The 49,046-nt window shown below is 68.9% G+C and carries 41 protein-coding genes, 2 pseudogenes and 1 riboswitch; of the genes and pseudogenes, 28 read left to right on the top strand and 15 right to left on the bottom strand.

The features are described 5' to 3' along the window. Positions 1-215, top strand: a 215-nt coding sequence (locus H590_RS18420; protein ID WP_211221185.1) for a hypothetical protein, incomplete at its 5' end; no start/stop codon positions are given. 146 nt (positions 216-361) lie between these two features. Here the strand turns inward: H590_RS18420 and H590_RS0111455 are convergent. From H590_RS0111455 to H590_RS16385, 9 genes are all read right to left on the bottom strand, one after another. After that, positions 362-1,774, bottom strand: coding sequence for an FAD-binding oxidoreductase (locus H590_RS0111455; RefSeq protein ID WP_027587269.1), 1,413 nt, complete (start codon positions 1,772-1,774; stop codon positions 362-364). Positions 1,775-1,794: 20 nt separating this feature from the next. Next, a complete protein-coding gene (locus H590_RS0111450; RefSeq protein ID WP_027587268.1) occupies positions 1,795-3,051 on the bottom strand; it encodes an aminotransferase class I/II-fold pyridoxal phosphate-dependent enzyme in 1,257 nt (418 codons plus the stop codon). A gap of 179 nt (positions 3,052-3,230) precedes the next feature. After that, positions 3,231-4,451 carry an NAD(P)/FAD-dependent oxidoreductase gene (locus H590_RS0111445; protein WP_027587267.1) on the bottom strand — a complete coding sequence of 407 codons (1,221 nt, stop codon included), beginning with the start codon at positions 4,449-4,451 and terminating at the stop codon, positions 3,231-3,233. Positions 4,452-4,670: 219 nt separating this feature from the next. Then, entirely contained in the window at positions 4,671-5,402 is a 732-nt protein-coding gene (locus H590_RS0111440) for a hypothetical protein (protein ID WP_027587266.1), read from the bottom strand. A 115-nt stretch (positions 5,403-5,517) separates the two neighbouring features. Further along, on the bottom strand, positions 5,518-6,642 hold the full coding sequence (locus tag H590_RS19445; protein WP_028703656.1) for an alanine racemase: 1,125 nt from the start codon (positions 6,640-6,642) through the stop codon (positions 5,518-5,520). Further along, positions 6,639-7,817 (bottom strand): lipid II:glycine glycyltransferase FemX, encoded by a 1,179-nt coding sequence (locus H590_RS0111430; RefSeq protein WP_301453906.1) that lies wholly within the window; start codon positions 7,815-7,817, stop codon positions 6,639-6,641. The genes H590_RS19445 and H590_RS0111430 overlap by 4 nt, the downstream gene beginning before the upstream one ends. Before the next feature lie 188 nt (positions 7,818-8,005). After that, on the bottom strand, positions 8,006-8,530 hold the full coding sequence (locus H590_RS0111425) for a GyrI-like domain-containing protein (protein WP_071161753.1): 525 nt from the start codon (positions 8,528-8,530) through the stop codon (positions 8,006-8,008). A 1-nt stretch (position 8,531) separates the two neighbouring features. Next, positions 8,532-9,371, bottom strand: coding sequence for a lysophospholipid acyltransferase family protein (locus tag H590_RS16390; protein WP_036982176.1), 840 nt, complete (start codon positions 9,369-9,371; stop codon positions 8,532-8,534). Positions 9,372-9,373: 2 nt separating this feature from the next. Then, on the bottom strand, positions 9,374-10,216 hold the full coding sequence (locus tag H590_RS16385; RefSeq protein WP_051238563.1) for an SDR family NAD(P)-dependent oxidoreductase: 843 nt from the start codon (positions 10,214-10,216) through the stop codon (positions 9,374-9,376). Between the two features lie 111 nt (positions 10,217-10,327). Between H590_RS16385 and H590_RS0111410 the strand changes: the two genes are divergently transcribed. The 18 genes and pseudogenes from H590_RS0111410 to H590_RS16350 all read left to right on the top strand — a co-directional run bounded on the left by H590_RS0111410 (position 10,328) and on the right by H590_RS16350 (position 30,624). Further along, positions 10,328-11,125 carry a deoxyribonuclease IV gene (locus H590_RS0111410; RefSeq protein ID WP_028703653.1) on the top strand — a complete coding sequence of 266 codons (798 nt, stop codon included), beginning with the start codon at positions 10,328-10,330 and terminating at the stop codon, positions 11,123-11,125. Between the two features lie 99 nt (positions 11,126-11,224). After that, positions 11,225-13,348 (top strand): annotated as a pseudogene (locus H590_RS18010) (AMP-dependent synthetase/ligase); the annotation flags it as partial. A 221-nt stretch (positions 13,349-13,569) separates the two neighbouring features. Further along, complete coding sequence (locus H590_RS0111400; RefSeq protein ID WP_028703652.1) at positions 13,570-13,950, top strand: rhodanese-like domain-containing protein; 381 nt, start codon at positions 13,570-13,572, stop codon at positions 13,948-13,950. Between the two features lie 825 nt (positions 13,951-14,775). Further along, on the top strand, positions 14,776-15,795 hold the full coding sequence (efeU, locus tag H590_RS16375) for an iron uptake transporter permease EfeU (RefSeq protein ID WP_084149472.1): 1,020 nt from the start codon (positions 14,776-14,778) through the stop codon (positions 15,793-15,795). A gap of 68 nt (positions 15,796-15,863) precedes the next feature. After that, positions 15,864-17,231, top strand: a complete 1,368-nt coding sequence (gene efeO, locus H590_RS0111390) for an iron uptake system protein EfeO (protein ID WP_084149471.1) — start codon at positions 15,864-15,866, stop codon at positions 17,229-17,231. A gap of 40 nt (positions 17,232-17,271) precedes the next feature. Then, positions 17,272-18,771, top strand: coding sequence for a Dyp-type peroxidase (locus H590_RS16370; RefSeq protein ID WP_084149470.1), 1,500 nt, complete (start codon positions 17,272-17,274; stop codon positions 18,769-18,771). 450 nt (positions 18,772-19,221) lie between these two features. Then, positions 19,222-19,512 (top strand): 30S ribosomal protein S6, encoded by a 291-nt coding sequence (gene rpsF, locus H590_RS0111380; RefSeq protein WP_028703650.1) that lies wholly within the window; start codon positions 19,222-19,224, stop codon positions 19,510-19,512. Positions 19,513-19,657: 145 nt separating this feature from the next. Next, the gene (locus H590_RS0111375; protein WP_028703649.1) at positions 19,658-20,311 is read left to right on the top strand and encodes a single-stranded DNA-binding protein; all 654 of its coding nucleotides are present in this window, start codon (positions 19,658-19,660) and stop codon (positions 20,309-20,311) included. Between the two features lie 141 nt (positions 20,312-20,452). Then, a complete protein-coding gene (gene rpsR, locus H590_RS0111370; protein ID WP_028703648.1) occupies positions 20,453-20,692 on the top strand; it encodes a 30S ribosomal protein S18 in 240 nt (79 codons plus the stop codon). 14 nt (positions 20,693-20,706) lie between these two features. Further along, a complete protein-coding gene (gene rplI / locus H590_RS0111365) occupies positions 20,707-21,153 on the top strand; it encodes a 50S ribosomal protein L9 (RefSeq protein WP_028703647.1) in 447 nt (148 codons plus the stop codon). Between the two features lie 408 nt (positions 21,154-21,561). Continuing rightward, a complete protein-coding gene (locus H590_RS0111360) occupies positions 21,562-22,431 on the top strand; it encodes an undecaprenyl-diphosphate phosphatase (protein ID WP_028703646.1) in 870 nt (289 codons plus the stop codon). A gap of 146 nt (positions 22,432-22,577) precedes the next feature. Then, a riboswitch (TPP riboswitch) is annotated at positions 22,578-22,669 on the top strand. Continuing rightward, positions 22,660-24,282, top strand: coding sequence for a bifunctional hydroxymethylpyrimidine kinase/phosphomethylpyrimidine kinase (locus H590_RS0111355; protein WP_036982171.1), 1,623 nt, complete (start codon positions 22,660-22,662; stop codon positions 24,280-24,282). Its footprint overlaps the riboswitch before it by 10 nt. Positions 24,283-24,416: 134 nt before the next feature. Next, positions 24,417-25,838, top strand: coding sequence for an MFS transporter (locus H590_RS16365; RefSeq protein WP_051238562.1), 1,422 nt, complete (start codon positions 24,417-24,419; stop codon positions 25,836-25,838). Next, entirely contained in the window at positions 25,835-26,794 is a 960-nt protein-coding gene (thiM, locus tag H590_RS16360) for a hydroxyethylthiazole kinase (protein ID WP_051238561.1), read from the top strand. Before H590_RS16365 ends, thiM begins: the two co-directional genes overlap by 4 nt. Before the next feature lie 10 nt (positions 26,795-26,804). Then, positions 26,805-27,461, top strand: a complete 657-nt coding sequence (locus tag H590_RS0111340) for a thiamine phosphate synthase (RefSeq protein ID WP_028703644.1) — start codon at positions 26,805-26,807, stop codon at positions 27,459-27,461. A gap of 312 nt (positions 27,462-27,773) precedes the next feature. After that, a complete protein-coding gene (locus H590_RS18005) occupies positions 27,774-29,831 on the top strand; it encodes a transketolase (RefSeq protein WP_051238560.1) in 2,058 nt (685 codons plus the stop codon). Positions 29,832-30,002: 171 nt separating this feature from the next. Further along, a complete protein-coding gene (locus H590_RS0111330; RefSeq protein ID WP_028703643.1) occupies positions 30,003-30,281 on the top strand; it encodes a GlsB/YeaQ/YmgE family stress response membrane protein in 279 nt (92 codons plus the stop codon). Positions 30,282-30,414: 133 nt separating this feature from the next. Continuing rightward, complete coding sequence (locus H590_RS16350; protein WP_036982168.1) at positions 30,415-30,624, top strand: hypothetical protein; 210 nt, start codon at positions 30,415-30,417, stop codon at positions 30,622-30,624. Positions 30,625-30,720: 96 nt separating this feature from the next. On the opposite strand, the gene H590_RS0111320 is transcribed toward H590_RS16350, so the two are convergent. The 3 genes from H590_RS0111320 to H590_RS16340 form a co-directional block, all read right to left on the bottom strand. After that, complete coding sequence (locus H590_RS0111320) at positions 30,721-31,374, bottom strand: response regulator transcription factor (RefSeq protein ID WP_028703642.1); 654 nt, start codon at positions 31,372-31,374, stop codon at positions 30,721-30,723. Between the two features lie 127 nt (positions 31,375-31,501). Then, positions 31,502-32,359, bottom strand: a complete 858-nt coding sequence (locus tag H590_RS17680; protein WP_036982165.1) for a siderophore-interacting protein — start codon at positions 32,357-32,359, stop codon at positions 31,502-31,504. A gap of 76 nt (positions 32,360-32,435) precedes the next feature. Next, the gene (locus H590_RS16340) at positions 32,436-33,800 is read right to left on the bottom strand and encodes an MFS transporter (RefSeq protein WP_036982162.1); all 1,365 of its coding nucleotides are present in this window, start codon (positions 33,798-33,800) and stop codon (positions 32,436-32,438) included. Between the two features lie 361 nt (positions 33,801-34,161). Here H590_RS16340 and H590_RS0111305 point away from each other — a divergent pair, with 361 nt between their 5' ends. Both H590_RS0111305 and H590_RS0111300 read left to right on the top strand, forming a co-directional pair. Beyond that, positions 34,162-35,097, top strand: coding sequence for an SMP-30/gluconolactonase/LRE family protein (locus H590_RS0111305; protein ID WP_028703640.1), 936 nt, complete (start codon positions 34,162-34,164; stop codon positions 35,095-35,097). 148 nt (positions 35,098-35,245) lie between these two features. Further along, the gene (locus tag H590_RS0111300; protein ID WP_154655324.1) at positions 35,246-36,217 is read left to right on the top strand and encodes a hypothetical protein; all 972 of its coding nucleotides are present in this window, start codon (positions 35,246-35,248) and stop codon (positions 36,215-36,217) included. Positions 36,218-36,236: 19 nt separating this feature from the next. Here H590_RS0111300 and H590_RS0111295 read toward each other — a convergent pair whose 3' ends face one another. After that, positions 36,237-37,607, bottom strand: a complete 1,371-nt coding sequence (locus H590_RS0111295; protein WP_126412696.1) for a CHAP domain-containing protein — start codon at positions 37,605-37,607, stop codon at positions 36,237-36,239. Positions 37,608-37,818: 211 nt separating this feature from the next. On the opposite strand from H590_RS0111295, the gene H590_RS0111290 reads away from it, so the two are divergent. The 6 genes and pseudogenes from H590_RS0111290 to H590_RS16330 all read left to right on the top strand — a co-directional run bounded on the left by H590_RS0111290 (position 37,819) and on the right by H590_RS16330 (position 45,592). Next, the gene (locus H590_RS0111290) at positions 37,819-39,480 is read left to right on the top strand and encodes a C69 family dipeptidase (RefSeq protein WP_028703637.1); all 1,662 of its coding nucleotides are present in this window, start codon (positions 37,819-37,821) and stop codon (positions 39,478-39,480) included. 128 nt (positions 39,481-39,608) lie between these two features. Next, positions 39,609-40,607: a glutaminase A gene (gene glsA / locus H590_RS0111285; RefSeq protein WP_028703636.1), complete on the top strand. Its 999-nt coding sequence runs from the start codon at positions 39,609-39,611 to the stop codon at positions 40,605-40,607. Between the two features lie 21 nt (positions 40,608-40,628). Beyond that, positions 40,629-41,117: an ArsR/SmtB family transcription factor gene (locus H590_RS16335; RefSeq protein WP_084149469.1), complete on the top strand. Its 489-nt coding sequence runs from the start codon at positions 40,629-40,631 to the stop codon at positions 41,115-41,117. A gap of 5 nt (positions 41,118-41,122) precedes the next feature. Beyond that, positions 41,123-43,018, top strand: coding sequence for a heavy metal translocating P-type ATPase (locus H590_RS0111275; RefSeq protein WP_084149468.1), 1,896 nt, complete (start codon positions 41,123-41,125; stop codon positions 43,016-43,018). A 177-nt stretch (positions 43,019-43,195) separates the two neighbouring features. Beyond that, a pseudogene (locus H590_RS19310) lies at positions 43,196-43,819 on the top strand (DUF262 domain-containing protein); the annotation flags it as partial. Positions 43,820-43,831: 12 nt separating this feature from the next. Then, complete coding sequence (locus tag H590_RS16330; protein WP_269471519.1) at positions 43,832-45,592, top strand: HNH endonuclease family protein; 1,761 nt, start codon at positions 43,832-43,834, stop codon at positions 45,590-45,592. 32 nt (positions 45,593-45,624) lie between these two features. On the opposite strand, the gene H590_RS0111265 is transcribed toward H590_RS16330, so the two are convergent. Together H590_RS0111265 and ppk2 are read right to left on the bottom strand one after the other, a co-directional pair. Then, positions 45,625-46,227 (bottom strand): hypothetical protein, encoded by a 603-nt coding sequence (locus H590_RS0111265; RefSeq protein WP_126412695.1) that lies wholly within the window; start codon positions 46,225-46,227, stop codon positions 45,625-45,627. Between the two features lie 261 nt (positions 46,228-46,488). Then, positions 46,489-47,289 carry a polyphosphate kinase 2 gene (gene ppk2 / locus H590_RS0111260; RefSeq protein ID WP_036982159.1) on the bottom strand — a complete coding sequence of 267 codons (801 nt, stop codon included), beginning with the start codon at positions 47,287-47,289 and terminating at the stop codon, positions 46,489-46,491. A 182-nt stretch (positions 47,290-47,471) separates the two neighbouring features. On the opposite strand from ppk2, the gene H590_RS0111255 reads away from it, so the two are divergent. After that, positions 47,472-48,773, top strand: a complete 1,302-nt coding sequence (locus H590_RS0111255) for a family 4 glycosyl hydrolase (RefSeq protein WP_028703632.1) — start codon at positions 47,472-47,474, stop codon at positions 48,771-48,773. Positions 48,774-49,046: the final 273 nt, after the last annotated feature.

The following is a 49,046-nucleotide window of genomic DNA, read 5'->3' as shown; positions in this document are numbered from 1 at the left end:
CTAGTCGTGGTCAACGGAAATATGAATGGAGACCATTCATGGGAACTGAATCAGCAATTGCCGCATTATCGATCGGCGGACTGGTGGTGGGCATCGTCGTTGCGTGCGTGATCCTCATCAGTCTGATCGTCACCGCATACAACACGACGAAGATCCGCCGGGAACTCCAGGAGATCAAGGAGCGGTTTGCACATGACAATCACCTCGCGTCCTGAACCGTCGCCGACGGAGGCGGAGTTCAGCAGCCAGATGGACGTCATCTTCGACGGCATGAGGGCCGGACATGCTCAGGAGCACGACCCTGTCGAAGAGCCGTCGTCCCCTGTCGAGAGCACTACCGGTAGGGCCCGCGAGCCCGGGCTCAGTACTTCTTGCCCGGGTTGAGGATGCCGTTCGGGTCGAAGAGCGTCTTGATCCGGCGCTGGAGTTCCAGAGCCTCCGGAGCCATCTCGGTGTCCAGAGCGGGCAGCTTCTCCAACCCGACGCCGTGCTCGCCGGACATCGTCCCGCCCATCTCCTGGGCCAGCCGGCTCAGCGTCATGACGGCCTCATCGGCCCTCTCCCGGGCCCCCTCGGCCGGTGTGTAGGCCACGATCGGATGCAGATTGCCGTCGCCCACATGGCCGCCCAGCGCGATCGTGACGTCGTAGGCGCTCTCCACCTCGGCGACTCGCGCACTGAAATTGGCCAATGCACTGCGGGGCACCGCGATATCGCCCTCCACCGACCCGCCGAGCAGTCCACGGGCGCTCGGCTGGAGCTGGCGCCTGGCCTCCAGGATGGCTTCCAGCTCCTCGGCGCTGTCGGCCCGTTGCACGGTCGTCGCCCCGGCGTCGGCGAAGATCTTCTCGAAGCTCGCCAGGTCCTCCTCGGCCCCGTCGCGGGCGTCGGTGACCGCGAGCGCCCACGCGTTGGCCTCGGCCGGGACCGGGGCGTCGGGGATGTGCTTGCGGATCGCCTCCAGGCACCGGCCGTCCATGAACTCCAGCCTCGCCGGGGTACGCGGCCCCGCGGCGATCCGGTTCGTCGCGCTCAATCCTTGCGCGACGCTGGGGAACAGTCCCAGCACGCCGCGTTCGGGCCCCGGTGCCGGAAGCAGCTTCACGGTGATCTCGGTGACCACCGCCAGAGTCCCCTCAGAGCCCACGATCAGCCCGGTGAGATCCAGACCGCCGACCGTCTTGATGGTGCTGGGCCGGGTGCGCAGGACGGTGCCGTCGGCCAGCACCACCTCCAGGGAGCGCACCGACTCCCTCGTCACCCCGTACTTGATGCAGCGCATTCCGCCGGCATTGGTAGCCACATTGCCGCCCAGCGTGGCGATCTGCGCCGACGCCGGATCAGGGGCGTAGAACAGGCCCCGGTCTGCGGCCGCCGCCGCAAGATCGGCCACGATGACGCCGGGCTGGGCCACCGCGATCATGTCGTCGGCGTCGATGCGGATGATGGCGTCCATGGCGGTCAGATCCAGCAGGATCGCGCGGCTGATGGCGGACGCCGCCCCGGCGACGCCGGTGAGGGTGCCCTGCGGGACGACGGGGATCCGGTGGGCGTTGGCGTAGGCCAGCAGGGCCGAGACCTGCTCGGTCGACGCGGGCCGGGCCAGCACCAGGGGATCCGGGTCGCCCGGCATCGCCGAACGATCGGTGCGGTGGGCGGCCAGCGTGGTGGGGGAGTCGTCGAGGTCGATGCCGGGCAGTGAGCCACGCATCGCGGTCACAACACGGTGGGGAGCGGTCTCGTCGGTGAGATCGGGGTCGAGGGTGGTGGTCATCAGGATCTTTCTGGTGGTGGTCAGTGGAGCTTCTGGAGGCGGTCGACCGCCTGGCCGATGCTGTCTGCGGACTTGCAGTGGGCGAATCGCACCAGGGAGCGCATCCTGGCGGCGTTCGGCCCGGCTGCGCTGGTGAAGGCCGAGACGGGGACGGCGGCGACGCCGATCCGTTCGGGCATTTCGCGGCACAGCTGGGCGCCGTCCTCGAAGCCCAGCGGGGCGGCGTCGGCCACCGTGAAGTAGCCGGCGTCGGGGACGATGACGTCGAAGCCTGCGGACCGAAGCCCGGAGACGAGCAGGTCGCGGCGGTCCTGAAGAGAGGAGCGGACGGCGTCGAAGACCTCGCCCCCCAGCCCGAGCCCGGCCGCGACACCGACTTGGAAGGGGCCGCCTCCGGCGAAGGTGAGGAACTGCTTGACGGCCTGGATCGCGGTGATGAGCTCCGGTGCGGCGGTGATCCAGCCGATCTTCCAGCCGGTCACCGAGAAGGTCTTGCCGGCCGAGGAGATCGAGACCACGGTGCCGCGGGCCCCGGGCAGGGTGGCCATCGGGATGTGCGGGCCGGCGAAGGTGAGGTGCTCATAGACCTCATCGGTGATGACGTAGGCGCCATGTTCCTTGGCGACGGCCAGGATCTGTTCCAGATCGGCGCGGCCGAGCATGGTGCCGGTGGGATTGTGCGGGGTGTTGACGATGATGGCCCGGGTGTTGTCGGAGACGGCCTCCCGGAGCGCCGCCACGTCCAGTGAGAAGCCGGTCGGGTGGCCGTCTGCGTCGTGGGTCAGATCCAGCGGGGCGGGGACCTGCACGCCGCCGGCCAGGGCGATGACCGCGGCATAGGCGTCGTAGAAGGGGTCGATCGTGACCACTTCCTGGCCGGGCTCCACCAGCGCCAACAGGGACGCGGCCATCGCCTCCGTGGCGCCCATGGTCACCTGGATCTCGGTGTCGGGGTCGACGTTCAGGCCGTAGAAGCGGGCCTGGTGAGCGGCGATCGCAGTGCGCAACGAGGGGATTCCGGGCAGCGGCGGGTACTGATTACGGCCCGCGGCGATGGCCTCGCGGGCGGCGTCGAGCACCTCGTGTGGCCCTGGATCGTCGGGGAACCCCTGCCCGAGATTGAGCGCGCCGGTGCTGGTGGCCAGGGCGGTCATCTCGGTGAAGATCGTCGGCGCCACCCGGCCGTCGGCTCCCAGCAGCCCGGCACCGGCGGCCGTGCGGCGCCATGGGCCGGTGACGGGTGCCGGTGTGTTGAGATCCTCGGCGTTCTCACTCATTGACCCAGTGTCTCAAGCCCCAGCATCCCGGCCGCCTGCCGTTCACTAGATGACCGGTACCGGGTGATCCAGCGAGACAGCCGCTGATCTGTGGCGTTCATGTCCCAGACCCCCCATGTCTCGCTGGTTTACCCGGCACACCTCGGGTATGCGCACCGGGCAGGCATCGGATCGGGCGGTCACAGCTCGGCGAAGGGGACCTCCGGATCGGCCAGCCGGGCCGGATCGACGGGCCTGCGGGCCGCGATGATCGGCTTGACGGCATCGATGACATCCCAGACGTTGACATTCATCACCGCGGTGATGCGGTTCGCGTCGAGCCAGAAGGCCACGAACTCGCGGGTGTCGAGGCTCCCGCGGATCACCAGGGAGTCCTCCTCCCCGGGCTGCCCGTAGTACTCCATTCCGACGTCGTACTGATCGCTGAAGAAGTACGGCAGTTCCTCCCAGCGGGCGTCCCCGCCGAGCAGGTTCGTCGCCGCGATCGCGGGCTGGTTGAGGGCCGTGGCCCAGTGCTCCACCCGGCTCCTGGCACCCAGAACCGGATGGTCCACATTGGCGATGTCGCCGACGGCGTAGATGTCCGGGTCGCTGGTGTGCAGCCCGGCGTCGACGAGGACGCCGTTGTCCACGGCCAGCCCGGCGGCCTCGGCCAGTGCCACATTCGGCTCGGCGCCGATGCCCACCAGGACCGCGTCCGCCCCGATCGTCTCCCCGTTGGTGAGCCTCACCCCGGTTGCCCGGCCGGCCGTCGCGGTGATCTCGGCCACAGAGGTCCGCAGCCGGAAGGTGACGCCGTGCTCGCGGTGGAGTTTCGCGTAGACGGTGCCCATCCGATCGCCCAGGGCATGGGCCAGGGGGATGGTGGAGGGTGCGACGACGGTGACGACGCTGCCCTTCTCCCTCGCGGTGGCGGCCGCCTCGAGTCCGATCCAGCCGGCGCCGATCACCACGAGACGGCGCCCCTCGCCGAACTCGGCGCGCAGCGTCTCGGCGTCCTGCCTGGTCCGCAGCACATGGACCCGCTCGGCGCCGGCCCCGGATACGGTGAGCCGCCGTGGCGTGGATCCGGTCGCCAGAACCAGCTTGTCGTAGCGCAATGGGGAGCCCTCGTCGAGGGTCACCGCATGCACCTCGGTGTCGATCGCGGTGGCCCTGGTGGACAGCCGAAGGTCGACGTCGTGCTCGGTGTACCAGTCGCGGGGGTGGGTGACGGCGTCCTCGAAGGAGTCGCCGCCGGCCAGGAATCCCTTCGACAGCGGTGGTCTCTCGTAGGGCAGGTTCGGCTCCGCGGCGATGAGGGTGATCGAGCCGTCGAAACCCTGTTCCCTCAGCGCCTCGACGGTCTTCGCCCCGGCCAGGCCTCCGCCGATGACAACGACATCTCGTGGACTGCTCATTGGATCTCCTCCGATGGTGATCGTCACGGCCATTGTTGCGCGCAACGAGGCGGCACCGGAGAGCCTTGTGCGCAAATGCCGACCCCACCTCAGATCGGCGACGGCATCCAAAGTTGGCGGCGGCGGTGGAATACCACTGCCGCCGCCAGTTTTGGATGCCGTCGAGGAATGGAGCCCGGGGGAGGGGGAACGGGTGCAGGGGAGGAAGGAGAACGGGGTTCAGAGACCCGGGGGCAGAGCCCGGTCGCCGAGGACCGACTGGTTCCAGTAGTCGATGTCGTCGGGGCGGCGTACCGCGTCGTACTTGTTCAGCCACTCCGGCAGCAGCCACACCCGCTGGTAGAGCTGCGGATGCTGAGGCTGCCGGTGAGCTGCCCACAGGAAGAACACGAGCTCGGCGAGATCGGACTCGATGACATAGCTCACCCGGCCCTGCTCCGAATTGCCCACCATGGCGAACTGGCCCCGCTGGACCATCTGGCCCAGGTCGATGCTCTGCCAGTCCCAGGTCACCAGATCCCCGGCGGTCAGTAGGTGGAAGCCGTCGATGTTGATGAAGATCCGCCCCTGGTCCAGAGGACGCCACATCCGGGTGGCGTCGGCCTGGGCGGCATTCCTGCGCTGGGAGTTCCCGATGGCCCGGGCGAGCCCGACGCCGGCCGTCAGCGCCAACCCGTACTCGCCGGTGGCGAAGAAGAACCCGTTGTCATGGACGTAGGAGCCGTCCCCGGCCGCCTGGAAGGAGTACAGCGTGAAGGGGGCTGTGGCGATCACCCGGTTCTGCGGGAACTGCCCCGGAACCGCGAAGGGCACCGGAATGCCCGGCACCTCGTCGAAGTGGTCGGTGAGGATGCAGTGCACCGCGAAGGCGGTGCGCAGCAGGGACTCGTCACGGGGAGTCCACCCCACTCCGGGCACGCTGCTCCGGTACGCCCAGTCGAATCCGCTCACCTGGATATGGTATTCCGCCGATGTTCAGGCCCGACCAGGTGGCGGATCTCCCGGCAGTCGGGGGTTTCCGGCCCGGCCGGACCGAAAAGGACGGCCCGTCGGGAATCTCGTCCCCTCACTCCACGATGATCCGGTCCGGGGTGGCGGTGGTGGCGCGCATCGTCACCTCGAGCTCGTCGCCGATCCGCACCGAGCCGGGCACCCACAGCAGGCTCGCCTGCATGTGCGGAGGCTCGGCGAAGAAGAGCTTGTGGCCGCCGGCCGAGTAGGGGGACAGGGCCATCCGGCCCGCCTCCATGACGCCGTTGGCCACGGTCTGGGCGATCTGCCGGGCGTTGGCCGCAGCCGTCGGGGCCTGCATGGCCACCCCGTTGGCGGTTCCCCCCGAGACGATCGCCAGCCGGTGGTGACGCCGCCCGGCCCGGCGCTGCCAGTACCCGACGCGTTCCGAGGGCGCGACGTCGTGGACGTCCTGGACGCTCGCCCGGTAGTGCAGGGCGTCGTGGGCCCCCAGCCACAGCTCGGTGCCGACGCGATGGCGCACCTCGACGTGGAAGGTCTGACGCAGCCGGTCCAGATCGGCGGCGCTGAGGTGGGAGACCCACAGTGGAGCCGTGTACGCCGACAGGGCGGCGGTGGCCAGGTCGGTGGCCTCGCCCAGATGCTGGCCGATCATCGGCAGGTGGATGGTCCAGCCGACGATCTCCAGCCCCTCGGCGGCCGCGACGGCGGCCTCGAACTCGTCTGGCCGCATCCCGTAGCGGCGCATGGAGGTGAGCACCTCCAGGATCACCCGCGCTCCCGGACGGGCCTTCGCGACGGCGGCCACATCCTCGAGGCGCGAGAGGGTCGTGATGACGCCGGGATCGGCGAGCGCCGCCTCGGCCACGGCGTCGCCGGGACGCCACGGGGTGAGGACGACGACGTCCCCCTCGAATCCCGGATGCTCGGCGTCCCCGGCCCGGACATCATGCTCATCAGCGCTGCCGCGCACCTCGTGCTCATCAGCGCTGCCGCGCACCTCGTGCTCATCAGCGCTGCCGCGCACCAGCGCCACCTCCTCGGCCGTGCCCACCGCCAGGCAGCCCAGCCCGAGTCGTGTCACCTCGCCGGCCAGCCGGGCAAGCCCGAAGCCGTAGCCATTGCCCTTGGCCACCGGAACGATGCCCGGATCGCCGGCCACCACCGAATCCTGATGGGCCCGCCAGGCGGCGCCGTCGACGTGGAGCACCAGGCTCATCGCGACCTCCGGTTCATGTACCAGTCGAAGACCTTGTAGAGCAGCGGATCGATGACCAGATCCCACTCGCCGATGTAGGAGACGGCCTCGCCGCCCGAGCCCACCTTGAACTGGATGAGCCCCAGTTCCGGGTCGTCGGCGGCCAGTCCCTCGGTGATCCCGCGCAGATCGTAGACGTCGGCGTCGACGGCCATCGAGTCGCGGATCATCTGCCACTGGATGGCGTTGGAGCCGCGGACGTCGCGCTTGGCCGAGGTGGAGGCGCCGTAGGAGTACCAGGTGTGACGGCCCACGTGCACCCAGGTGGTCGACGCCACCAGGTCGCCCTCGTGGTGGGCCAGATAGAGGTGCATCCGGTCGGGGTCCTCGCCGTTGAGGGCGTCCCACATGGTCTGGAAGTAGTCCAGTGGGCGGGGGGTGAAGCCGTCGCGCCCGGCGGTCTCCACGTACACCTTGTGGAAGGCGGCCAGGTCCTCGCGGCCGCCCCGGCTCACCTCGACCCCCTTCTTGGCGGCCTTGCGGATGTTGCGCCGCCACAGCTGGTTCATCCCGGCGAGCACCTCGTCCTCGCTCAGCCGGGTGCGGACCCCGTCGGTCCAGGTCACCAGGGGCAGCTGGAAGTTGAACTTCGGCTGGCCGGCCGCGAATCCCTCGGCGGCCTTGGGGGGACGCCATCCCAGGTGGCGCAGCTGGTTGGCCAGCCGGGTGGCGTGCAGATTCGTGACATCGGCCGGAGCCTGGGACAGGGCGGTGATCGACTCGTCGGCGATGGCGTCCTTGATGGTGTCCTTGCGCCAGATCCGGTGCGGCAGGGTCGGGCCGATCCGCAGCGCGAAGGCGTGACGCCGTTTGGCGTGGGCGCGCAGGGCGTCGAGGATCTCGGGCAGGTCGGGGCTGGTCCAGTCCAGCACCGGGCCCTCGGGAAGGTAGGCGAGGTAGCGCTTGAGCTTCGGGACCTGGCGGTAGAGCACCAGTCCGACGCCGAGCAGCTCCGGGCCGCCGGGGCCGCCGTCGCGGACGATGCCGATCGACTCGGAGCGCCACTCCTGCTTGACCTTGGCCCATGCCGGGGTCTGGAGGAAACTCACCGTCTCCTCGGCTGTCGAGCCCGGGGTGGCCCAGTCGTGGAGGAAGGCGAGGTGCTGGGCAGGAGAGATCTGGCGTACCTGAATCACACTCACACCTTAACGGGGAGGAGCCGGTGCGACCGGGAACAGGAGGTCAGCAGCCGACGGTCGGGGCTCGACGGGGCCCTGGACCATGCGGGTTCGCAGCGACCCGGGCGCTGCGCGGGCGGGTTCAGGAGCGACCCGGGCGCTGCGCGGGCGGGTTCAGGAGCGACCCGGGCGCTGCGCGGGCGGGTTCAGGGCAGATCGGCCCGGTCGATGCCGGACTCCTCGATCCCGAAGCAGACGTCGCAGACCGGCTCGTCCATCGCGGTGGCGTCCCAGTCGGCCCAGTAGAGCTCCCGCGGCGGACCGGTGCGACGCCATCCGCGGGCGGTGCAGGCGTCGTCCAGATGCTGGTAGAACTCGTCGACCTCGGGGTAGGCGAGCTCGGCCTTGGTGAGGGTGATGTAGGCCTCCACGCGCCCGGACTCGAACCGGCGGACGACGCCGTCGGGCAGGTCGGCGGGTCCGGGGGAGTCGGGGGCGATCGGCTGGCAGACCTCGACGGTGCCGTCGTGGCCGGTCGACAGGCCGTCGTGGTAGATGACGAACTGGGCCGCGGCGACCGGGGCCAGGGTCCGCATCAGTTCGGTGGCCTCGTCGATCCAGGAGTCCAGGTCGTCGATGCTCACACGCCGCCAGACGGCCAGCACGGTCTGCCCGGGGACCCTGCGCAGGCGGGGTCGGTGGGAGCCGCGATGGCCGAGTGGGGGCGCCATGTCACCCGGCCGAGGGAGATTCGGGCGGTCTCTCGTCGCCCTTCTCGGTCGACGCCTTCTCCGCTTTCTCGGCCTTGTCCGCCGCCTTGCCCAGAGCCAGCGTCCGTGCGTAGTCGGCCTGGGTCGGCATCCCGTAGGCGCGCGCCGTCTGGTCGTGGAGGGTGATGATCTGCCGGCGGATCCGCTCGGAGAACTCGTGGGCGATCTCGCCGGGGGCCGGCTGCATCGGATGTCCGTAGACGACGTGCACCGGGGGTCGTCCCTTCGGCAGTCCCTGGAGGTCCGAGGGCATCGCCGAGAAGGCCCCGACCAGGGCGACCGGGATCACCGGCACCCCTCGGGAGATCGCCAGGGCCGCGGCGCCGGGCTTGAAGGTGCCCATCCCGCCGGTGCGCGACCGGGTGCCCTCGGCGAAGATCAGCAGCGGGATGCCGTCGGTCAGCAGGGATCCGGCGAGTCCGCGGTGGGTGTGCGGGGCGCTGCCGGAGCGGGTGCGTCCCTTGCCGCGGTCGACCGGGAAGGCGTTGAAGAACAGCACCGGGGTGAAGGCCCGCCACCAGTTCGTGAAGAAGTAGTCGGCCGCCGCGCCGGTGGACAGGTACCGGCTCAGCCGCTTGGGCAGCGACCCGAAGATCAGCGGGGTGTCCAGGTGGGAGGAGTGGTTGGCGGTGATGACATAGGCGCCGTCCAGCCCGCCGAGATTCTCCAGACCGTGGACGGTGACCTTCGTCACCCGCCAGACCAGCGGCTTGAGCAGAAGCATGTTGGCGGCCTGACGGGCCACCGCGTTGATGTCGCTGGTGTAGCGTCCGCGATCCTTGACCTTGGGCTTGATGGGCATACTCAGCGCTCACCGGCCTCACCGGAGGGGCCGCGGTCCGGCGAGCCGTCCGGGTGGGGGGACGGGAAGTCGGTCTTGTCCCGGCTGGAGGTGAGGTTGCGCGACAGCCACCGCATCGTCGATCGGGGGACGACCCCGGCGACCGCGATCGCGGCCTTCCAGCGGGCGGTGGGCACCGAGACGACCTTCCCCTTGGCCAGGTCCGACAGGGACTCGCGGACCAGGGTCTCGGCGTCCACCCAGACCACCTCGGGGAGGTTCGTGGCGGTGACATGGGCCCGGGAGTGGAACTCGGTGTGCACCCAGCCGGGGCACAGCGCCTCCACCTTCACCCCGGATCCGTGGAGCTCATTGGCCAGACCCTCGGTGAAGGTGAGCACCCAGGCCTTGATGGCCGAGTAGTTGCCGGTGTTGATCCAGGCGCTGGAGGAGGCGACATTGATGATCCCGCCGTGCCCGCGGTCCCGCATCGCCCGGCCGGCGGCCGCCGAGAGGATCAGGACGGCCCGGCACATCACGTCGAAGGCCTTCTCCTGGAGGGGGAGGGTCTCGGGATCCAGGATCTTGGCGTGCAGCCCGAAACCGGCATTGTTGACCAGCAGGTCCACCGGTCGCTCCCGGTCCTCCAGTCGCGCGGCGACGGCGTCGACATCGGCACGCACCGCCAGGTCGACGCGGATGATCTCAACCGAGACGCCGTACCGGGGTTCGATCTCCGCCTTGATGGCCGCCATCCGGTCGACGTCGCGAGCAGCGATGATGACGTCGTCCCCCCTGGCGGCGAGCTGCGTGACGAACTCCCGACCGATGCCGGACGTACCACCGGTGACCAAGCAGGATGACATGGGCTTTAATCTACGACCTCTCGTGCTGCGATGGCTGTCTCGGCGTCCTGTGGGAGTGACCGGACCGGCGTCCGGGAGGGTTCTGGGACGACCGGCGGATAGGGTCGAGTGGTGACTGAGTGGACGATAGGCGGAAGCGTTGACGAGGCCGAGCTGGTGGCCCAGACCCGCGAGCGCGGAGCCACCCTGGCGCAGGTGATGCTGGGTGACCCGCAGTCGTGGCGGAAACCGGTGGTCCAGCATCCGGGCGGTGCGGCCGGGCTGCGCGAGGCCGCCGGCGAGGCGGGGATCTCCGTCGTCGTCCATTCCGCCTATGTCATCAATGTGGCCTCCCTCAACAACCGGATCCGGATCCCCTCGCGCAAGCTGCTCCAGCAGACCCTCACCATCGCCGCGGAGATGGGGGCCATCGGGGTGGTGGTGCACGGCGGCCACGTCCGCGAGGGCGAGCCGATCGAGAAGGGCCAGGACAACTGGCGCAAGGCGGTCGACGGGTTGGAGATGCCCGTCCCGCTGCTGATCGAGGACACCGCCGGCGGCAAGCACGCGATGGCCCGCCAGCTGGAGCGGATCCGCGGCACCTGGGAGGCGATCCGGACGGCGTCGGGATTCGAGAGTGTCGGCTTCTGCCTGGACACCTGCCACGCCTTCGCCGCCGGACTGGACATGACCACCCTGGTCGACGACATCCATGCCGTCACCGGGCGGATCGATCTGGTCCACGCCAACGACTCCCAGGGTCCGGCCGGGTCGGGCCGCGACCGGCATGCCAATCTCGGCCAGGGGCAGATCGACCCCGATGAGCTGGTCCGGGTGATCCGTGCGGCCGGGGCCCCGGTGGTCGTCGAGACCCCGGGTGGTGCGCAGGACCAGGCCGCCGACATCGCGTGGTTGCGGGAGAGGCTGTGAGTCGCTGATCCGGCGCTGGCGGCGTCCTCCTACGATGGGGGCACAGCACCGGCGCAGGATGAGTCCCGATGATCGGTGCGTCATCTTCGAGGAGCCCCCATGCCCGTTGCCGATATCTCCTCCCGTCCCGGAACCGACGCCGATCCGGCCGCAGCGCTGCTCGGGTCTCCGGTGGCCGGGGAGGACCCCGCCGAGGTCCATCTGGCCCACATGTTCCGCGACACCGTCTCCCGCTACGCCTACCGGCCGGCGTCGAGGGTCAAGGTCGGCGAGAAGTGGCAGATTCGCACCTACGCCGACATGGGACGTCGGGTCGAGGCGATCAGCCTGGCCCTGGTCGAGCACGGGATCGCGCGCGGCGACCGGGTGGCGATCTTCTCCCACAACAGCCCCGAGTGGATCGAGATCGACCTGGCGGTGATGACGGTCGGCGCCGTGCCGGTCCCGATCTACCCCACCAGCACCGGCGAACAGGTGGTGCACATCATCGCCGACGCCGGAGTGCGGATCGCCTGCGTCGCCGGACCCGCCGAGCGCGACCTGGTGGCCTCGATCCACGACCGGACCCCCTCGCTGAAGGCCGTCGTGGTGATCGACACCCGGGAGTCCGACGAGGACGGTCGGTCGGGGAGCGAGGACGCCGCCGGGGGCGGTGTCGCGGGGACCTCCTCCGCCACCGAGGGCGGTGTCGCGGGGACCTCCTCCGCCACCGAGGGCGGTGTCGCGGGGACCTCCTCCGCCACCGAGGGCGGTGTCGCCGGGACCTCCCCTGCTGCCGACTCCCAGGACGCCGGTCCCAGCGTCCCGGGCGGCGCGCACGACAACCAGGACGCCGCCGGGGGCGACCTTCGCGTCGTCGCCCTGGCCGACGTCCTCTCCCCGCAACGCACCCCCGAACGCACCGCTGAGCTGAAGACCGGCGTCGAGGAGCGGATGTCCGCCTCCTCCGGTGACGACGTCGCCTCCCTCATCTACACCTCCGGAACCACCGGCGCTCCCAAGGGAGTGATGATCACCCATCGCGCCGCGATGGCCCAGGCGCGGACTCTGGACGCCTTTTTCGATATCCGGCCCTCCGACCACTCGCTGTGCTTCCTGCCGTTGTCCCACGCCTTGGAGTGGGCGTGGTCGATGGTGCTGCTCACCCATGGCTGCCTCAACACCTTCGTCACCAACCCCAAGACCATCGCCTCGATGCTCGTCGAGGTGCGCCCGACCCTGTTCGTCTCGGTGCCCAAGCTGTACGAGCAGGTGATGACGGTCGCCCATGAGAAGGTCTCCGACTCGCGTGTCAAGACCCGGCTGTTCAACTGGTCCATCGACGTCGGCAGACGCTGGTGGCAGGCCTCCGAGGACGGACGGCGTCCGGAACTGGGGTTGAGGCTGCGCCACAAGGTGGCCGACGCGCTGGTCCTCAAGGCCGTCCGGGCGGCGGTCGGCGGACCCAAGACGGTGCTGGCCGCCGGCGGTGCACCGCTGCGCCAGGAGGTCGAGGAGTTCTTCGCCTCGGTCGGGCTGCTGGTGTGCCAGGGGTACGGGCTGACCGAGGCGTCACCCCTGGTGAGCTTCAACTCGCCGGGCGCCCACAAGTTCGGGACTGCCGGGAAACCCCTTGTCGGAAGCGAGATCAAGGAGGGGGCGGAGGGAGAGATCCTGTACCGGGGGCCCAACATCATGAAGGGGTACTGGAATGCCCCCGAGGCCACCGCGCAGACGATCCAGGACGGCTGGCTGCACACCGGCGACGTCGGTCATGTCGATGAGGACGGGTACCTCGTGATCACCGACCGGCTCAAGGACATCATCGTCACCCTCAACGGGAAGAACATCTCCCCCCAGCCGATCGAGGGGCTGTTGATGGCCGACCCCTTGTTCGAGCAGGCGGTCATCCTCGGCGACAACCGGCCGTGTCTCACCCTGCTCGTCAAGCCGTCCATGCCGCGCGTCGAGGAGCTCGCCGAGAAGCTGCACCTGAGCTTGTCGGGGGTGGATGCGATGCGCAGTCCGGAGCTGGTCGAGGAGCTGCGACGCCGGGTCGCCGACCTCACCGCCAAGCTGCCCCACCAGGAGCAGATCCGCGACCTGCGGGTGCTGTGGGACGACTTCACCCAGGACAACGGGTTGTTGACGCCGACCCTCAAGGTGCGCCGGCGCGAGGTGGAGACGCGGTTCACCGAGGTCATCGACGAGATGTACTCCCGGTTGGCGAAGTTGCGGAAGGCCGACCATGTGAGGCATGACCATGAGGAGGCCGAGCATGAGAAGGCTGAGCATGGTCATGCTGGGGATGGGCATGGTCATGCTGGTCACGGTCATGGGCATGGGGATGGTCACCGGGGGACCGGGGAGTAGCAGGCCGAGCGCCGAAGGACTGGGGAGCAGCAGGCCGGCCACCGGGGCATGGCGTCGACAACGTCATGACCCACTCACCTAGAATCACCGCCATGGGACTGCGGAACTTCCTCGCCAACCGAGGCATGCCGACCGGGGGGATCGACCTGCCGGCCGCCCTCACCGTGCTCGCGAACGGAGGGGTCCTCGTCGATGTGCGGACCCTGCTGGAGTACGAGGCGGGGCATGCGCCAGGTGCTCATCTGGTGGAGGCCAAGGAGCTGGTCGACGATCCGTTCACCGCGGTCTACGGCGACGATCCGCTGGCCGAGCCCGATCCCCATTTCGTGCTGGTGTGCGACACCGGTTTTCGTTCCGGTCATCTGGTCCAGGCGATCCGTGACAAGGGCTATGACGCCGACTTCCTCACCGGTGGGCTGAGGGCTTGGCGCCAGGGCGGGGAGATCCTCATCCCAGGACCCCCGCGCCACTGAGCAGACCTGGTCGACCAGATCTGGGTTGTCAGACCCGAGAGGCTCAGACCTGGGCGTCCCGGCGTCACCTTGACGGTGAACGCCGACTTCTTGCCACGCTTGCTCAGACCAGGGCGTCCCAGCGTCAACCCTGTCGGCGGATGCCCTACCCAGGGGGCGTCGCTCGGCCGGTGTCCTACCAAGAGGGTGTTGCTCAGGGGCCAGATCCCGGGTGTTGCACCCCTGGCTGAAGTGCTGGGCTGGTGTTCTACCCAGGGTGCGGTGCTGGGCCGGTGCCCTGCGCGACGGAAATTCCTGCTTCCTCCGACAGATGCAGCCGAATGGCTCCCGGGCGGTCTTCCGGTGTCGACAGATGCAGGGAAACATGCCTCGGTCTTGACGGATGCAGGGAAAGTGTCGTGCTGGGGCTGACGGATGCAGGGAAATGACCCCTTCTTCCGACAGATGCAGGGAAATGTCACAGATGCAGTGGAGCTCCGCTGCATCCGTGCCTTTTGCCTGCATCCGTGGCTGGAGGTGGGGCGGCCGTGTCGTGGATGGGGTTGGCCTGCGCCAGAGGGTCGGAACGGGGCGCATGGGGTCACCTGCGCCAGAGGGTGGGTGTGCCTGGCGGCCGCCTCCGCCCGCAGCAGGCACCCCCGGTCCGCAACAGGCACCTCCCTCGGCTCCAAAGCAGGCACCCCACCCCTCGACAGCCGACCATGTCGCATCTCACATCAAGAAATCCCCTTGTCGGAGGGGTTGACGACGTCCCGCCGGGATGATTAGGTGAGGCTTGCCTAACAGATCCGGGTAAGTCCGGATCGGGACAGAGACGGAGCCCCCATGTTCGTCGCCAACCTTCTCATCGCCCTCCGTGAGGGGTTCGAGGCGTCCCTGGTCGTCGGCATCATCTACGCCTACCTGGTCAAGGCCGACCGCCGCGACCTCATCGGCAAACTGTGGCTCGGCGTCGGACTGGCCGCCCTCGTCCCGCTGGCCATCGGCGCCGTCCTCACCTGGGGTCCCAAGACCCTCACCTTCCAGGCCCAGGAGATCATCGGCGGCGTCCTGTCCCTGGTCGCGGTCGCGATGGTCACCTGGATGGTGTTCTGGATGGGGGAGAACTCCCGGCAGCTCAAGGGCGACATCGAGTCCGACCTCACCCGCTCGCTCAGCAGCCACGGCTCCGGCTGGGGAGTGGTGTGGATCGCCATCCTGGCGGTCGGCCGGGAGGGGGTCGAGACCGCCCTGTTCATCTGGGCGACGGTGAAGTCCTCGGTCCAGACCAACACGGTTGCCACCACCGCCGGGGTGGTGACCGGCCTGGCCGCCGCCGTCCTGCTCGGCTGGCTGGTCTACCGGGGTGCGGTGCGGATCAACATGCGCGCCTTCTTCGCCCTCACCGGCGGATTCCTCATCCTGGTGGCGGCCGGCATCGTCTCCTACGGGATCGGCGACCTTCAGGAGGCCGGCGTCCTGCCCGGGATCATGACCCACGCCTGGGACCTGTCGGCCTGGCTGCCGGCCGCGTCGTCACCGGTCTACTGGCTCTACGTCGTGGCGGTGGCGATGTTCCAGGTCAATCTCGCCCCGACCCTCGCCCAGACCATCGCCTGGTGGGTCTACCTGATTCCCGTGATGGCGCTGTTCATCGCCCAGGTCAACGGTCGACTCCACGGTCGCGCCAGGGCTGCCAACGAGGGGGAGACGTCGAGGACGACGTCGGTGCTGCCGGAGGAGAGGCCGGTACCTCCGGGGGCGACGCCGATTCTCCCGGACGGGACGCCGCAACTCGGCTCCGGGACGGTCCCCCATCCCCAACCGCCGCAGTCCCCGGAGACAACGTCGCGGCCCCTCGCCTGACCCCATTCCATCCCCGCATCTCATCCCCACCCCGAAGCGTGTCCACGCCCCGAACCCTGAGGACATCCATGCCCACCACCGCCACATCCAGCAGTTCCACCCGCAGCAACCGCACCCACCGGCGTCTCGCCCGGAGCGGCATCGCCCTGGCCACCGCCGCCGTCACCGCTCTGCTGGCCACCGGCTGCACCGACAATGTCGACGACGCCGCAGCCCCCGCCGGATCCGCAACGGCAGTCAGGCCGGTCTTCACCATCACCGACGACGGCTGCTCGCTGTCCACCAGCACCCTGCCCGGCGGGGTGGTCACCGTCACCATCACCAACAAGGGCACGGTCCCCAACGAGTTCGAGATCCTCACCGAGAACCAGCTGCAGATCGTCGGGGAGAAGGAGAACATCGGCCCCGGGGTCACCACCACCTTCACCACCGCCCTGGAGAAGGGCACCTACTACACCGCCTGCAAGCCGAACATGGTCGGCGCCCTCAAGGGGATCCAGAAGATCACCGTGACCGCCGGCTCGGGCGCCTCGGTGGACTCCGGCACCGCCGCCCTGGAGAAGCGGGCGATCACCAACTACACCGCCTACGTGAGGGACCAGGTGGGTCAGCTGCTCACCGGCACCCAGGCCTTCACCAAGGCCTACCTGGCGGGCGACGTCGTCCGGGCCCGTGAGCTCTACCCGGTCGCCCGCAGCCACTACGAGCGCATCGAACCGACTGCCGAGGCCTTCGGGATCAAGGAGGCCGGGGACCTCGACACCGCCCTGGACCTTCGCGTCCAGGACCTCGCCGCCGACGCCGGGAAGAAGGTCACCGACCCCTTGGTGCTGAAGTCGTGGACCGGCTGGCACCGCATCGAGGCGGACCTGTTCACCAAGAACGGATCGGCCTTCAAGTTTGCCTCCCAGGCCGATCGCAGGGCCGCGGCCGACCGCCTCGACAAGGACACCCAGAGCCTCTACAACCTCGTCTACGGCAAGATCACCGGCGCCTCGGGAGCCTTCAAGCTCAATCTGGCAGACGTCGTCACCGGCGCCTCGAGCCTGCTGGAGGAGGTCGCCACCTCCAAGATCGTCGGCGAGGAGGAGACCTTCTCGCACACCGACCTGGCCGACTTCAAGGCCAATGTGGAGGGCGCCGAGGTCGCCTACGGCAATGTCAAGGCGCTGGTCAAGAAGTCCGACGCCGACCTGGACGCCCAGATCACCCAGTCCTTCAAGGACCTCGACGCCCTGCTGAAGAAGTACCAGAACGGCAAGGACTCGATGGGCAACGTCACCTATGTCGACTACTCGACCATCGCCGCGGTCCAGAAGGAGGCCGGCCAGGCCCCCAAGGACTCCGCCTACACCCGCCAGCAGCGCGAGTTCTCCGACGAGGTCAACGTCGCCTCCGAGGCGCTGGCGAAGGTCCCCGGCACCATCCTCCACTGAGCGGCCGACGCCGCCCGCCACCTACCTACTGGAAGACGACATGACTGAGAACCAGGATCGGGACGCCGGAAGGCCGACATCTGCTGGAGGGGAGACGTCTCCCGGCGGGAGTCGCGGAGACGCGGGCCACTCGGTGTCCCGCCGGGCCATGCTCGCCGGGACCGGGGGAGCCGCGGCGGCCTTCGGGCTGGGCGGACTCGCACTGGGACACCACCTCGGCGGCTCCGACTCCGGTGGCTACTCCGCCGGCTCCGGCCATCCCACCGAGACCAGCTACCCCTTCCGCGGCGTCCACCAGAGCGGCATCCTCACCCCCGCCCAGGACTCCATGTTCACCGCCGCCTTCGACATGCGCGACGTCGACGTCCGGCTGGTGCGCAGCCTGCTGCGCGACTGGTCGACCGCCGCCGAGCAGATGATGGCCGGGGAGCTGGTCGGCGGGCAGCCGCTGGCCAACCGGCAGGCCGCTCCCACCGACACCGGTGACGCCTGGGACTACCCGCCCTCGGGGCTGACGATCACCTTCGGGGTGGGCCGGGGGCTGTTCGTCGACGAGAAGGGGCGCGACCGGTTCGGGTTGAAGTCGCGGATGCCGAAGATCCTCGCCGAGGGGATGCCCCGGTTCGCCAACGAGGCACTGCAGTCCGGCCAGTCCGACGGGGATCTGCTCATCCAGGCCTGTGCCGATGACTCCCAGGTGGCGGTGCACGCGATCCGCAATCTCACCCGGATCGCCTTCGGGCGGGCGGTGATGCGATGGACCCAGGTGGGGTACGGACGCACCTCCTCGACCTCGAAGGACCAGCAGACCCCGCGCAATCTCTTCGGTTTCAAGGACGGCACCAACAACCTCAAGGCCGAGGCCCCCGCCGAGCAGCTCGACGAGCACCTGTGGGTCCAGCACGGTGACGACCAGGGCGACTGGATGGCCGGAGGCACCTACTTCGTGGCCCGCCGGATCCGGATGTTCCTGGAGATCTGGGACCGGCTGAGGCTTGCGGAGCAGGAGGACACCATCGGGCGCGACAAGATGTTCGGCGCCCCGCAGTCGGTGGCCAGCCCCAGCTCCGCCCGCCAGGAGTTCACCGCGGTGGACCTGTCGGCCCAGCAGGGGGGAGTGCCGATGGTGGCCGCCGATGCCCATGTCGCGATCGTTTCTCCCGAGCAGAACAAGGGGCGACGGATGCTGCGGCGCGGGTACAACTACACCGACGGGATCGATTCCCTGGGGAGACTCAATGCGGGGTTGTTCTTCATCGCCTTCGTGCGCGACCCGAGGACGAACTTCTACCCGATCCTCATGAGGATGACCACCTCCGACGCCCTCACCGAGTACCTCCAGCACCAGGCCTCGGCGCTCTTCGCCATCCCGCCGGGTGTGGGGCGGCCGAGCAGGGGATCGCCGAGAAGCTGTTCAAAGGTGTGGTGGCCTGATCGGTGCACATTTCACTCGGGGAACTGGGGGTTCTGGCGTGTGGGGGCCGGGATGGGTGGTTCCGCGAGTGAAAGGTTCACTCCGACCCCTGGTTCCGACGATTGACGGGCCCAGACGGGGGTCCGACTGCGGCTGCGTGTCATCACCGGTGCTCCTTGGAGTCGGTGGGGGCGGGGATCGGCGGGAGGCTCTTTCAGGGGTGTGGTGGCCTGATCTGTGCACATTTCACTCGGGGAACTGGGGGATCTGGCGCGTGGGGGCCGCGATGGGCGGTTCCTCGAGTGAAAGGTTCAGGCCAGACCGGGGGAAGTGATGATCGATGGGCCCCTGGCGCCGGCATCAAGACCGGTAGGCGCCAGCGGAAGCCAGACCCTGGCGACCGCGACACCACAGGCGTTGGCGATCGATGGTGGGCTGGCGTAGAGTGTCCAGCTGGCTGTCCCGTGCCGGGGCAGCGACGTCGCGGGGCTATATCGGTCACTGCGACGGGCATATCGCCCTCCTGCCACGGGACCTTCCCGTGGCCGCCGAGACCAGAGGAGGTGGAGTCAGCGTATGCGTAAGTACGAGGTCATGATTCTCATTGACCCGACCGTTGACGAGCATCAGGTCGATTCCCTCATGGAGCGCTACCTGAAGGTTGTCACCGATGAGAAGGGATCTGTCGACAAGGTCGACGTGTGGGGCAAGCGTCGCCTGTCCTACGAGATCCAGAAGAAGTCCGAGGCGGTGTATGTCGTTCTCGATGTCACCTGCAAGCCCTCGACCGTCCAGGAAGTCGACCGCCTGTTCGCGATCGACGAGAAGATCCTGCGCACCAAGGTGATGCGCCCGGACGTCCACTGAGACGTCGGACACATCTCAAGAACCCTTGTAACGACGGTTCTGACGCCGTCCGCCCCGATCGCTTGGACCCGCTGCTGAAAGTGTCAGTGGCGGCTGGCAGTCTGGGGGACACGACGTCGTACCCCGTTCCGATTCGGAGAGTCACATGGCAGGCGAAACATCCATCACCGTGATCGGCAATCTCACTGCTGATCCTGAGCTGCGGTTCACCCCCAACGGGGTGCCGGTGGCCAACTTCACCGTTGCGTCCACCCCGCGCACCTTCGATCGCCAGAGCAATGAGTGGCGTGACGGTGAGGCGCTGTTCCTCAACTGCTCCGTGTGGCGCAACTACGCGGAGAATGTCGCCGAGTCGCTGTCCAAGGGGATGCGCGTCGTCGTTCAGGGCAACCTGAAGGCGCGCTCCTACGAGGATCGCGACGGCAACCGCCGCACCGTCCATGAGCTCGATGTCCAGGAGGTGGGTCCGTCGTTGAGGTACGCCTCGGCGAAGGTCACCCGCAATCCCTCGGGCAGCGGCCAGGGTGGTCAGGGCGGCGGATGGTCCGGTGGCGGCTCCGGCAACCAGGGCGGTGGCTCCGGTAACCAGGGAGGAAACTCCGGCGGTTGGGGTCAGCAGCCTCAGGGTGGCAACTCGGGTGGCTGGGACAACAGCCAGTCGGGCAACCAGCCCGGACGCCAGTCGGGAGCTCCGTCGGGGAATCAGGGGAATCAGGGGTCCTACAACCAGGGAGCGGACAACCGCGGAGGCGGCGTCGACCCGTGGGCCCAGGCCCAGAGCGACGAACCTCCGTTCTGATCCGCACCCTTTCAAGCAACGTCAAGTTCCGCTCCCGGCGGCGACGGCCCAGGCTGATCGTCGACGAGGACACGGACAGGCACATTCCGGCGAGAGCCGGGCTTTCACGGGAGTGATCCCGTAGACAAGGAGAGCACCACAATGGCCGGTCCACAGCGTAAGCCTGTGAACAAGAAGAAGGTCGTTCCCGTCAAGACCGTGCACATCGGCGAGGTCGACTACAAGGACATCGCCCTGCTGCGCAAGTTCATCTCCGAGCGTGGCAAGATCCGCGCCCGCCGCGTGACTGGGCTGACTGTCCAGGATCAGCGCAAGGTCGCCATCGCGATCAAGAATGCGCGCGAGCTCGCGCTTCTTCCCTACGCCTCGACCGCACGCTGAGAAGGAGGTCCGACATGAAGCTCATTCTCACTGCACCCGTCCCCAAGCTCGGGGAGCCCGGTGACATCGTGGTGGTCAAGGACGGTTACGGCCGCAACTATCTGCTGCCGCATCGTTTCGCCATCCGGTGGACCCGTGGCGCCGAGACCCAGATCGGGCAGATCAAGCGGGCGCGTGACGCCAAGGAGATCAAGACCCGTGAGCAGGCCGAGGAGGTCCGCGGCCAGCTCGAGGACTTCAAGGTCCAGATCCCGGTTCAGGCCGGAGACACCGGTCGCCTCTTCGGCGCCGTCACTCCCGCCGACATCGTGCTCGCCGTCAAGCGCGCCGGTGGCCCCGCCCTCGACAAGCGGTCCATCGAGATCGACAAGCCGATCAAGACCATCGGCACCCACTCCGTAGGCGTGAAGCTGCACGAGGCCGTCAAGGGCCACGTCGCGGTCGAGACCGTCGCCAAGTGAGCTGACGACGGCCGACGCCGGTCCGCGCAGGGCGATCTGCACGTGTCGGTGACGGCCGTCGGTCACGGTTGATGAGAGCCGTCCGGTTCGCCGGGCGGCTTCGTCACGACTGGCACAGGTTTGTTTACACAGGTCTGTTGAGGCAGATCTGCTGACACAGATCCGACAAGGGGTCGCGTCCTCGGGGCGCGGCCCCTTCGTCGTACCCTCCTGTGCTCCGGGGGCATTGCTGGTCCGATCGTCGCCGAGTCTCAGCGCGTAGTCCCCACCCGGAACCGAATCACGGGGCCCACCGGCCACCGGGGAATCGCCGACACGCGGGAGGGCGGCGACGTCGTCCCGACGATCTAGGCTATGGGCCTGTGCGCCCGGGCCGGTGCGCGTCCCCCACAGAAAGGTCTCTGCTCCGTGAACTGGTGGCAGGCTGTCATCCTCGGAATCGTCGAGGGCATCACCGAGTTTCTGCCGGTATCGAGTACCGGGCATCTGCGCATCGTCGAACACCTTCTCGGGTTCAAGACCCAGGGCGTGGGCATCACGGCGTTCACCGCCATCATCCAGGTGGGTGCGATCGCCGCGGCGATCATCTACTTCTGGAAGGACATCGTCCGGATCGTCGCCGCCTGGTTCCGCGGTCTGTTCAACAAGGAGGGACGCGACGATCCCGACTACACCCTCGGCTGGGGGATCATCATCGGATCGATTCCGGTGGCGGTCGTCGGGCTGGTCTTCAAAGACGCCATCCAGGGCCCGCTGTCGTCGATCTGGGTGGTCGCCGGGGCGCTGATCATCTGGAGCTTCGTGATGATGGCCGCCGACCGTCGTACCGATCTCGGTCGCGGGATGAAGGACGTCACCCTGGTCGACGCCACCATCATCGGCTGCTTCCAGGCACTGTCCCCGCTGTTCCCCGGCATCTCCCGATCCGGCGCGACGATCTCCGCGGGCCTGTTCCGCAAGTTCGACCGGACGACCGCGACCCGGCTGTCCTTCTTCATGGGCATCCCCGCACTGGTGGCCGCCGGCATCTTCGAGGCGATCACCGAGGCCTCCCACATCACCGCCTCCACCGACATCCTGATCGACGGCGGGATGGGCGTGATCGGCTGGGGGCCGACCATCATCGCCACCCTGGTCTCCCTGGTCGTTGCCTACTTCTCGATCGCCTGGCTGCTGAAGTTCGTCTCCTCGAACAAGTTCACCGGCTTCATCTGGTACCGGATCGTGCTCGGCGTGGTGCTCCTGGTCCTCGCGTTCACCGGGTTGATGGCTGTCTGATTGAGGCAGAGGGACGACCCCTTGCGACCCCGGGCGGAATCCTGGGTGCGTGAGGGGTCGTCGCTCACAGTCATCGCTGACAAGGGGGTCCCGGCAGACGCCGGGGCCCCCTGTGGCATTGTCCGGGGCCCCCTGTGGCATTGTGTTGCGTGGACACGGGGTGCGCCGCTGCGCTGAGATCACACCCGTGGAACCTGATCTAGTTCGGACTAGCGAAGGGATGTCCCAGTGACCTCCACCATCCACCCATCGGTTCCCGGCGCCCTGCCACGGGTGCTCTCCATCGCCGGAACCGATCCCTCCGGGGGAGCCGGCACAGCTGCCGACATGAAGTCGATCACGGCGGCCGGCGGCTACGGCATGACCGTGGTCACCTGCCTGGTCGCCCAGAACACCACCGGTGTGCGCGCCATCCACACCCCGCCCACCGACTTCCTCGCCGCACAGCTCAAGGCCGTGGGGGACGACGTCGTGGTCGACGGCGTCAAGACCGGGATGCTCGGCACCGCCGCCATCATCGAGACGGTGGAGCAGTGGCTCGACGTCCATCAGCCGCCGGTCCTCGTCGTCGACCCGGTGATGGTCGCCACCAGCGGCGACCGCCTCCTGGAGCCCGACGCCGAGGCCGCGATGAGCCGGTTCTGCCGGCGGGCCACCGTCATCACCCCCAACATCCCAGAGCTCGCCGTGCTGGTCGACGACGACCCCGCTCCCGACCAGGACGCCGCGGTCGCCCAGGCCCGGGCGTGGGCCGCCGACACCGGTGTCGCGGTGATCGTCAAGACCGGACACCTGGACTCCCGGCTGGCCACCAACCTGTGGGTCGGCCCCGAAGGCCCCCTCGCAGAGGTGCCCTGCATCCGGGTCGACACCACCAGCACCCACGGCACCGGATGCTCGCTGTCCTCGGCCCTGGCCACCCGGCTCGCCGCCGGAGACGACCCCGCCACAGCCCTCGTCTGGACCACTGAATGGCTCCACGAGGCGATCCTCCACGGCAGCGAACTCGTCGTGGGCCACGGCCACGGTCCGGTCGACCACAGCCACCGAATGCGCCGGCTCGCGGCCGCCGGGCAGCCCGTCGCCTGGCTGACGGCGGACGACGTCCCCGCCACCCTGGTGACCCCCGACCAGCTCGACCCGACGACCGACGCTCCCGCAGCCGCGACGCCGACCGCACCCGAGGTCCCAGCCTCAGCAGTACCCGCCGCCGGCCCATGGACCGCGGCCCTGTGGCGCGCCGGGTCGGACCTGGCCCGCCGGATCGCCGACTGCGACTTGGTCACCGCCCTGGTCGACGGCACCCTGTCGCCCGGCATCTTCTCCTTCTACCTCGGCCAGGACGCCTGCTACCTGGCCGAGTACCCCCGTGCTCTGGCGGCGGTCGCCGCCTCCTCCACCGATCCCGCCGAGGCCGCGGACTGGGCCGCCGGAGCCACCGCCAGCCAGGTCGTCGAGGCCGAACTGCACCGCAACTGGCTCGGTGCCGACTCCCGGCCGCCCGCTCCCAGCCCGGTGACAAGGGCTTATGTCGACTTCCTGATGGCCAGGGCACTCGGGGACGACCATCCGGTCGGCGCCGCCGCGGTGCTGCCCTGCTACTGGCTCTACGCCCAGGTCGGCGCCTCCCTCCCGCAGGTCCCCGACGACCACCGCTACGCCGGATGGCTGGCGACCTATCGCGACGACGCCTTCATCACGGCCACCGCCACCGCGCTGGGTCACGTCGAGAAGGCGATGGAGGTGGCCGCGCCCGCCCAGAGGTCGGCGGCCGCTCGTGCCTTCCTCATCTCGTGCCGCCATGAGCTCGAGTTCTTCGAGCAGGCACTGCGGATGGACGGTCTGCGATGACCCCGGCAGGTAGCACCAGAACGTCCAGCCGCGCCGCATCCAGCACCAGGACGTCGACCGCCGCATCGTCCACGACGACGTCCACCGGTGCCACAGCGTCCAGCCGGGTTCTCGACGTCGAGCAGGCCGAGCGGATGCCTGCCGCCGGCCGTGCCGCGCTGCGCGCCGGTGTGGTCGGCAACTGGATCGACAACGTCCACGTCTTCCTTCCGCTCACCGCCCTGGCCCCCGCGCTGGCGGTGATCGCCGGACCCGGGGTGGCCGCCTCGACCGGCGCCGTCATCGTCATCGCGATGATGCTCGGCCGTCCGCTGGGAGGGATGATCCTCGGGCGCGTCTCGGACCGGCTCGGTCGCACCCGCACCACCCGGATCGCGATCACCGGAACCGCCTGCTGCGCCCTGCTGATCGCCGCGGTGCCCACCCACGAGATTCTCGGGGCCGGCACCATCGCGGTGATCCTGGTGCTGCGCTTCCTCGGCGGGATCTTCGTCGCCGGCGAGTACTCGGCGGCGATTCCGCTGGCCATGGAGTGGTCGCGGCCGAAGCGCCGCGGCCTGATGAGCGGGCTCATCCTGTCGATGGCGCCCTGGGCGCAGGGGTCCATCGCCTTCGCCACCGCCGGCCTGCTGGTGGGACTCGGACCCCAGCGCTACGCCGCCTGGGGATGGCGGCTGATGTTCGTCGTCGGCGCGCTGTGCTCCCTCGGGATGCTCATCTACTACCGCTACCGGGTGGTCGACGCCCCGGTCCTCCACCGCCAGGCGGCGTCCCCGGCGCACACTGCCCATTCGGGCACTGCCCAGGCGAGCTCCACCCACCCGGCCGACTCCCGGACGCCGCAGACCGGACCCGCCGCCGATCGTCCCGTTGCCGGAGTGCGCGAGGTCCTGGTCGGACGCTGGGCACCGGCCTTCTGGCAGGTCTTCACCCTGATGAGCGGCCTGTGGCTGCTCACCAACGCCGTCGTCATCATGCTCACCGCCAGACTGTCCACCGACGCCGGACTCCCGGCCACCGGCGTCTCGGTGGCGATGGGTGTGGCATCGGTGGCCCAGGCCATCCTGATGGCCGTCGCCGGTCACCTCTCGACCCTCACCGGACGACGCAACCTGCTGGTCGTCTGGGGAGCCGTCGCCGCGCTGGCCGGCCCGGGACTGTGGTGGGCGACCGTCAACTCCCACACCCTCGGCCGCGCCGCGATCCTGGCCGCCGTCCTGCAGGTCATCACCGTGTCGGCCTACGGGCCCGTCTCGGCCTACCTGTCGGAGCGGTTCCCCAGCGAGGTGCGCTCCACCGGCTACGGGATGGGATACAGCCTCTCGCTCATCGTGCCGGCCCTCTACCCGTTCTACCTGCCCACCCTGGAGAGGGCTGTCGGGTCGCACCAGGCGATCATGGGTCTGGTCGCCCTGGGCGGGATCCTCGTGGTGATCGGCGCGCTGTGCGGGCCGCGACTGGGACCCTCCGACATCGACGCCGGGATCGACGAGGTGGCCCACGCCTCGACCCGCCGCCGGGCCCTCCGGGTACCGACGTCGGCGGGTTCGCGATGAGCTGGGGACTGCACCCGGACCTGGCCGAGGACCGGGACCTCGCCGAGGTGGCCGACGTCATCGCCCGGACCAGGCGGCGTCCCCCGTTGGTGCACTGCATATCGGCGGCCGTCTCGATGGACCTGGTCGCCAACGGACTGCTGGCCGCCGGCGCCCGGCCGGTGATGACCGAGACCCTCCAGGAGGCGCCCGCCGTCACCGGGATCGCCGACATCCTGCTGGTCAATTTCGGCACCCTCAGCACCGACGCGATGGACGGGATCCCCGCCACCGTCGAGGCCGCCCGCCGGGCCGGACATCTCTGGGTGCTCGACCCCACGGCCATCGGGGCCGCCCCGATCCGCACCCGGATGGCCCGCGACCTGCTGGCCGGCCGGCCGGCGGTGGTGCGGGGCAATGCCTCCGAGATCCTGGCGCTGACCGGGGGAGGGGGAGGCCGCGGGGCCGACTCCGAGGACCCGGTGGAGGACGCGCGGGGAGCCGCCGAGACGGTCGCCGGGCAGACCGGCGGTGCGGTGGCGGTCTCCGGGCGGGTCGACCTGGTGGTTGGCGCCGGAGAGCCCCGACGGGTCGCCCGCGGGGACCCGATGATGGCGCGGGTCACCGGGACCGGATGCCTGCTCGGCGGTCTGGTCGCCGCCTGCCTGGTGGCCTCGACGCCGGCCTCGACATCGGACTCGACTCCGGGGTCCCCGGCGATCGCGGCCAGTTCGGGGCCCGGGACGGATCTCGCTGCCGAGTCCGCGCCGACGACCGTCCCGTCCGCCTCGGTGCCCGATCCCACCCGCGCCGCCACCGCCGCCCTGGCCGCCACCGTGTGGATGAACCTCGCCGGGGAGCTCGCCGGCTGGCGGGCCGCCCGCCCCGGCAGCTTCCGAATGGCCCTGCTGGACGCCCTCGACGAGGTCGGCGAGGCGGCCGAGAGGCTGGACGCCGACCGGGGCCTGGAGATCTGAGGAGATGCCGATGACGCACACCGAACCGCTGGACATCCGCTGCTACCTGGTGACCTCGGGCACCGACCGGCACACCGTCGAGACGGCCGCCCGTGCCGCCGCCGCCGGCGCCGGAATGGTGCAGGTGCGCGCCAAGCAGCTGCCCACCGCTGAGCTGCTGGCGCTGCTGACCGCGGTGGCCGAGGCGGTGCACCGGGCGGCCCCCGCCACCCGGGTCGTGGTCGACGACCGCGCCGACGTCGCCTTCGCCGCGATGCATGCCGGCGCGCCGGTGCACGGCGTCCACCTCGGCTGGGACGACCTGCCCGTGGAGGCGGCCCGCGCCATGCTCGGACCCGACGCGATCATCGGGCTGACCACCGGCACCGCAGACCTGGTCCGGCGCGCCGACGCGCTGTCGGAGTACATCGACTACCTCGGCTGCGGACCCTTCCGGCCCACCCCCACCAAGAACTCCGGCCGCACCCCGCTGGGGGTGGAGGGATACCGGCCGCTGGTCGCCGAGACCCGGCTGCCGATGGTGGCGATCGGCGACGTCGGCCCCCACGACGCACCCGCCCTGGCCGCCACCGGGGTGGCCGGGGTCGCGGTGGTGCGCGCCATCATGACCGCCGACCAACCCGAGGACGTCGTCCACCAGATTCTCAGGGCCTTCCCGCACCCCTGAGCCAGCGTCCCTGAGCGGGGGTGGATCCCGCCGGGCTCGGGCGCACGGACCCCTGCTGGGCCCGCGCCGATACCCCCTGTGTCGGGCCCCTGCTCGGGCGTTCTCCCGTGTTGACTCGTGCCCACCACCCCGTAGTGCGCCAACAGCCGGACCATCACACCCTCGGGGGTGTACCCGCCGGCTCGGCCGAAGGGAAGTCTGGTCAGGTACTGGGGCCGCTGGGCCCGCACGGCACCCGCAGTGTCGGGCAGCCCGCCCCAGGACCGGGCGGCCGGCGAGACCGCTGGAGCCCGAGCAGGGAAGGAGTGCGACATGGCCGAGGACGACACCAGAAGTCTTGCGGAGGCTGCAGATCTGGCGGCGCAGCTGCGCGTGGACTCCATCCGCGCCAGCACGAGCTCGGGCTCAGGCCATCCGACGTCATCCCTGTCGGCCGCCGATCTGCTGGCGGTGCTGGTCCTTCGTCATCTGCGCTACGACTGGAATCACCCGTCGACCGCCACCAATGACCACCTGATCTACTCCAAGGGGCACGCCTCCCCGCTCGTCTACTCCGTGCTGCGGGCCACCGGGCAGATCAGCGAGGAGGAGCTCCTCACCGGATACCGGCGCTTCGGGCAGCGACTCCAGGGCCACCCGACACCGGTCCTTCCGTGGGTCGACGTCGCCACCGGCTCGCTGGGGCAGGGGCTGCCGGACGGGGTGGGAATCGCCCTGGCCGGCAAGTATCTGGAGAAGCTCCCCTACCGGGTGTGGGTGCTGTGCGGAGACTCCGAGATGGCCGAGGGGTCGATCTGGGAGGCGCTGGACAAGGCCTCGCACTACGAGCTCGGCAATCTCGTCGTGATCGTCGACGTGAACCGGCTCGGTCAACGGGGTGCCACCGCACTGGGCTGGGACCTCGACGCCTACGCACGGCGCACCGAGGCCTTCGGCGCCCGGGTGCTGACGGTCGACGGCCACGACCTCGCCGCCATCGATGCAGCACTGCACGATGTGGACTCGGGCCAGGACGACCGACCCACGGTCATCCTGGCGCGGACGGTCAAGGGCAAGGGGGTTGCCGAGGTCGAGGACAGTCCCGACTGGCACGGCAAGCCGCTGCCGGGCGACCTCGCCGAGGAGGCGATCGAGGCCCTGGGCGGCGTCCGAGAGATGACGGTCACCAGCATCGCCCCGCCGCAGGCAGAGTCCGTCGAGGGCCCCGCAGAAAGTCCCGCCGAGAGTCCCGCAACCAGCTCTGACACGAGCTCCGACACCAGCTCTGACACGGACCCTGCCGCTACCCCTGACACGGGCGCGGGTGCAGAACAGCACTCCTCGCAGCCGGACGCGGCCACCGCGACCGCCTCGTCTCAGCGGTCCGGGGCCGTGATGCCGCGCTACCGGCACAGCGACCGGGTGGCCACCAGGAAGGCCTACGGGGCGGCGCTTGTGGCTCTTGGCGAGATCGACCCGCTGGTGGTGGGACTGGATGCCGAGGTGTCCAACTCCACCGGTGCGGGGGCTTTCGCCGAGGCCTTCCCCGACCGGTTCTTCGAGATGTTCATCGCCGAGCAGCAGCTCATCGCGGCGGCCACTGGAATGGCCGTGCGCGGCTTCAAGCCCTTCGCCTCGACCTTCGCGGCCTTCCTCAGCCGCGCCTTCGACTTCATCCGGATGGGTGCGATCACGGGCGCCGATCTCAGGATCGTCGGCTCCCACGCCGGCGTGGAGATCGGTGCGGACGGCCCGTCCCAGATGGCCCTGGAGGACCTGGCGATGATGCGCTCGGTGCTGGGCTCGACGGTCCTCTACCCCAGTGACGCGCCCAGCACGGTCGCACTGGTCGCCCAGATGGCGGACATCGGCGGCATCAGCTATCTGCGGACCACCCGGGGGTCCTACCCGGTCATCTACGGTCCGGCGGAGGAGTTCCCGATCGGCGGGTCGAAGATTCTGCGCTCCAACGGGATGGACGACGTCACCGTCGTGGGTGCCGGGGTCACGGTCCACGAGTGCATCGGAGCCGCCGACCTGCTCGCCCGCGAGGGCATCGGGGCGCGGGTGATCGACTGCTACTCGGTCAAGCCGATCGACGTCGACACTCTCGCCGAGGCCGTCAGGCACACCGGGGGCCGGCTCGTGATCGCCGAGGACCACCACCCCGAGGGCGGCCTGGGAGAGGCGGTCATCGCAGCGCTGACGGACGTCGAGGACGTCGGCGCACTGTCTGTGCGGCACCTGGCGGTCCGCGACCTGCCGGGCTCCGGCACGGCCGCCGAACTGCTCGAGGCGGCCGGTCTCTCGGCCGGTCGGATAGCCCGGGCCGCACGCGAGCTCTTCGACGAGCGTGACGCCGAGCACGACGCCCAGGGCAACGTCCGGTAGGCAGCGAGTCGGCAGCGGAACGGCAGCGAGTAAGCAGCGGGTCGGAACAGACGTGGGGCCGGCGAATCGCGACCAGCACCTCCTCATTCCTGGAGGAGCGGGTCGCGGCACCGGTCCCGGAAAAGTCCCCAGACATCATGGGGAATTGACACACAAAGGAAAGGATCAGTCGTGGGAAACATCATCTCATGGATCATTATCGGAATTCTGGCCGGAGCCGTGGCCAAACTCATTCTTCCGGGAAAGCAGGAGGGCGGCTGGTTCAGCACCATGGTGCTCGGCCTCATCGGAGCCATTGTCGGCGGACTCATCGGCGGCCTGTTCGGAGGCGGTGGAGTCGGTGCGACATTCTCCAACCCGTGGTCGTGGGGGTCATTCATCACGGCCGTGATCGGCGCCATCATCTTCTCGTTCGTCTGGGGATGGATCAGGAGCAGGTCGAAGGCCTGACACCGATCGCGCGGTGGGCCCCTCCGGGGTCTGCCGCGTCACCCCTCGGGGCGCCGCCGCAACGCTGCGCAGCGAGTCCGAACCGACCAAGGGACCGAACCTGCAAAGAAACCGAACCGACAAAGGGACCGAGATGGCGTACACGAGCATTGATGATCTTCCGGACTTCCTGCGCCAGACCCTGCCGCTCCACGCCCAGGAGATCTACCGCGCGGCCTACAACCGGGGAGTGGGGTGTCCCGGTTCGCCCGAGGGCCAGCACCCCGACACCGACACCACGACAAGCGGGCAGGACGCCGTCCGGAGTGGGACGGCCGTCACCGAGCAGGGCGCCGGGAGATAGCCCCGGCGCCTCACAGAAGACTCCGCCCGGTCTCACAGGCAGCGCTGCCCGAGCCTCACAGGCCGGCCGGGTGCCGGCCGGGTGCCGGCCGGCGCCTCAGGCCTGGCCGCTGCCCACCGTCTCGGCGCTGCTGGACGGCACCATGCCGTGCGCCGCACCCCAGAGGATCGCCTGACTGCGGCGCTCGACGCCGATCTTGCGGTACGCGTTGCGGATGTACGTCTTGACCGAGTTGATCGTGAGATAGCAGGACCGGGCGATCTCGTCGTTGGTGGCGCCCTGACAGATCAGCGCCATCATCTCCGCCTCCCGGGGCGACAGCCCAGTCTCCTGCCCCGGCCACGGGTGGGACTGGACCTCGGCGGTCCAGGGGTCCAGCACGACGACGTCCTCCCCGCGGTAGATCTGCACCAGGGCGTCTCCGAGCTGGCGTCTCTCCAGGGCCTTGGAGAGGTATCCGCGGACTCCGGCGTCCAGCACCTGACGGACCCGCTGCGGGTCGAGGTTGCCGCTGTAGATGACGATCCTGCTGCACGCGGTGTTGTGGAGAAGGGCCATCAGCTCGGCATCGTCCTCGCGTCGCGCGAAGGCGTCGAAGAGCACGATGTCCACCGGGGAGGAGGGCGTCGCCCGGGCCAGCGACTCGAGGACCTCGAAGCGGGGGTCCTCGTTGAGCATCTGCGCCAGGCCGTGGGCGATGACCGGGTAGTCATTGGCCACGGTCACCGAGATCGGTTCCTGGATGTCCATTCCTGCCTTCTCCCTGCGATGGATCGACGAGCACTCCGGTGGACGCCGCCCGTCGGGACAGCCTCTCACGGGCGGCTCCTCCGGGCCCTTGGCGGGGGTGCCCCGACATCCCTCCTCGGACGGTCTCTCAGTCTCCCGACTCGGCGATCATCGCCTTGTTGAAGCGGCTCTTGATCGCCCGCCACGCCTCGGTGTCGCGACCCGAGAACCAGTACGCCGACAGGTGCATCCGATCCTTCGGGAGCCCCCGGTCCACCCGCAGATGGCGGCGCAGCGGCCGGACCATCTCGGCCTGGCCGTGCACGAAGGCCCACCACGGCCCCGACGGCGTCGCCAGGTCGCGGACCGCGTCCACCAGGGCCGCCCCTCCCGGCGAGACCGGCACCGGGACGATCCGGACCCCCGGACGCTGCGGCAGCGGGTAGTGGAGGTCCCCCTGCTCCACCAGGACGACCGCCGAGGAGTCGGCCGGCAGCGCCTCGAGGGCGTTGGCGATGGCCGGCTGGGCGACCGCGTCACCCACCATGAGCACGGTCATCGGCTCGGTGGAGTCCGGCATCTGCCAGTGCCCGCCCGGGCCGCGCACGGTGACGACGTCGCCCGGCGCCACCGAGTCGGCCCAGCGCGCTCCCGGCCCGTCGTGCGGCAGCCGGAGGACGTCGATCCCCCAGGCGCCGGTGGCCGGGTCGGCGCGACGCCGGGTGTAGGTCCGCAGCAACGGCGCGGGGGCCGGGGCCGGCTGGGTTGCCTGGGCTGCCGGGGCCGCCGGATCTGGCGTCGAGAGGGTCTCGGAGCCGGCGGCGGGCAGGGTCTGGGAGTCGGGGGCGGGCAGGCGCTCGGAGTCGGGGGCGGGCAGCATGATCTTGACGTGGTCGTCGATGCAGACCCGCGGGGAGAGACCACCTGGCTCGAAGTCGATCGAGACGACTCCGGGGACCTGCCGTGTGACGGCGGTCACCCGGACCTGCTGTATCGATTTCGCCATGCCCTGAAGCCTAGTTGCGGGTTGGTAAGGGTTACCTCACTTCAGGGGTGTCGCAGTGATCGGGTCCGGTCGGCACTCAGCCGAGTTGCCCGGCCCCCTGAAGCTCTGCCGGCGTCACCTGGTCGTCGGTGGTGGCGTCCCTGCGGTTGAGGTGCCGGGAGCTGATCGCCAGTCCGGCCAGGGTCAGCGCGCCGCCGATCGCCACGTACACCGAGATCCCCACGCTGCCGTGGAAGTGACCGAGCAGGGCGGTCGCGATGGAGGGGGACAGGCCCCCGCCCAGCACCGCGCCGAGGTTGTAGGACAGCGCCACCCCGGAGTACCGGTGCTCGGGCCGGAACAGGCTGACGTAGTAGGCGGCCATCGGCCCGAAGACGAAGCTCAGCCCGACATAGGCCGCCACCATCGCCAGGAAGAGCCCCGGCAGGCTGCCGCTGTTGATGAGCCAGAAGTAGGGGAAGGCCCACACGATCTGGAACAGCGCGCCGACCGCCATCACCCTGGCCATCCCGAACCGGTCGGCCAGATGGCCGGCGATGAAGACCACCACGAGCATCCCGGCGGATCCGACCAGGCCGGCCAGCAGCACCTCGCTCTGGCTGAAACCGATGGTCTGGGCGGCGTAGGAGGTGGTGAAGGAGTTGACGATGAAGATGAACTGGTTGAACCCCAGGTTCACCAGGATGCCCGCGACCAGGAAGATCAGGGCGTGGGAGAAGACGCCGGCGATCGGCACCTTCCGGGTCTTCGACTCCGCCTGGAGTCGCTCGAACTCGGGACTCTCGCTGATCCCGACCCGCACGTAGAGGCCGATGCCGATGAGCACCGCGGAGGCCAGGAAGGGGATCCGCCAGCCCCACTGGGAGAAGGCGTCCCCGGTCGCCAGGACGACGATCTGGAAGGTGCCGATGCCGAGCAGGCTGCCGATCGGGGAGCCGGCGGTCACCGACGCTCCCAGCAGGGCCTTGCGTCCCTGGGGGGCGTGCTCGGTCACCATGATGAAGGCGCCGCTCTGCTCGCCTCCCATGAAGACCCCCTGGAGGACCCGCAGCCCGACCAGCAGGGCGGGGGCCAGGGCGCCGACCGTCGCGTAGGTGGGCAGCAGGCCCATCGCCACGGTGCAGGTGCCGGTCGCGAGCAGGGTGATGACGAGCATCGTCTTGCGCGAGACCCGGTCGCCGAAGTGGCCGAAGATGATGCCGCCCAGCGGGCGGGACATGAACCCGGCGCCGAAGGCCATGAAGGACTGCAGGGTGCCCATCAGCGGGTCCGACTGCGGGAAGAACAGGTGCGGGAAGACGAGTCCGGCGGCCAGCCCGAAGACCAGGAAGTCATAGAGCTCGATGCCGGTGCCGAAGGCTCCGGCGAACGCGATGCGACGCATCTCGCGGGGGGAGGTGGGTCGGGTCCGAGGGGCTGTGCCTGACGCGGGCGCGGTCATGGCGGGGTTCTCCTTGCTGCGGGTTGGGGCGAAGTCTGCCCGACATCGGCGCGGGCGCCGGGGCCGTCTCACGATCGGACCCTCGCCGACGGCGGTCCGGGACGTCATCGGGCGTGACGCCGACTCGGGGTCCTGCCGATCGCATAGTCTGGAGCGGCCCGTCCGGGACCTCGAATGTCGACGACGTCGTCGCGGGGTCCGGGTGCCGGCGTCGCCGCCGGCTGTCCGGGGCGGACGACGTCCTGCCCCTGGTGCCGAGGTCGTGAGGTCGCAGTGCTGGCGGGCGCAGTGTCGCGGGGCCCGGCGTCCCCGGGGGCGCCGTGGTGAGAAGCGCAGTGTCGAAGATCGAGAGTGAGTGACGATGAGCGTCAAGGAACTGTCCGGAATCCCGCAGAGCGAGCAGGGCGTGCCGGCCGAGGTGGCCGAACCCTGGTTCCAGGTGAGCCCGGAGAACAAGCAGCTCGAGGGGCTGTGCTTCGACCGGGCCGGGGATCTCCATCTGGTCGACGTCTTCGAGGGAAATGTCTACAAGCTGGAGCTGACGTCTCAGAAGCTGAGCGTACTGCGCACCCTCGAGGGGCAGAATCCTGCGGCGCTGAAGATTCACCAGGACGGCCGGCTGTTCGTCTGCTGTCTGGCCAATATGCGCGACAACGGCTCGATCGTCGCGATGGACCCCGACGGCGGGGAGCTGGAGACCATCATCGACGGCGGACTCGGCTTCGTGCCCGATGACATGGTCTTCGACTCCGACGGCGGGTTCTACTTCTCCGACTTCACCGGGCCGGTCTTCAACCCCACCGGCGGGATCTACCATGTGCCCGCCGACCGGTCCTCGGTCGACTGCGTGGTGCCGAACCTGGCCACCCCGAACGGGCTGGCGCTTTCCCCCGACGAGCACGTCCTGTGGGTCACCGAGATGGCCGCCAACCGGCTGCACTTCATCCAGCTCGGCGACGACCGCGTCTCCATCCCGCCCTACGGCACCTCGGTGCCCTACACCTTCTCGGGCCTGGAGGGTCCGGACTCCTGCTCGATCGACGCCGACGGCAACCTGTACGTCGCGATGTACGAGCAGGGTCGGGTGCTGTGCTTCACCCCCGAGGGAGTGCTGGCCAAGCAGATCCTGCTGCCCGACCGGGAGCAGGGGCGCAACCGGCGTTCCACCCATCCGATGATCATCCCGGGCACCTCGACCCTGCTGATCTGCACCAATGACTTCGGCCATGACGGGGGCTCGTGGATCTTCGCCGCCGAGGCGCTGGGCAAGGGCTACGACTCCTACCAGTTCAGCTGATCGGGGCCGTCCCCGCTCCCGGGCGAGGCGCCGTCATGGCCCGAGGGGAGGGGTGCGCGGCGGGAGAGTGTCCACGCTGCCAGCGGATCTGAGAGTTCCGTGGAGAATTTCTTAGGTTCTGGCCGGGTTTCGCATAGAATGGCTCCCTATGAGGAGCCGCTGGGTTGTGCTGATCGCGGCGGCTGTTGCCTTCGGGACAGCCGCCGTGGCTACTGCCGTCCACATCGGCTCGCGTGACACCGCCACCTCGGTGCACCGGATCGACACCCTTCCGAGTGCTGCCGCGCTTTCCTCAGGAAGCGCACCGGCCGCCCCGGCTCCCGTCCAGAATCTTCGCCTGATGGCCAATGACGGTGTCCGGTTCACCCTGGCATGGGTGGCCGGCAGCGGCGCCTCGGTCTTCGAGGTCTACCCCGAGGGCGGCGATCCGATCCGGGTCGGCGTCCCCTCGGCCACTCTCAGCTGGCCGGACTCGGTGGACAGCATCAGGGTGCGGGTGGCCTCGGTCAGTGCCGCGGGGGCCTTCAGTCGGTGGGCCACGGTCACGGTCGACCTCACCTCCCAGCCCGCCGGCCCCCAGGATGCGCGCGGGCCTGCCGGGTCGGACCACGACTCGCGCCACTCGTCGCAGGCCGACGGGCGGTCCGAGAGGTCGACAGACAGGCCCGATCGCACCGGTCGGACGTCGGGAACCGGTCAGCCGGGCAGCCCCGGCCGGAGCACCAGGACGACGCCCGCCGTCCCCGGATCCGACGCCCCCGTCACCCGGCCGAAGCAGACCGGCGGCACGGAGACCGGCACCGCGACCGGTTCGAGTCGGCCGACTACCCCGAAGACTCCCGAGACGCATCATCCCACCCCGACGCCCACTCCGACGACTCCGACCGGCAACGGGACCTCCACCCCGACTCCCGAGGGGTCCTCGGAGGTCACCCCGGAGCACTCGTCCGGGTCCTCGACCGCTGGTGAGAAGCCCGCCACCGAGCCAACCTCGAGCGGCGAGAGCAGCGGCTCCAGGCAGGGCGGCTCCACGCAGGATGTGACGCCGGCCTCGAAGGGGACGAGCACCGTCGAGCGACCGTCCAAGGCGTCTCCGATGGCGATGCCCAGCGGTCGCTGAGGCGCAGGTCGGGAACCTCTCAGAAGTGGATGAACCCGTCGAAACCGGCGCTGCCGCCGGAGCTCCAGTTCACCCGCGATCGGGTGTCGAAGCCGCCGGGAACCTCGAAGTTGTACTCGGAGACGTCGATCGTCCCGTCGCCGTGGACGGCGGTCACCCAGGCGACGTGGCCGGCGTACCCGCTGGTCCGCCAGGCGACCGAGCCGACTGACGGGGAGGTGTCGACCCGCACTCCGATGGCGCGGGCGGCGGCTCCCCAGTTGACCGCGTTGCCGAAGTGGACGCCGTTGGTGTCGTTCTGGAAGTTCGACCAGTTTGTCGTCGAGCGGACCTTCCAGGCGGCGTAGGAGACGCACTGGCCCCAGTAGAAGCCCCACGGGTCGACGCCGTTGTAGTTGGCGACGGCCCCGTAGCTGCCGGCGGTGCTCGACGAGGACTGGCCGCTGCCGGAGCGGGTGCGGTCGGCGGAGGCGGCGGCGGTCGCCAGCTTGTTGGACGCCGCCTCCGCCTGACGTCGTGCCTCGGCCTCTGCCTTGGCCGCTGCGGCCTGTCGGGCTGCGGCCCTCGCGATGGAGGTCTTGACCTGGGAGACCTGGCTGGTGAGGCTACTCGTCCTGGCCCGGTCGGCGTCCAGCTGGGCCTGCTTCTGGGCGGCGGTGGCGGCGTTGAGCTTCACCGTGGCGGCGACCGCCTCGGCGGCCGACTCGGCCTCCTGCTCCAGGGTCCGGGTGGTCTGGAGGTGGGCCGCGGAGTCCTTCTTGCGCTCGGCGGCCTGCCGGGTGGCCCCGGCCTGGGCCTTCTCGGCGGCCTGCAGGGTGACGACCTTGCGGGAGATCTCCTCGACCGCTTCCTTGCTGACGTTGGTGGCCACCGTCGACCACTGGGTCCGCTGGTTCATGTCGTTGGTGGTGAGGTTCGTGGTGAACACGGCGATGCTCTGCAGCGGGCTGGACTGCTGGACCAGCCGGTTCATCGACGTCGCGTAGGTCTTCCGGTCGGCGTCGAGCTCGGCCTTCCCGGTGGCGACCGCCTGGTTGGCCTTGGTGAGGGCGTCCTGGGCGGCGGCGAGCTTGCCGGCCAGCTGGGTGTCCTTCTGCTTGGCGATGGCGACGTCGGACTTCGCCTGGGAGAGGACGGCCTGCTGACTGGCCAGGCGCTGCTGGGAGGTCGTGAGATTCTGCTGGGCGGTTGCAGCCTCGGCCTTGCTGTTCTTCAGCGAGTCCTGGGAGGTCGCCAGCGCGGTCTCGAGACGATTCTGGCGGTCCTTGTCGGACTCGGCGTGAGCGATTCCCGCCGACCCCGCGCCGGCCACGATGGCGAGAACCACCGCGCCGGAGGCGACGTGTCGGGCGCGGCGGGCGAGGTCTGGGGAAAACTGCCGAAGTCTCATCCCTCGTCTGTCTACCATCGTGAAAACGACCCCGACATCGCGACACGCCCGAAGCGGGTGTCGGGATTCTGCAGGTTGGGGGCTCGCCGGGTTTGTGGTCGTGTCCGGGGCCTCGGGGCTGCTCGTTGGCTGGGGGTGGGGCAGCGTGGGTCGTTGAGCCGCAGACATAGGCTTGGCTACTGAGAACACGAGATACAGAGAGGTCATCGAAGTGGGCTGCACAACGATTCTGGTGGGTAGGGACGCAAGCTACGACGGGTCGCCGATCGTGGCGCGCAACGAGGACTCGGCCAACGGGGAGTGGAATCCCAAGCGGATCGTCATCGTCTCCCCCGCCGACCAGCCCCGCAGCTACACCAGCGTCCTTGCGCACCTCACCATCGACCTCCCCGACGACCCGCTGCGCTACACCGCCGCGCCGAACGCCATCCCCGACGAGGGGGTGTGGGGAGAGGCCGGCATCAACGCCGCCAATGTCGCGATGAGCGCCACCGAGACCCTCACCAGCAATGAGCGGGTGCTCGGCGCCGATCCGATGGTTGAGTATCAGCCGGCGACGGGGGCTGCGGGGTCCGAGGGCTATCGCGCCGCAGTGGCCGGTGGGATCGGCGAGGAGGACTTCCTCACCCTGGTGCTGCCGTACATCCGCACTGCCCGCGAGGGGGTGCTGAGACTCGGCGCCCTGCTGGAGCAGTACGGCACATATGAGATGAACGGCGTCGCCTTCAGTGACTCCGACGAGATCTGGTGGCTGGAGACTGTCGGCGGTCACCACTGGATCGCCCGTCGGGTGCCCGACGACTGGTACGTCACGATGCCCAATCAGCTGGGGATCGACTCCTTCGATCTGGACGACGCCTTCGGGCCGGCTCGCGAGTACCTGGCCAGCTCCGATCTGCGGGAGTTCATGGCCGAGAACTTCCTGGATCTGCGGCTGCCCGGAGCGGGGCCGAGCGGGTTCCTGGCAGCCCGGTCGATCAGCCTTCCGGAGCATGGGTCCGAGGGTGGCGTGGCCGGCGGGCCAGCCGGTGGGTCGAGGGGCGCCCTGCCCGGTGGCGTCTTCAATCCTCGGGAGGCCTTCGGCTCGCACACCGATGCCGACCATGTCTACAACTCGCCACGGGCCTGGATCATGCAGCGCCACCTCAATCCCCATGACGACTGGGACGGACTCTCGGCGCGCCACACCCCGGCCAGCGATGACATCGCCTGGGGACGGACTCCCGAGCGCAAGCTCACCCTCGAGGACGTCAAGTATGTGCTGAGCCTGCACTACCAGGGGACGCCATTCGACCCCTACTCGGCGCTGGGGTCGGAGGCCCAGAGGCACCTGCTTCGACCGATCGGGATCAACCGTCACTCCGAGCTGTCGATCCTCCAGGTGCGTCCTTACCGGCCGCAGGAGTACCGGGCGATCCAGTGGGTGGCATTCGCCTCGAACCCGTTCAACACCCTGGTGCCGCTGTACACCAATGTCGAAAGGACCCCGGACTACCTGGCCAACACCACCGGACGGGTCAGTACCGACAGCCTCTACTGGGCCCAACGGATTATCGCGGCGCTGGCCGATGGCCACTTCAACGAGATCATCCCCGAGATCGAGCGCTATCAGGAGACGACCCTGGCCGCCGGGCACGCGAACCTGCGGGTGACCGATGCCGGGCTGGCCGGATCCAGTGGTGGGGACGCCGGTACTGGGGTTTCGGCTGCGGCCGGGAGGGTGGCCGGCGAGACCGAGATCCGCCAGCTTCTGGAGGCCGCCAACGAGGCGATCGCCGAGCTCGTGAGGACCCGGACCGACGAGCTGCTGGGGAAGGTTCTGGAGATCTCCAGCAATCTCATGACCAACCGGTTCTCCCGGTCCGACAACTGAGGGCCGCGACCGGCCGCAGAGGCCCGAGCTCGGCGGGTGCCGTCCTGCTGTGACCCTGCTGCGACACCACCGGGTGTCGAGCTCGACACCCGGCGGCGTCCACCCTCCAGATGGAGAAGGAAGCCATCATGCGCACCCCACTGTCCAAGGGCAGCACGCCCTATGTCTCGACCGGGTCGCTGCCGGCCGATGCCCGGATCGAGGACCTCCTCCGGCGGGCCCACGACGAGTTGGCCGGGGTCGGCGAGGGGGAGCTCTCGACGGTCTACCCGGCACTGGCCGGGGCGGACCGCAGTCACTTCGGTCTGGCCCTGGCCGACGTCGGGGGATCCACCTTCGAGGCCGGCGACTCGCAGGTCCCGTTCCTCATCATGAGCGTCTCGAAGCCCTTCGTGCTGGCCCTGGTCTGCGAGGCGATCGGGGCCCAGGCGATCGACGATCTGGTGGGCATGAATGCCACCGGGCTGCCGTTCAACTCGATGGAACCGGTCGACCGGGCACCGAGAGGTCGCACCAATCCGATGGTCAACTCGGGAGCGATCGCCACCACGAGCATGGTCCCGGGGGACGGCTTCGAGAAGCGCTGGGAGTTCGTCCGCGACGGTCTGTGCCGGTTCGCCGGACGCGACCTCAGGCTGGACGCCGACACCGTCGAGGCGGTGCGTGCCACGAACCTCCGCAACCGCTCGCTTGCCCTGCTGCTCAAGACCAAGGGAGCACTGTGGGGCGATCCGCAGCAGGCGGTGGAGTTGTACACCGACCAGTGCTGTCTGGAGGTCACCGCCCTGGACCTAGCCGTGATGGGCGCCACGCTGGCCGACGGCGGGGTGAACCCGCTCACCGGTGAGCAGGTGGTCGGTGCCGAGGCCACCCGCGTCGCCCTGGTCGCGATGGGCGTGGCCGGTCTCTACGAGACCTCGGGGGAGTGGATGCTCCAGGTCGGGGTCCCCGGCAAGAGCGGCATCGGAGGCGGGATCACGGCGTCCTCCCCGGGCAAGGGAGGATTCGGTGCCTTCTCCCCGCTACTGGACGCCCAGGGCAACAGTGTGCGCGCGGGCCTGGCGGCTCGACTGCTGTCGCGCGAGCTCGGGCTCGACATTCTGCGATCGGCACCTGCGAAGCGCTGACTGTGGGCGTACTATCTAAGCATGTGCGCACATACAAGGAAATGCACCTTCGACGCGGAGAGCGCGTACGCCGATCTCGCGGCTGAGGTCTTCACACTGCTGTCGGACGCCACCAGGGTCCGGATCATCCTGGCCCTGCGAGACGGAGAGCTGCCGGTCGGTGAGTTGGCGGAGCGGGTCGGGAAGTCGCCGACCGTCGTCTCGCAGCACCTGGCCAAGTTGCGGTGGGGCAAGATCGTGGAGACTCGCAAGGAGGGCAACCGGGTCTTCTACAGCCTGCTCGATGAGCACGCCCGACAGCTGGTGAGCCATGCGGTGTTCCAGGCCGAGCACGTCGTCGACGGGATTCCGGTCCATCATCTGGGCGCCGATGGGCTGCCGATCGCCGGAGATGCCCTCGAGGCCAGTGCCCCCCAGCCTGCTCCCGGAGTACCCGATGCCAGCATGGATGATCAGGCCTCCAAGGGCCTCGCACCGGGCCGTCCCGCGGCGACCTGCCCGCGGGGATGATCCCCATGCAGGGTCTCGCCTCTGCGGTCTCTACCCCCACCGGACAGCAGGCCACGGGCCAACACGGGACCGGCTCGCAGGGTTTGTGGGCCCGCATCGACCGCGCCGACCTGGCCCGGATCGCCGTCGTCATCGCCTGCGCGGTGGCGGTAGGCCTCGGTGTGAGCTGGCCCTCGCCGCGGGTGCCGATCCTCGCGCTGGCGGGTCTGCTGATCGGCTGCTGGCCGATCCTGGTCGAGGCCTGGCAGGACGTCTGGCACCGGCGGATGAGCATGGAGCTGTCGATGCTCATCGCGATCGCGGCCGCCGCGGCGATCGGGGAGTGGGTCACCTCTCTGGTGATCGCGGTCTTCGTGCTGGCCGCGGAGATCCTCGAGGATCTCTCGATGGATCGGGGCCGGGATGCTCTCACCGACCTGATGTCCTTCCTGCCTGCCACGGTGCAGGTGAGACAGCCGGGTGGCGTGGCGGAGGTGTCGCTGTCCGAGCTGACCCCGGGGCAGGTGGTGGTGGTCGCGCCGGGCGGGCGGGTCCCCGTCGACGGTGTGGTGGTGACCGGGGAGTCGACCGTTGACCAGTCCCGGATCACCGGGGAGTCGCTGCCGGTGACCGTCGGGGTGGGGGACGACGTCTTCTCCGGATCCATCAACCAGACAGGCGCCCTGGATGTGCGGGCGCAACGGGTCGGCGCGGAGTCCTCCTACGGGCGGATCGTGGCGGCGGTGCGCCAGGCGCAGTCCTCCCAGCCCCCGGTGCAGCGGCTGGCCGACCGATTGGCGGCCTGGCTGGTCTATCTCGCGCTGATCGGCGCGGCGATCACCTATCTGGTCACCCGCGATCTCACTGCGACCATCTCGGTGATCGTGGTGGCCGGGGCCTGCGGGATCGCTGCCGGGACCCCGCTGGCAGTGCTGGCGGCGATCGCCCGGATCGCTCGGGCCGGTGCCTTCGTCAAGGACGGCGCGCACCTCGAGGCGCTGTCGACCGTCGGCACCATCGTCTTCGACAAGACCGGAACACTCACCGTCGGAGCTCCCGTCGTGGTGGGGGTGCAGGCGATCGAGGGAGTCTCGGAGGACGAGGTACTCATCGCCGCTGCCGCCCCGGAGTCCTACTCCGAGCACCCGCTGGGCCAGGCCATCGTCGCCCACGCCCGTGCGCAGGGTCTGGCGGTCGGGTCGTGCGAGGGGTTCAGCTATCAGCCGGGCAGGGGGGTCACGGCGACCGTGGCCGGTCGAAGGGTCGACGCCGGGAACCGCGAGATGGTGCCCGGCGCCCCGGAGCAGACGGCCGACCAGAAGGTGGCCACCGCCGTGCACGTGGGGGTCGATGGTCGGTACATCGGGACGATCCTGCTGGCCGACGCGGTGCGTGAGTCCGCCGCCCGATCGGTGGCACAGCTGCACCGGATGGGCCTGCGGACCCTGATGCTCACCGGGGATGTCGAGCAGACCGCCCGCGCGGTGGCCGGGCAGATCGGTGTCGGCGAGGTGCGGGCGGGGCTGCTTCCCGACGGGAAGCTGACGGTCATCGAGGCCGAACGTGCCGCCGGTCACAAGGTGGCGATGGTCGGCGACGGGGTCAATGACGCGCCGGCCCTGGCGCGTGCCGATGTCGGGATCGCGATGGGATCGGGCACCGATATCGCCCGCGAGAGCGCCGACGTCGTCCTGATCAGCTCCGACCTCACCGATCTGGTGCGCACGGTCGGCACTGCGCGCCGGGCCCGTCGGATCGTGATGGCCAACTTCGTGGGCACGATCCTGGTCGATCTGATCGGGATGGTGCTGGCGGCGTTCGGCTACCTCACCCCAGTGCTCGCCGCGATGGTGCACGTCGGCTCGGAGACCGCATTCATCCTCAACTCGGCGCGTCTGATCCCCGGACGCGGTCGACGCTGAGGTGTGGGCCCGGCCGGTCCGCCGAGCGATCCGCGCACGTCGCGGAGGCCATTTCTCTGCTTCTAGAATGAGCACACCGAGCCATGGACACTGCGGAGGTGAGCAGCTGTGGTAGCTGCCCAGGAGACGACCCTGAGGAAGATCCTTGAGGGATCCAAGCAGTAGCAGGTACCGCTATTCCAGCGGGTCTACTCGTGGAGCAGCAAGCAGATCGATCAGTTGTGGGACGACATTGTTGAAACCGCGGAGACTCGCCTCACCCAACCGCACGTCACGCACTTCATTGGTTCCCTTGTTCTTGCGACCACCCCGGATATTGGTCCCGCAGGACTCAACAAGTACTTGGTGGTGGACGGTCAGCAGAGACTGACCACACTCACCCTGCTGTTGGCGGCTATTCGTGACCACTTGGTCGCCAGCGGACAGGAGGCGACTCCGGACCGGATCGATGAGCAGTACCTCATCAACAAGTGGGAGCCCGGTCAGCCTACGAAGCTCCTTCCCACCTCAGCCGACCGAGAGGCTTATCTCGCTGTCATCCGTCGGGTCCCAGCAGCGGAGAGACAAAGTCGTGTCAAGGAGGCGTATCACCGGTTTCAGACAAAGCTGGTCGAGCTTGATGTCGCCGCTGCTCAGCCGGACTGTGAGGGCATGGGGCTGACTGTCAAAAATGTCGAGTCCACAGTGTTGTCGGGATTGTCACTGGTAGCGGTCACCGCGAGCGAAGAGGACAATGCCTTCCGGATCTTCGAGTCCCTGAACAACACGGGACTGAAGCTGACACAGGCCGATCTGCTCAAGAACTACCTGTTCATGCGGTTGGGTGATCGAGGCCAGCAGGTCTACGAGTCGACCTGGCGTCCTCTGGAGAAGCGGCTGAGCTCTGACGAGCTTGAGCTGCTCTTCTGGCTGGATGTACTGAGTGATGACGACCGGGCACGCCGCGCAGACACGTTTGAACGTCAACAGCGCCGACTCAGCAAGCTCTCCACAGTTGATCAACTTGAGCGAGAGGTTGGTCGGATCGCAAAGCTGGGGGAACTGCTGGAGACAGTTCTGAGGCCCAGCAGCGAGGCGGACCCGGAGGTGCGTCGACACCTGTCAAGGATCGTGGCCTGGGGAGTGACAGCGGCCTACCCTGTCGTGCTCGAATTGTTGAGGCGTCGTGAGGCACAGACTGCGACCTCGGTCCAGGTCGCAGATGCACTGACGGTCCTGGAAAGTTACCTCGTGCGGCGCGTGGTCACTGCGACGGCCACGACCGTGCTCAACAGAATTCTTGCTCAAGCAGTTGAACCTGTGCATGACGCGGAGGTCCCTGCTGAGGGGTTGAGAACCTATTTGTCGGGTGGTCGCCGCCACTTCGCGACCGACGCACAGGTCAGGGATGCTGTGCATCATGTGCCCTTCTACCTACAGGGGCGAGCCTCGCAGCGGAAGCTGATCCTGATGTGGCTCGACGAGGGTCTGGGAAGCAAGGAGCACGTTGACTCGAAGGGATTGACCATCGAGCATGTGATGCCACAGAGTCTGTCTGCTGAATGGCGGAAGGCCCTTGAGGGTGAGATCGAACCTGGGGCCGATGTTGACGAAATGCATCGGCAAGCTCTGCACACTCTCGGGAACCTCACTCTCACGGGTTACAACAGTGAGATGTCCAATGGCGTGTTCGCTGTGAAGCGGCCGAGGCTTCAGCACAGTGGACTGCTCATGAACCAGTCGATTGCGGACCAGGAGTCTTGGGGGCCCGAGCAGATCGCACACCGGGCGGACACTCTGGCGGAAGAGATCATCACACTATGGCCCGGGCCGGATGAGTCACTGATGGTGCGCAGCGGCGATCAGACGTCGGAGATGTGGAGGACTGCTGCCATGATCATTTCCGCCATTCCCGCTGGCCGGTGGACGACCTGCGATGCGGTGGCGACGCTGGTGGGTACGGACGCGGTTCTGCTTGACAGCCATTTGGCGACGACCGGGATCCGTGAGGCCTATCGGGTCATCCAGTCGGGAGGAACGATCCCGGACAGGTCCGAATGGATGGATTCAGCGCGCAAGATCGAGCCCAAGCAACTCCTCGAAGCTGATGGGGTCCGGTTCGATGCCAGTGGCCACGCTGCCCCCGAGCAGGAAATGTCGGTCGAGGACCTCGCCCTGGAATGTGGAATCACTGTCCCTGAGACAGCTGCCGAGCGCTTTGAGGCTCAACTTTCCCAACACCAGGAGCCAAGCACCGTAGAGGCCGTTCACCGCTTGATGAACCACTGGGCAATGCGCGGCTGGGTTCAGTACGGAACCGGTGCATCGGTGACCGCGTTCTTCATGGCAGATGCCAACGGCGACCATATCTGGCCGATTGCACTGTCCCCGACCGGGAAGGTCGAGGTGGTCTTCCAGTACTTGGCCCGGCGAGAGCCGTTCACCGACGAGGAGCTCAGGAAGGAGCTGAGACTGCGATTCAACTCTGCTCCGGGAGTGGACTTGGAAGACCGGCCGCGGCCTGGATTTCTTGCATCCTCGCTGTCCAATGAGGCCGTGTTCGATGACGAGGTCGACGGCTCCATCGACAACTGACGACCGCCGCCACCCGGGGGACGCTCAGGTCATCAGACCTTCGCGTAGAGCAGGTAGCAGGCCCCACCCACCCCGCCGAGAACTGTGCCCAGAATGACCTGGGGCCAGGAGTGACGCCCCTCATCGACTCGAGCCCAGCCGGCGACCGGCACGGCCAGCGCGCAGCAGAGCCCGGCAGGCCACCACAGCAGCCACAGGACGACGGCTGCCCCGGCAAGGGTCGCCAGGTGAGAACTTGCCTTGGTCACCAGATTGGCCAGTCCCACCAGTCCAAGACCCGTGAACATCGCAGCCGCGACCGCCACCAACTCACTGGGAGCTCTGATGATCAGCAGGCCTGTTGCGCCCATCAGCACCCACACCAGAATGAGGCCGTACAACCCATGGCGTTCGGCGCGACGGACCACCTGGGCATCGCTGACCGCACCGATCCTCAACAGCACCGCCAGCGTGAGGTACGGGCCTCCCACCAGGAAGACGAGCCCCACGGCAAGGCAGGTGAGCCGGACGCGGGGATCCGCCGACGTGGTCAGGCAGGCGACGACCCACACCAGCGAGACGACGTACGGCGGGCTGAGGATCCGGGCCACCGCAGCCGCGACCCGGTGTGTGCCCCTGGACGCGAGCCGTGCCACGTCCACGTCCTCGTCGTCAGGAGGCGGGGGCGATGCCCGCGCATCGTCGATCTCCATGAGTCTCCGTGTCAGAACGATGTCAGTGCGGAACGATCGGTCCGCGCGACGCATGACCTCTCCAGTGTCGCAGCCGCGATTCCACGACGTCGCCGGCGCTCTCCGCCATGCACGCATCGGTGCCGCAGAATCCCGGCCGGCTGAGGTGCTCGGCCTGGACGAGGGGTGGGACCGGCGAGACACGTGGTGAACGACCTCCGCGGGTCAGAGCAGGGTGGCAGCGTAGTCGGGGACCCGCCGGGTCTGTGAGAGCGGTGGGCGCTCGTAGCCCTTGGAGGGTGGACGGTTCGGGATCTCGATCGGCGCTCTCTCGATGTCGGTGTAGGGCACCTGGCTCAGCAGGTGGTGGATCATGTTGAGCCGGCCGCGGCGCTTGTCCTCGTTGTCAACGTCGAACCAGCGGGCCTCGGGAATGTCGGTGTGGATGAGCATCGCGTCCTTGGCCCGGGAGTAGTCCTCCCACTTGGTGATGGAGACCATGTCATTGGGACTGAGCTTCCACCGGCGCATCGGGTCGTCGGCCCGTGATCTGAACCGGTTCTCCTGCTCCACATCGGAGACGCTGAACCAGTACTTGAGCAGGATGATGCCGTCCTCGACGAGCATCCGCTCGAAAATGGGCGCCTGGCGCAGGAAGCGCTGGTACTCGTCATTGGTGCAGTAGCCCATCACCTTCTCCACCCCGGCCCGGTTGTACCAGGAGCGGTCCATCAGGACGATCTCGCCGGCCGCCGGCAGGTGCGCGACATAGCGCTGGAAGTACCACTGGGTCCTCTCCCGCTCGGTCGGGGTGGGCAGCGCGACGATCCGTGTCACGCGGGGATTGAGGTACTCGCTGACCCGCTTGATGGTCGAGCCCTTGCCCGCGGCGTCCCGGCCCTCGAAGATGATGATGATCCGGGCGCCGGTGTCCTGCACCCAGGCCTGCATGTCGACCAGCTTCGCCTGCAGCTTCTTGAGTTCACGCTCGTAGATCTTCTTGGGGATGCGCTCCGCTTTGGCCATGAGGGCAGCCTAGGCGGGAGAGGTCCTCACGGGGCCGGTTCCGCCGGCGTCTCGACTATGCTCGCCGACGTCTGGCGGCGCCGTTGACCGCGGTTGTGGCGGGGGTGCCGCCGTCCGGGTCGGGCGCAATGCCCGGTCAGATCGAGGATGAGACGTGAGGCGACAGGCATGAGGACGACGGTATGAAGCTGGCTCTGCTCGGTGGCGGCGGGTTCCGTGTGCCACTGGTCTTCAATGCCCTGCTGTCCCAGCACGGTGAGCTCATCGATGATCTGTGGCTCCACGACACCGAGGCCGATCGACTCCAGGTCATCAAAAACGTCCTGACCCAGACCCAGGGGGATCGCCCCGGGCCGACCCTGCACACCACGACCGATCTCGCCGAGGCGGTGCGGGGGGCGGACTTCGTCTTCTCGGCAATCCGGGTCGGGGGACTGGCGGGCCGGGTCCACGATGAGCGCGCGGCCCTGGATCTGGGGGTGCTGGGCCAGGAGACCACCGGCGCGGCCGGGATCGCCTTCGCGCTGCGGACCGGCCCGGTGGCTCTGGAGATCGCCCGGACCGTTGCCGCCGAGGCGCCGAAGGCCTTCGTCATCAACTTCACCAATCCGGCCGGGATCATGACCGAGCTCATGCAGACCGTGCTGGGCCAGCGGGTGATCGGGATCTGCGACACCCCCTCCGGACTGGGCAACCGGGTCGGGGCGCTGTACGGCGCCAGCGAGTTCGAACTGTCCCTGGACTACGTCGGGCTCAACCACCTGGGCTGGCTGCGGCACGCCTGGTACCACGGGCGCGATCTGGTCGCCGAGGTGCTCGCCGAACCCGAGAAGCTGGCGCGCCTGGAGGAGGCCGACGTCTTCCCCATCGAGTGGATGCAGCGGCTCGGTGCCCTGCCCAACGAGTACCTCTACTACTGGTACTGCAATCGCGAGGCGGTGGCGTCCATCCTGTCGGCCGATGCCACTCGCGGGGAGTTCCTGCAGGCTCAGCAGAGCCGGTTCTATCGCGCCGCCACCGCAGAGCCGGCGCGGGCGCTGGAGCTGTGGACGGCGACCCACGATGAGCGGGAGGCGACCTATATGGCCGAGGCCCGCGACGAGGGTGAGGAGCGCCCCGACCTGACCGGTGGCGGGTACGAGCGGGTGGCGCTGGCCCTGATGCGCGCCATTGCGCTGGGTGAGCGGGCCGAGATGATCGTCAATGTGCGCAACGGCCACACCCTGGCCGCGCTGCCGCCCGATGCGGTGATCGAGGTTCCCTGCCTGGTGGACGCCGCAGGGGCCCATCCGCTGTCGACCGAGCCGCCGGGTGGGGCCGAGCTGGGGTTGATGATGCAGATGAAGGCCGTCGAGCAGCTGGCGATCCGCGCCGTTCTGGAGCAGGATCGCGGGCTGGCCTTCGAGGCACTGGCCAAGCACCCTCTGGTGGGGTCGGTGGAGATCGCCGAGAAGCTGACCGAGGCATTCTGGCCGCAGCACTGATCGCCGACGCCGCTGGGATGATGACCGATGGGCCGCGGCCCCGGGCCGCGGTGCTGCAGGACTGGCCCGGCAGTCGGTGGACCGGCAGTCGGTGGACCATCACAGCCGACCCCCGGGTCAGCGCCCGCTCTTGCACCTCGATGAAGGAGATCCTGTGGAACTTCGAGCCATCCCTGCTGGCACGCCGAAGATGGCCTACTCGCTGGCCGTGCACGGCGGCGCCGGATCGCGCAGTCATGCGCTGACCGATGCGGAGGCCGCCGAGTACCACGC

The organism is Acidipropionibacterium jensenii DSM 20535, from assembly GCF_000425285.1.
In the GTDB taxonomy this organism is placed as follows: domain Bacteria; phylum Actinomycetota; class Actinomycetes; order Propionibacteriales; family Propionibacteriaceae; genus Acidipropionibacterium; species Acidipropionibacterium jensenii.
The sequence above is the reverse complement of the archived record's forward strand: the minus strand, read 5'-3'. Positions and strand labels throughout refer to the sequence as shown.

Excerpts from the sequence above, each read along its gene's own strand:
- H590_RS0111455 (WP_027587269.1), bottom strand. The coding sequence starts at position 1,774 with ATGACCACCACCCTCGACCCCGATCTCACCGACGAGACCGCTCCCCAC.
- H590_RS0111450 (WP_027587268.1), bottom strand. The coding sequence starts at position 3,051 with ATGAGTGAGAACGCCGAGGATCTCAACACACCGGCACCCGTCACCGGC.
- H590_RS0111445 (WP_027587267.1), bottom strand. The coding sequence starts at position 4,451 with ATGAGCAGTCCACGAGATGTCGTTGTCATCGGCGGAGGCCTGGCCGGG.
- H590_RS19445 (WP_028703656.1), bottom strand. The coding sequence starts at position 6,642 with ATGAGCCTGGTGCTCCACGTCGACGGCGCCGCCTGGCGGGCCCATCAG.
- H590_RS0111425 (WP_071161753.1), bottom strand. The coding sequence starts at position 8,530 with ATGGCGCCCCCACTCGGCCATCGCGGCTCCCACCGACCCCGCCTGCGC.
- H590_RS16390 (WP_036982176.1), bottom strand. The coding sequence starts at position 9,371 with ATGCCCATCAAGCCCAAGGTCAAGGATCGCGGACGCTACACCAGCGAC.
- H590_RS16385 (WP_051238563.1), bottom strand. The coding sequence starts at position 10,216 with ATGTCATCCTGCTTGGTCACCGGTGGTACGTCCGGCATCGGTCGGGAG.
- H590_RS0111400 (WP_028703652.1), top strand. The coding sequence starts at position 13,570 with ATGGGACTGCGGAACTTCCTCGCCAACCGAGGCATGCCGACCGGGGGG.
- efeU (WP_084149472.1), top strand. The coding sequence starts at position 14,776 with ATGTTCGTCGCCAACCTTCTCATCGCCCTCCGTGAGGGGTTCGAGGCG.
- efeO (WP_084149471.1), top strand. The coding sequence starts at position 15,864 with ATGCCCACCACCGCCACATCCAGCAGTTCCACCCGCAGCAACCGCACC.
- H590_RS16370 (WP_084149470.1), top strand. The coding sequence starts at position 17,272 with ATGACTGAGAACCAGGATCGGGACGCCGGAAGGCCGACATCTGCTGGA.
- rpsF (WP_028703650.1), top strand. The coding sequence starts at position 19,222 with ATGCGTAAGTACGAGGTCATGATTCTCATTGACCCGACCGTTGACGAG.
- H590_RS0111375 (WP_028703649.1), top strand. The coding sequence starts at position 19,658 with ATGGCAGGCGAAACATCCATCACCGTGATCGGCAATCTCACTGCTGAT.
- rpsR (WP_028703648.1), top strand. The coding sequence starts at position 20,453 with ATGGCCGGTCCACAGCGTAAGCCTGTGAACAAGAAGAAGGTCGTTCCC.
- rplI (WP_028703647.1), top strand. The coding sequence starts at position 20,707 with ATGAAGCTCATTCTCACTGCACCCGTCCCCAAGCTCGGGGAGCCCGGT.
- H590_RS16365 (WP_051238562.1), top strand. The coding sequence starts at position 24,417 with ATGCCTGCCGCCGGCCGTGCCGCGCTGCGCGCCGGTGTGGTCGGCAAC.
- thiM (WP_051238561.1), top strand. The coding sequence starts at position 25,835 with ATGAGCTGGGGACTGCACCCGGACCTGGCCGAGGACCGGGACCTCGCC.
- H590_RS0111340 (WP_028703644.1), top strand. The coding sequence starts at position 26,805 with ATGACGCACACCGAACCGCTGGACATCCGCTGCTACCTGGTGACCTCG.
- H590_RS18005 (WP_051238560.1), top strand. The coding sequence starts at position 27,774 with ATGGCCGAGGACGACACCAGAAGTCTTGCGGAGGCTGCAGATCTGGCG.
- H590_RS16350 (WP_036982168.1), top strand. The coding sequence starts at position 30,415 with ATGGCGTACACGAGCATTGATGATCTTCCGGACTTCCTGCGCCAGACC.
- H590_RS0111320 (WP_028703642.1), bottom strand. The coding sequence starts at position 31,374 with ATGGACATCCAGGAACCGATCTCGGTGACCGTGGCCAATGACTACCCG.
- H590_RS17680 (WP_036982165.1), bottom strand. The coding sequence starts at position 32,359 with ATGGCGAAATCGATACAGCAGGTCCGGGTGACCGCCGTCACACGGCAG.
- H590_RS16340 (WP_036982162.1), bottom strand. The coding sequence starts at position 33,800 with ATGACCGCGCCCGCGTCAGGCACAGCCCCTCGGACCCGACCCACCTCC.
- H590_RS0111305 (WP_028703640.1), top strand. The coding sequence starts at position 34,162 with ATGAGCGTCAAGGAACTGTCCGGAATCCCGCAGAGCGAGCAGGGCGTG.
- H590_RS0111300 (WP_154655324.1), top strand. The coding sequence starts at position 35,246 with ATGAGGAGCCGCTGGGTTGTGCTGATCGCGGCGGCTGTTGCCTTCGGG.
- H590_RS0111295 (WP_126412696.1), bottom strand. The coding sequence starts at position 37,607 with ATGAGACTTCGGCAGTTTTCCCCAGACCTCGCCCGCCGCGCCCGACAC.
- glsA (WP_028703636.1), top strand. The coding sequence starts at position 39,609 with ATGCGCACCCCACTGTCCAAGGGCAGCACGCCCTATGTCTCGACCGGG.
- H590_RS16335 (WP_084149469.1), top strand. The coding sequence starts at position 40,629 with ATGTGCGCACATACAAGGAAATGCACCTTCGACGCGGAGAGCGCGTAC.
- H590_RS0111275 (WP_084149468.1), top strand. The coding sequence starts at position 41,123 with ATGCAGGGTCTCGCCTCTGCGGTCTCTACCCCCACCGGACAGCAGGCC.
- H590_RS16330 (WP_269471519.1), top strand. The coding sequence starts at position 43,832 with ATGCGGTTGGGTGATCGAGGCCAGCAGGTCTACGAGTCGACCTGGCGT.
- ppk2 (WP_036982159.1), bottom strand. The coding sequence starts at position 47,289 with ATGGCCAAAGCGGAGCGCATCCCCAAGAAGATCTACGAGCGTGAACTC.
- H590_RS0111255 (WP_028703632.1), top strand. The coding sequence starts at position 47,472 with ATGAAGCTGGCTCTGCTCGGTGGCGGCGGGTTCCGTGTGCCACTGGTC.